This is a genomic window from Bacillus cereus group sp. BceL291 (assembly GCF_051776705.1).
GTDB lineage: Bacteria > Bacillota > Bacilli > Bacillales > Bacillaceae_G > Bacillus_A > Bacillus_A cereus.
Window position 1 is genome coordinate 1 of sequence record NZ_JBPWAP010000026.1, and the last position, 57671, is coordinate 57671.

Genomic DNA, 57671 nt, shown 5'->3' on the forward strand with positions numbered 1-57671 from the left:
ACAATCACAAAAGAATTAAAACAAAACTAAAAGGATTGTCCCCTGTGCAATACAGAGTTCAATCCTTAGTAGCTGCTTAATATATTTGTCTAATTTTTTGGGTTCAGTTCATTTTTTAAGTTAGTCTTTTCACCTTAATTAGAGTTAAGTTCTACTTTCTCTAACCCTTCAGCCAATTGTTTCTTATCTAGTCCTTCTCCTATTACTACTAAGTTTGTCGGGAAACCGAAGTCTTGTTCTAATAAAGTTGGTACTCCGAACGAATATTGGAATAGGTGAGGGTATTTATCTCCACGGAATTTCACAAAACCTTTCACTCGATAAATACTATCTGGTAAATTCGAAAGCCATTCATATAATTTGTCTTGATCAATCGGTTTCGTAAATTGATATGTCATCGTTTGTATATGTAAATGCTGTTTGACATGTAGTGTCTCATGTTCCTCATCATTTGGAAATTCTGCTTCTTCTATATCTTTTAAAGATATATTACAATACTTTGTCTCATACATTTTCGCATGATCATTTATTGCCTTTACTTCTTCAAATACTGTGTTCTTATCTTCATCTGTTAGTAAATCTGCTTTATTAACAAGAATGTGACTACCAAATTTAAGTTGCTCATGCAATAGCTGTTGTACATTTGCACTTAATATACTTCGGTTTAACCACCTTACTGCATCTAAAACGACTACAATTGATTTCACTTCCAGAAAAGGAGCTAAAATTGGCGAGACACACGCGTCTAACACTTCAATTGGATGCGCAACACCTGTCGTTTCTATATAAATTACATCTGGTCTTTCTTGTTGGTATAACGAATGTAATTGTATTTCAAGCTCTTCTTTTAATGTACAACAAATACATCCTTTAAGAAGTTCTCTTAAAACATTCTCTTTTCCAATAATATCTGTATCTACCGAGTATTCACCAATTTCATTCATTAATACTGCAACTTTTCTATTCTTCTTTTTCTCTGCTAACAATAAATTTTGTAATAATGTTGATTTTCCACTACCTAAAAAACCACCTAATATATGAATCTCCACTTTATTCATTCAACCGACCATCCATTTCTTTACTTCAAATGTATTCAAAGCGTAATAATTACGATTTATATTTATCATTTTATTAAAAGAATGACCATTTGTAAATATAAGAGATTCACTGTTCATTTACTTCATATGCAACTCTAACTCCAGACTCAATTGCCCCTTGCATCCATCCATGTGTTAATGTCGTATGCTCTCCTGCAAAGTGTACTTTTCCAGATGGTGGTGTAATATACGGAAATAACTCAAGCTCTTGGCCTGGTTCGAAAGCTGTAAATGCACCGCAAGAATACGGATTTTTACTCCAGCTAAAAGATGTTCCAGTGACAAACTCACTATAGACGATGTCACCGTATATTTCCGCTAAATTTTTTAATGCGTAACGAATACGATCTCTTTGCGGGAGACTATCCCATGTTAACGCCTCATCTGCCCACGTATAACTTGCTATAACGATAGCTGGTCCTGGAGTATGAATGCCATAACTCGGATAGTATGTAAAACGTATCGGTAAATCAGTAATAGATTTACCTCCACACTGTCCCGCTTTCTCCCAAAATCTACTTTTAAACTCTATTGCAATTTTAGTTGCAGCAATATAATTTAATTCACGAATTGCTCTTTTTTTAAAATAAGAGAATAAATAGTATGGCTGAACTTCTACAAACCTTAACGCTGAAAATGGAATTGTAATAATAGCAAAATCACTTGTTATTGTAAATTGCTCTAACGTTTGTTCATGATTTCCTTGTAACATTACTTTATTATCTTCTTGTATAATTTTATCAACCTTATACTGCATTAAAATATGTTCCCTTAATTGTGGTAAGAATGCATTCGATAACTTATCCATTCCACCAGTTATTTCATAATATTTCGTTGTTGAAGTAAAGAAAATCATTTCACGTAATACTTCAATTAAGGACATTCCCATATAAGCTTCCATATCAAGAAGTACCCCAATCATATCTATTGCACCATCTGAATAATACTCCATTAAAAATGAACCAAGCGAATACGTTTTATACTTTTTTTCAACGATAAGCCAGTTTTTATCAGGATCCTTCTTAATATAATTTAGTATTGGTTCTAATACCTCAATCATTAGCTCTTCTGCCGTTTTTCCTCTTTCTTTATCCAAAACCGGATATTCAAGTACACTTGGATCATTTTCAAACACATTCAATCTCGTTTGAATGTTATTCGTATAAATGATATCTGCAAAAGTTTTATTTATAAAAAGGTTTAAAGGTAGTTTAAATTTATGAATATACGCTAAGGTTAACTTATGGGTGTCAGGGATTCTCATCGGTCCCGAATTAAAATATAAACCCACACTAAATGGTTCCCGAATCGTATACACTCTGCCACCTATTCTGTTATTTGCTTCTATAATCGTTACTTCGTGCCCAGCCTCTTTTAATAAAGAACCTGCAACTAATCCAGAAATCCCTGCACCTGCAATCGTAATCCGTTTTGGGTTATTCTTTTTAACAAGCCCTGCATGAATAATATGAAGCATTTCTTCCATTGTTAATGGGTTCCCCATACCATTTCCCCTTTTACAAAGGATTTTACTGAATTATATTCGGTTCACTGAATTCCTATGTTTTGTTCGCAGATTTGCACGGATACATTTTCAAATACTTGAATATCTTTTATAAAATGTAATAAACTAGATATGACTCTATAGAAGTAAGACGTATTATCTTACATAACAAAACCAATGAAATTGCGAGGAATTTTGAAATGAAAAAAGGTATTAACCGTGTTGTATTAGTAGGAACAGGAGCAGTTGGATGTAGTTATGCTTACTGCATGATTAACCAAGCCGTAGCTGAAGAATTTGTTTTAGTCGATGTAAATGAGGCAAAAGCTGAAGGAGAAGCAATGGATTTAAGTCATGCTGTTCCATTCGCACCAGCTCCAACTAGAGTATGGAAAGGCAGCTACGAAGATTGTAAAGATGCTGACCTTGTAGTTATTACAGCTGGATTACCACAAAAGCCAGGCGAAACACGTTTAGATTTAGTTGAGAAAAACGCCAAAATCTTTAAACAAATCGTTCGCAGTATTATGGATAGCGGATTTGATGGCATCTTCTTAATCGCAACAAACCCTGTAGATATTTTAACTTATGTAACTTGGAAAGAATCTGGTTTACCGAAAGAACGTGTAATCGGTTCTGGTACAACGCTTGATTCTGCTCGTTTCCGCTATATGTTAGGTGAGTACTTCGATATTGGTCCACACAACATTCACGCTTATATTATCGGAGAACACGGCGATACTGAACTTCCAGTTTGGAGCCATGTTTCCGTTGGTATCCAAAAACTACAAACACTGCTTGAAAAAGACAACACGTATAATCAAGAAGATTTAGACAAAATTTTCATAAACGTCCGTGATGCAGCTTACCATATTATTGAGCGTAAAGGCGCAACTTATTATGGTATCGGCATGTCACTTCTACGTGTTACAAAAGCAATTTTAAACGACGAAAATAGTGTATTAACTGTATCAGCTTACTTAGAAGGGCAATATGGTCAAAAAGATGTTTATATAGGGGTACCTGCTGTTTTAAATCGCGGCGGTGTTCGTGAAATTTTAGAAGTTGAATTAAGTGAAGATGAAGAATTAAAATTCGATCACTCTGTTCAAGTATTGAAAGAAACAATGGCTCCGGTTCTTTAATGAAAATAAAAAGCAATCCAATTTATTTTGGATTGCTTTTTATTTTCATTATCTCCTATGACTTTTTGTGATTTTCTATCATTTCTTATTTTTTAGTCGCATCCTCATTATTTATATCAAGTACATCTAATAAAAAGATAAAGATTGGTATCCCGATAATAAGCCCCCATATTCCGAGGAAATGCTCTGAGAAGATAAGAATCATAAATGTGTAGAATATTGGTAAATTTGTTTTTGCAGACATAAACTTCGGATTTAAAAAATAACTTTCAAGAGCATGGATTACTGTTATGAATACGAGTATGTATACTACGTACATAACTCCGCCTACGTTGTAAGCAATGATACAAAGTGGAAACAAAGAAATAATCACACCTGCAACAGGAATCAAGCCTAGTAAGAAAATCATAACAGCTAATACAAGTAGCTGTGGAAATCCTAAAACGATTAATGCAATAACAGTAAGAATACAATTTACAACGGCAATTAAAAACTGAGCTTCAATTACTTTTCCGAACGATCTTGCAAATCTTTCACCAAAATATGCAATTTCCTCATAAAAGATTTTTAACTTACTATCTTTAAACTTAGATGTAAATGTAATAATACGCTCTTTTTCTAATAAGAAAAATAAGCTTAAAATTAGAGATAATAATATTTGTAAACTTACCTTCCCTATATTTGCTATTGATTGATATATGACATCTACACCTTGTTCTATATATTTTGATACTTCCATCCCATTAATTGTCGAAAGTGCATATTTAACGATTTCATTATCAGGTGGATTTTGAAAAAATAGTTTAAACTGATAAATTAATTGTGAAATTTGTATCGTCAGCACAGGTAAATATTTATATAACGTTGTGCCTATAAAGGAAACTAGTATTATATATAAACATGCAATAACAATTTTCCGGTTTACTTTCAATTTTCTTGAAATAAAACGTTGAAATCGATCCATTAAAAACGTCAGTATAAACGTAATTAATATTAAATTAATCATACTTTTTAATGCGTATAATACAAGCGCTACTATTATTAAAACGAGAAACCGTTGAAACCCTCTACTTCGAAAAAAACTCTTTACTTCATTCATTAAGAATTAACCTCCCCCTTCAATGGATGGAAATTGAATATATTACATTTTATGAACTCCTATAGACAATCTTTCTTACTAATTGAGAAGAATCCTTTTTTTCTTTTCATATTGTTAGATTCGTTTAACTGGAATCCACCAACATATTTCGGTGGATTCCAGTTATTTTTCATATAATCTTTTATAAACTAGGTAATTTTCTATTTTTAGACTGCTGTTCATACGCATATCCAATATTGAAAAGCTCTTTTTCACCAAACTGTTTCCCTACAAACACTACACCGATTGGTTCTCCATTTTTATCATATCCAGCAGGAACCGCTAATTCCGGATAACCAGCTACAGCTGATAGAAGAACTTCATCGTTATTAATCATAACTAGAGCATCCAAACCTTTTTCTACTAAATACCTATCTAGCTCTTTTCTTGCATTTTCTTGACTCGTTTGCACTACGTTTTCAAACTCTTCTTTCGTTATAACAGATTTTTCAGACCCTTCAATTAATGTTTGTCCGTATTTTATTCGTCTTTTACTATCCTTTTTATTAAACGCTATAATCTCTTCTAACGATTTTACCGGTACATTCTTTTGCTGTGAAAGATAGTCGTTTACATTATGCTTGAACTCATATTCTAATGTTTGCAAATTATCTACACCCTCAGCACTTAACTGGATATTATCAGTTAATATCGCACCTGCATCTTGAAGGTCTTTTCTAATTTTTTCTGCTACTGCTTTTCTATTTTCATCTTGTTGGTCTACAGAAAAAAGAAGCCCTATCTTTTTCCCTTTTAATCCATCTATCGATAAATCCTTTGTATAATCAATTCTTTCTTTATCTTTCATTTTTTCTGTCATAACATCTTTTTCGTCATAACCTATCATTGCATTAAATAACGTTGCTGCATCTTTTACCGTTCTTGCCATAGGTCCTGCTGTATCAAGAGTTTCAACTAACGGAATAATTCCTGTTCTACTTACCATACCTAAAGATGGACGTAACCCAACTACTGATTGCTGCGCCGCTGGTGCAACAATCGATCCCGTCGTTTCTGTTCCAATTGCAAGCGGTGCAAAATCTGCTGCAACTACTGTAGCAGATCCTGAACTTGATCCTGAAGTATCGAATGTAATCGGACCGTACGGGTTTAAATTTTGTCCTTTCTTCCCGCTATACCCACTTGGCATTGTAAAAGATAAATAGTTCGCCCACTCAGACATATTCGCTTTTCCTAAAACAAATGCTCCTTCTTCTTTCAACTGCTTCACAATTGTTGCGTCTTGATCTGCAATCCAATCTTTTAATACATAAGTTCCTGCACTAGTCGGCATCACTTTTTCCGTCTGTACATTATCTTTTACAACGACAGGAATACCATATAAATTCGAATTTTTGTTTCTACCCCGCTCTTGATCTAACTTTCTTGCTTCTTCCATCGCATTAGGATTTATCTCTGTAACAGAATTTAATGTTATTCCATTTTGATCATGTTCTTGTATTCTAAAGAGATAAATACTCGTTAATTCTTCATATGACAACTTTCCATCATCAATCATTTTTTGAAGCTCATCTACAGTCGCATTTACGACTTCTTTTTCTTTTATCTTTACATTTTCTATATTGATTCCTTTAAGCTGATTATGTATCGGTTGTAGCACTCTTTCTTTATCATATACAATACGCTCAGGTTCCTTTGGAAAATAATTTTTATACACGTAATATCCACCAGCACACGCTAATAAGACAATGCCTCCAGTGATAGACAGCGTTACCTTTACCCATTTCTTCATGTTGCTTCCTCCACTCTATAAGATGCTTAGCTATACAAAAAAGAGAGTTACCTTTTACTTAACTCTCTCCAATCAAAATGCTAAATGAAAAAATGAAAGATTTCAATCTAATTACTTCTTTTTTTGCATTTGCTTTGCTAACATTTCTTTCGCTTGATTATACGTTAACCCTGAATTTTTATTTAAACGCTTTACTTCCTCAACATCAGTACCTACCACTGTATATTTTTTCTCATCATTCATTTTTCTAATTCCCTTCTCACCGTATTATTTCTTATATTTCTTCCCTAAATACGCATAAATTAACACCACTACAAAAAAGGAAGCTGTTTTTAAGCACAGCTTCCTTCTCGTTACATATTGTATTTCTTAATAAAATTTCACTACATCTTCAGTAGGTAAGAACGTTCTTTCTGCTGGTTGTTCGTTTGGTTCACCAAATGGCATTTGACCTACTAAGCTCCACTCTGCCGGAATGTTCCAAGTTTCTTTCACTTCAGCATCTACGATTGGGTTGTAATGTTGTAATGACGCTCCAATTCCTTCAGAAGATAATAGCATCCACACAGTATGTTGTAACATCGCATTTCCTTGATGAGACCAGAATGGGAACTGATCTTTATATAATGGGGCATTTTCTTGCATTTTTTCTACAGTTGCTTGATCTTCAAAGAATAGAACTGTTCCTACACCTGCATGGAAGCCTTTTAGTCTTTCTACAGTCGCTTCAAAGTTTTCTGCTGGTACGCGGGCTCTTAGTGTTTCTTTAACGATATCCCAAAACTTTTCATGCTCTCCATCCATTAATACAACCATACGACCACTTTGCATATTGAAAGATGTTGGTGCGTGTAAAGCTGTTTTTAACACTTCTTCAATTCTTTCTTTCGTAATTGCATCGTTTTTTGCTACTTTACGAATTGAACGGCGGTTCACGATTGCTTCTTTTAAGTTTGTTGTAGTTGCTGACATTTTAATTCCTCCAAATGTTTGTTTTATAATTTATTTTGTTATTTCATAACAAGCGAATTAGCAATATCCATCGGTATTACATTGCATACCTTCAAATGAATTTGTTTTATCCTTTTCAATTTCTTTATCAATGACCCTTTCTAGTGTTTCTTTACTAGCAAGCCCTTGAATGACTTCATCTCCAATCATGACAGTTGGAACAGCCATAATATTCGCTTCATCATATGCGTGTTGAATTGCTTCTTGATGCTTTTCTTTATATTTACGAGTTACTAAAGCATCTTTAAATTCCGCCTCAGGAAGTCCTACTTCTACCGCTAATTTTGTTAACACATCAATATCTTCAATGTTTTGCTCTTCTTGGAAAAATGCTGTGAATACGCGGTGATGATACTCATTACCTAGTCCACGTTCTTTCGCAAATTGACATCCTTCGAAAGCTAAATGTGTATATGGATGCGGTGAAACACGTGGCAAGCGCATATCAATTCCTAACTTCTTCGCTGTCGGAAGAATGAAAGCATCCCATGAACCTAATTTTTCTGGTTCATTCCATGGATCTATTTTTGAATATGGACTTGGACGTAATTCAAATGGCATCCATTCAATCTCTACATCTTTCTCTTTCGCTACCTCATCTAATGGACCTTTTGCTAAAAAACAAAACGGACATATAAAATCTGAGTATACTTTCATTTTTACAGTCATAACTTTTACACCTTACCTTTATTGTTGTAATCAAATTGGTTACATTAATGACAAAAAAATATAAATATGATTTAAGCATTCATTTTTTCTTGCAAAGTTTCAAACAACTGCCCCATTGTAATATTTCTCAAAACTTCTTCCATCACGGATTGTGCTTGAATTAAAATAATTTCTAACACCGCTTGAATATTCGCACCAATTGGACAATCTGGATTCGGTTTCTCGTGAATATGAAATAGCTTGTCTTCTTCGACTACGTTCACTGCATGATACACATCTAACAATGTGATTTCATATAAATCCTTTAGTAATCCCGCGCCACCGGGTCCACGATTTACGTAAACAAAGCCAGCTTGTTTCAAGTACGACATGATTTTACGAATGACTACTGGATTTGTATTAACACTCTCAGCCATATAGTCTGAAGTACAAAGTGAAGATGGATTGTTTTTCAAAATAGATAAAATATGAACAGCTATGGAAAAGCGGCTACTAATTTTCATCGTAATCACCACCTCGATGTAATCATTATAGTTACAACTAAAAATAAGTCAATCCTTTTCATAGATTTTTTATAAGTAAATTAAAAAGTGTCCCATTATGATATATGAGACACCTCTTTTTATTCTGCAAATAGCGATTGAAATTCTTCAATAAATAGCTGCACAGCGATTGAAGAATCCTTTAATGAAGGAACAGCTAAAGCAATTTCTCTCCATACTTGTGGTTCCAATTCTCTCGTTTGCACATTTTTTGGTAAATTCGTTAAAGATAATTCAGCTAATATTGCAATGCCCAATCCTTCTTGAATCATATTTAAAGCTGTAGTAACTGTCGAAATTACATATTCAGCCCGAAGTGGTACGTTTGCTTGTTTAAACATATCAATAATGGGTGGTTCGTATCCACCCTTACATAATATGATCGGTTCATTCTCTAAATCACAAATTGTAAGAGCGTCCTTCTTACAGAGAGGATGATCCTCTCTTAAGATAGCAACCATTTTCCCCTTCGTTAATGGAACAATCTCCATATCTTTATTAGGCAAAATAACAATCCCTATATCAATAACCCTCGATACTAACCAATCTTCAACTTCTTTAATCGTCCCTTCACAAAGAACTACTTCTAAGTTCGGATACTTTTCCTTAAAAAGGTTTATCATTTTGGGTAAGAAATGTGCAGAAGCGCTCGGAAAACTCCCAATTCGAATCGTCCCAACTTCGTGTCCTTTCTCCATCGCAACTTCTTGTTCAATCTTCGCTACACCGTTCAAAATCTCTCTAATATGTACAAGAATCCTATTTCCTACATCCGTAACGAGTAGCCCTTTTCGTTTATCACGTATAAGAATCGTAACTCCTAACTCTGACTCAATACTTGAAATCGCATGACTAACAGCTGGCTGCGTCATATTTAACACCCTGGCAGCCTTCGTAAAACTACCTAAATCAACAGTTTTTATTAATACTTGCAGTTGTGTAATGGTCATAACTAATCACTTATACTCCTCATAAAAAAGATTCATTTTATTTATTACAGTCGATATCATATCATAGTGAAATGAATAACAACAAGGAGGTCTTTCAGTGACACAGCTTTCTCGAACTAAGACGGCCATCATCCTTACCTTTCTCGTTTTCATGTGGGGAATCAATTGGCCTTTATCAAAGTTTGCCCTGCATTATACACCACCTGTTTTATTTGCAGGCGTTCGAACTTTAATTGGAGGATTCATTTTACTTCTGTTCGCATTACCGAAATACAAAGAGTTACATTTAAAAGAAACGTGGCATTTATACGTTATTTCTTCCTTACTTAACATCATTATATTTTACGGATTACAAACTGTCGGCCTTCAATATATGCCTGCTGGGTTATTTTCCGCCATTGTATTTCTACAACCAGTTTTACTCGGTATTTTCTCGTGGATATGGCTTGAAGAATCAATGTACGGCTTGAAAATTTTCGGGCTTGTTCTCGGATTTATTGGTGTAGGCGTTATTAGCTCAAGCAGTTTAACAGGACATATTTCTGTTATTGGAATCCTTCTCGCGTTAGGATGCGCTATTGGCTGGGCACTTGGCACAGTATTCATTAAGAAGACTGGTCACCGTGTTAATGCCATTTGGATGGTAACACTTCAGCTTATTATTGGTGGTCTTTGCTTAATTGGATTTGGTTCAGAGTTTGAAAGCTGGTCTAGTATCGCTTGGAGTATGCCATTTGTTAGCGTACTTCTCTTTATTTCATTCTTTGTTATTGCAATGGGGTGGCTTGCATACTTCACACTTGTTGGAGCTGGTGAAGCAAGTAAAGTTGGGGCTTATACATTCCTCATTCCACTAATAGCTATTATTGTAAGTTCAATTTTCTTACATGAGGCTATTACCATTAGCTTATTCATCGGACTATTATTTATTGTTGTGAGTATTTGTTTTGTAAATATAAAACCGAAAACACTTGCTGTAAGGCAGCAAGTTGAATTGGAATAAACGTAAGAAAGAGCCTACTGTTTGTAGGCTCTTTCTTACGTCTTACTTTTTACGACGTACTACAAAAACACACGCACTTACCGACGATACTATGGCAAAAATAGATAAGACAATTGCTATCAATTGCATATTACTAGTACCTTCATTTTTTTCTACACTAGACACTTCACCATGTTCTCCTGTTAATGACGTACCTTTTGCAATTGTAGTAAGTGAATGCGGTTTTTCAGCTTTTTCATCGCCTGTCCATTCAACAATTTCTTCATCTTTATATTGTTGATATACGTCCCAAGCTATTTTTTGCTCTTTATCCGGATTTTTAGCGACGAAAGTAAATCGCTGGAACTGACCGGGTAAAATCCCTTCTCCTGTTGCTTCCCATACTACAGTTTTAACTTTTCCAGCTGTATCTTTTTGCTCCTCAACTTTCCATCCTGGCACTGGTTCATACTGCTGGAACTCTACTCCAGACGGTATTTTCAGTGTAACTTTTGTTGTTGCTACATTTTTTTCAACTGGTACTTTTATCGTATATGTCTCCCAAGAACCAACGTCAGAAGTTGCTGGTTTTACAGTGACGTGCGCACTAACAGGTAACGAAAACATTCCCATTGCAATAATTGTTGCGATCATTGTTGTTCCTAATTTTTTTATACGTTTCATTTTCTATTAGCTCCTTTTCATACATAGCTTCTTTTTATCTGCCACCGACAATAAATTTAAAATTTGTATCGAAACTATCAAGAGATTTTGTTAATCCATGAACATGTATATTCCAGTTTCCTGTCATATTAATATACATACCTTCTGCTTCATATTCTCCTGGTGAAACTACTGAAACTTTAAATGAACCTTTTCCCATGTTCATATCTAATGATTGAGTCGTCAATATCATTTGTTCCATATCAGTAACAGGCTGTCCCTTTTCGTCCTTTAGTGTAATATGGAATTTATTTTGTCCTACCTTATTCGGACTTACATTTAGCGTAAGTTCATATCCATTATCTAATTGCTTACTCTCTGTAAATGGTCCAGTAGGAGGCATCGGTGGTGTTTGTACGTTTGTCATAAAAGCTACGATTACGAAAATGATAATTCCAATGACAAACTCTACTTTCACCGTAGCTCCTAATCCTTGCTGCGCTCGCATTCTCCCTTTCACATAATGAATAATTCCCAATATCCCCATGAAAATAAATAATAGTATCTTTGTTAATAAAGCCAATCCATACTTCGTATCAAATAACGAGTGGATTGTTGGAATAAAAAATGTACTGTTAAAAAGGCCTGTTATTAAAATCACGATGACAGCACCTGTTGCCCACGGTGAAAAACGCTTAATCATATCCCAATACATATGCCACTTGTTATCCTCTTTACGTAAAAGAAGAATAATAGATGATAAACCACCAACCCATAATGAAGCTGCTAATAAATGTAGAAAATCCATAACGACAGCAATGTTTTTAAACTTTAAACCGTATGCGTGACTATTAAAGGCCTTCATAACAAGTAGCCCTATAAACAATAGTATTGGAATACTCCATACTTTAAACGACGAAAACTTCTCATGCTTCACCGCAAAATACGTAACAATTATAAGCGTACTAATGAGAACCATTTGAGTAATCCATACATAACCAAAAACAGAAAGCTGTAATGTTTCTTTTAATAGTAAAGGATTGAATGCTTCTAGCCATGAAACATCAGCATTTATTTTCGCTTGCAATGGTAGGTTGAATAACAAGCTAATAAATATCCCAAATAAGGAGATCCATATTATGTTCTTACTCCTTGATCGAACCGAGGTTGCATTCCCTTTATACATAATAAGATTAAAGAAGAGAACTCCTAAAAATAGCGAGAAACTCGCATATAAAATTCCACGTTCCATAATCATATCGATTTGCGGGACATACCCCATCTCTTCCACTTGTACATCGTCTGTTCCCGCTTCTGCTAATCCAATATGGAATGGAATAACCCCTTGAATTGGATGTCCATCAGCTGAAATAGCTTTCCACTGAATAGAGTAGAGACCATTTTTGAGATTTTCTTTTAATCCGGCTTCTAATAGTTTTTTATTTTTTTTATCAATATGAGCATCTTTTAAATCGACTCTTTTACCTGATGTATCTCTCACGTACAATGTATTAAAACGTGAAACTTGTATGTCCTCATCGAATTCAATTTTCACAACAGATGGTGCTCTCTTCAACGTTTCATTTTCCATAGGGTTTGATTTCACAACGTACGCATGAGCAGATGCACTTTTCGGTATCAATATGATAAGCACACATGCAAGTAATAACCATGTCCCTAATCTTCTCATTACTTTCACACTCATTTCACTTCTTTCTTCCTCATCGCTCTATTTTCATTACTTTAACTTCCGAAGTTTGATTCTCGGGCGAAATATTAACCTGATTAAATATAAACTTCTATAAAGTATAACTCTTATTTCTCTTCCACCTCTAAACTTCTAATATAATAGTAACTATCACGATAGATACAACTTACATTTTTAAAGTCGATTGTTATTATATCATAAAATATATTTATGTAAGTTATCAAAGAAGAAAAGTTATCGTGAATCATTTGTGAAGAAAATGTGAAATGCATAAATAAAAAGGTGTTACGTAATAACGTAACACCTTTTTAAAAATATCCTTCTTCTATTTCTCTTCCGGATAATCACAATACTCGATAATCGTTCCTTCTGTATCCGCTGGGTTAAGATATATTAATCTTCTACCGTGCTTATTAATCCGAAGTGTATGCTCTAACGTTCGAATTCCTTGTTCTTTCAATTCCTCTAAAGCCACATCTAAATCATCTACTCGATACGCAACGTGATGAACACCTTTACCTTTTTGTTTAATAAAACGGGCAATTGGAGATGTCGTATTATTTGTCGGTGCAAGTAATTCAATTCTATCTCCATCCACTTCAAGAATGGCTACTTCGCTTTCCACACCAGGAGCTTCACTTACGTAACGATCTATTAAAGTTCCTAGTAACACATTTTCATAAAAACGTATCGTACTATCTATATCTCGAACTGCGATTCCGATATGATCAATTGTTTTTTTCATTTTATTTCCCCTACTACTTTATTTTTTCTCATTATTAATAGTAACAAAAAAAGCTATAGAAACAAGTCTATAACTTTTTTTATTTAACCTATTTTCTTATCCGCTCTAGTTGCTGGTTGAACTTGGTTTTTCACTTTTAAAATGCTAATGCCATATCCGATAAATCCACCGATAATCGCTGGGAAGATCCAGCCTAATCCTACTTCCTGCATCGGAAGGAATTTAGTGAACACTTGGCTTACTACTTCAATGTTAACTCCAGCTGCACTTAATCCATCAAATAAGCTGATGATAAATGTTACGATTAAGCTTACTTGATAAACTTCAGCTCTTCCTTTAAATAATGAATGGAAGAATGTTAAGAAAATCAATACGATTGCTAGTGGATAAATTGCTGTTAATACTGGAACAGAAACTGCGATCAATTGTGTTAATCCTACGTTTGCAACAATTGCACTAAATACACATAGCGTAATTGCAATTGCTTTGTAAGGAACATTTGGGAATAACTTATGGAAGAATGAAGAACATGCTGATACAAGTCCCACACTAGTTGTTAAACAAGCTACTGTAATCATTAATCCTAATAATACTCCGCCATATGATCCGAAATAGTAGTTAGAAACTTTCGCTAATACTTCTCCGCCGTTCTCTAAATGTCCAAGCTTTGCAACACTTGAAGCACCCATATAAGAAAGTGCTGTATAGATAATTGCTAAAATAGATGCTGCAATAATTGTCGCTTTTGCACAAACGACCATAATTTGTGTTTTCGTTTTCGCACCTTTTTCTTTAATAGCATTGATAATGATAATCCCGAATACAAATGATGCTAGCGTATCCATCGTTAAGTATCCTTCTTGGAATCCTTTAAAGAATGCATGTGATGTATAAGCTTCCACTGGTGCTTGCATATCTCCAATCGGATGTATAAAAGCAACGATTACTAAAATACCGATGAAAGTCAACTTAATTGGCGTTAAGATTTTTCCAACAATATCGACAATTTTCGCGGGATTTAGCGAAAAAAAACAAGTGATACTAAAGAATATAATTGTGAAAAGAATTAAAGGTGTAGAACCTACTCCTTCTGGCATAAACGGCTTAAGACCAATTTCATAAGAAACATTTCCTGTTCTTGGTATTGCAAATAACGGACCAATCGCTAAGTATAAAACTGTTGTAAACACAATCCCAAACACTGGGTGAGCACGACTAGCTAACGACTGCAAATCATCTTTACCTGAAAAACCAAATGCTAGCACACCTAGTAATGGTAATCCAACACCAGTTACTAAAAATCCAGCGTTAGCAATCCATACATTCTCTCCAGCTGATTGACCAAGCATCGCTGGAAAAATTAAATTTCCCGCTCCAAAAAATAGTGCAAATAACATTAATCCAATAACTACTATGAACGAAAACGGTACTTTATTCGCCATAATATAACCCCCATTCAAGTTTCCTTATCTCATTTTCCAATTTTAACTAATTGAATTTTCTGAATATTTAATTTAAGCATCAACTATTCTTGAATTCATTATAGTTTGCTATATAATATTTTGCAATACTATTTTCGAACTTTTCTTTTATTTTATAAATATACATTTTTTAACATGAAAAATAGACTAAAAAACCAACACGGTCATCCATGTTGGTTTTTCCATTTACTATCATAAATTAAAATTTCGCTGCTACTTTTTTAACGTTTTCTAGACCTTCTTCAACAATTTGTTGTGAACGATCTGGATATTGATTGTGTCCTTCAATTACAACTGTCTCTGGATTTGTAATTCCCCAGAATCCAAGTACAGTTGTTACGTAATTAACTGCCATTTCCATAGGAGCCATTTGTTCTGAAGAGTAATCTGAACCACGAGCACCTAACACAACTACTTTTTTACCACCAACTAAACCTTCTGGGCCATTTGCTGTATATTTAAACGTTTTTCCAGCTTGAGATAAGTATGAAATATATGTGATTAATGGTGCTGGTACTGTAAAGTTCCATAATGGGAATGCAAATACAACCTTATCAGCTTCTAAAAACTGATTTAAATATTGATCTACTGTAGCAACTGCCTTCTCCTCTTCAGCTGTTAACTCCATACCTTGGCTACGTTTATATCCACCTGAAATCGCGATATTTCCGTAATAAGGAAGATCTAATGCAAATAAATCTAATTCCGTAATTTCTGTATTTGGATTTGCTTCTTTATAAGTACTTACAAATGTTTCATACATTTTTGAACTAACTGCTTGCTCCGCTGGACGATCGTTTGCTTTTACAAATAATACTTTTGACATTTTTTTATTCCCCTCTACATTCTTATTTTCTTCTTTTTTACCAAATAATGAGCTAAATAGTCCCATTTTCTTCACCTAATCTTTCTTTTCATATTCATTATTCATCATCATAAAAATTCTTATTCTAAGAAAAAGTTCCAATAGATACCTTAAGTTACGCCATTGCAACTTTTTGTTATTTAATTACCTTATGTAAGTGATTGTAATATAGTAACTTACTTTAGTCAAGTAACTTTTAATAAAAAATAAAATCTCGGCTTAAAAATATTAAGCGAGATACAATTGAACACCAAATACATCTTTATTACTTGTATAATAAACTTAGAGAGGAAAATTCATATATAGAAAGGATTTATTCATGAGCACTATAGAAAAGATTCAAACTTTTATTATTCTTTTTGCTGTTACATGCGGCATCGTACTCGGACAATTTAATATGATACATACGTATTCAGACAAATTTATTGTCCCCTTCTTATTTTTCATGCTATATGGATTATTCCTCAGCATCCCATTAAAAGAAATAAAAAAAGGATTTCGCAATTTAAAATTTGCTGGAACAAGTCTTACTATTAACTTCTTATGGACACCTTTACTCGCTTGGGGGTTAGGGGCACTATTTCTTTCCGATCATCCAGCACTTTGGGTTGGATTTATAATGTTAATGGTTACTCCATGTACAGATTGGTACTTAATCTTTACTGAAATAGCGAAAGGTAATGTAGCACTTTCTACTGCAATTTTACCTGTAAATTTAATTTTGCAAGTACTGCTCCTTCCCATTTATTTATTTTTATTTGCTGGTGTCATGAAAACTGTAGCGGTTTCTGTTTTAGTAGAAAGTATTGTTATCGTAATCGTCTTACCATTTATACTTGCACACGCTACAAAATTCATTATGAATAAAATGAAAAAAGCTGAATCTCTCGAGAATAAACTCATTCCGTTTTTTAGCTCTGCTCAAATTGTATTTTTAAGTTTAGCAATAGTAGCGATGTTTGCATCACAAGGTAAATATTTACTACAAAATATGAATGTTGTTTTATTATTACTCGTTCCTGTTCTATTGTTCTTCATCATCAATTTTTTACTAGGACAATTTATCGGGCGCATGATGCATTTATCTTACAAAGATACAGTAAGTCTAAGCTTAACAACGTTAGCAAGAAACTCACCTGTTGCACTCGCTATCGCTGTAACCGCTTTTCCAGACGAACCTCTTATCGCACTTGCACTCGTTATTGGACCATTGATTGAGTTACCGGTACTAGCTTGTGTGTCACAAGTTTTGTTGCTTATTAAGAAAAAACGGCAATACGCATAATAAAAAACGTCCCATTTTGGGACGTTTTTTATTATGGAAAAATTACATACAACACTTATTTCTTATTTATCATTACAAATGAAATTACCGAAACTACAAACATAATAATACCCATTATAAATCGATGGGCTCTAAAAATGTTATAGAGAATTAACTTTTCGTTACATTAACAGATCCTTTCTAATTAAAAATGATAGGAAACGTAAATATAACGAAAGCTGCCCAAAGTCCGTAGATTGGCAAATACTTCGTAATGGCATCTTGAATAGCTGTCGGTCCTGATTTGTTTTGCAAGAAACGCATATAGGAAAACATAATCCAAATTAGATTTGCCCAGATCAGTATGTTTACACCTAAAACAGCTAGTCTATTAGGTGTAGTCCCGTAAGATGAAAGTCTAAATACGATGGCTGACAATGCAACAGTGTCAATAATAAGTGCCAGAAAAATTAAAGAAAAATTTATATAATCTGAAATGTTCTTTTTCTCGTCCGAGTCACTTTCAACGATAGAAAATATAGTAACAGCCAATACACCAAGGAGTATTCCGTTGAAAGCCATTAGGAAATTGCGATCCAAGAACGGATTTTTCCCGACCCAAATTACCGTTATAAGATAGATAAGCAACGTGATCAGGACGAGAGGACTAAAAATTTTAGATATGTATGGTGTAATATTTTTAGCAAGCTTAAGATTCATTGATACTAAGTATGCAGCCACAATAGCGAGAGCCGCTGCTCCAAATAAAACAACATTACTAAAGTAGAATTCTCCTATATCTAAGTCAACAAAGCTAAATAAACGCATGGTGAATATTGCTAGTATCATTCCGCTCACTGCCATGCTCCCGTAGAGAAGACAATATTCTAAATTAAATTTAATATAGGCTAATCTTGTACTGCCTTTTGAATATTCATTTCCTGTAAATGCAAGCCCTACTAAGACCCATAAAAATATAGGAAGATGTAAATAAGCAAGTATGGTACTGTCTTTATAATTTATTGGCAATGTATTAAGATACACCCCGGAAACTAGGAATAACGCTATAAGGGAATAAATAATACTTTTTTTCGGCTTATTATTGTAAACAAAATAAGCAGCAATAAAGGGAATTACACCAAAAGCCAAGTTTATTGGAGCAATTGCTTCCTGCTCAACAAAGTGGAAAATGATCCTGGTGCTTATGCCGGCCAAAATAGCTAAAAGGCCCATGAATAAGAAACCTTTTTGAAACAAAGATGTTTTTTCTTTATTTACTTTCTCCTTGAAATGCAACCTTTCATACCAAGCACCTAGAATTTGAGAATCAGGGTTTTGGTCCCATGCTTGTGAGAATGCTTTTTTAAAAGCTTTCGGATCTTTTCTATACATCTTCTCCAACTCATGGGGGTTATCCATATGTTTAACAATCAAATTGTTAATATTCATAGTTATACCTCCTCTAATTTTAAAAATAAGGTTGTTACCTTTTAACAAAAGCACCTCACTCATTTATTATGATTTTGATTTTAATACAAAATTTATCGTTTTACAATAAAAAATTATTATTTAAAGGATTTTTTTTATCGTTAAATTTTATATAAAAGAAAAAACAAAAGAGCATGACAGTTTTATGTCATGCTCTTTTAACAAATTAATTCTCAAATACAAAATTAATCTTATTATCTTTCCACTCTAATTTCGCATCAAACGTTTTCTCGCCCTTTTTAAAGCCTTTAATTAAATCAGTCTTTTCACCTTTTAAGAGCTTTGTCATATTCTTTTGCGAAATTGTTTTACTTAATATCTTCTTTGAAATGGTGAAATCACATTGCGTTGTATTATAGTTAGAACAACCGTAAAACGTTGACTTATCAATTACATCGCCATCACATTTTTTACAGCTACCAACCTTTTTACCCGTTGTAAATTTCGATCCTTTTCGTTCAATCGATTCAACATGTAGTCCCGTGAAATCCCACTTCTCAGACATTTCCACTGCGTCTTCAATAATTTTAGCTGATAGCTTTTTCGTCTGTTCCATAAATGTAGCTGGTGAAGCTGTACCTTCACCAATTTCCGCAAGACGTTGTTCCCATTTCGCAGTCATTTCCGGTGAAGCTAGTATTTTGTCACCAATTGCGGTAATTAATACTTTTCCTTTATCAGTCGCATACACTTGGTTTTTCTTTACATCTATATATTTACGGTCTTTCAGCATCGTAATAATACCCGCGCGGGTCGCTTCCGTACCTAAACCTTCTGTTTTCTTCAATACCTTCTCTAGCTCTTCATTCTCTAAATACTTACCAGCTGTTTTCATTAACGTAATAAGTTGTCCTTCTGTATAGCGCTTCGGTGGCTGTGTTTTTCCTTCTTTCACTTTCACCTTTACAACTTTTCCTTCTTCGCCTTCAGCTACAATTGGAAGAATGGTTTCGTCATCTTTATCGTCTTGGAAAATAACTTTACGCCAACCTTCTTGAATTTGCTGTTTTCCTTTTGAAATGAATTCAGCGCGTTCATCTACAAGCGTAATGATTGTTGTATAGTCAAAGATTGCAACTTCATAATGAGCTGCAATGAGCCTTCTTACAATCATATCGTAAATTTTCTTTTCATCACCGGATAGTCTGCTTGGGTTTGTAACTTGCTCTGTCGGAATAATTGCGTAGTGATCTGTTACTTTCTTTTCATTCACATAACGCTTATTGTTCATAATGGATTCAATTGGTGCCGGTAATAAGCCTTTATATTCATCAAATTGACTTAACTTCTGTAAAATATCAGGGAACGTCGCTGCTTCTCCTTGTGTAACATAGTTAGAATCTGAACGTGGATAAGAAACAATCCCTTTTTGATAGAGTGCTTGCGTTATATCAAGCGTCTTTTTCGGTGAAAACTTAAAGGCTTTATTTGCCGTTGCTTGCAGTGATGATAAGTTGAATAAAAGCGGCGGCTGAAACTCTTTACGCTCCGTTTTCATTTCCTTCACAACAGCCGGTTTCCCTTGGCAAAATGCCGCAATTTTATTCGCCATATCAGGGTCTTTTAAGCGGGATTCATTATCCTTCTCCCATTTCCCGTCATATTTCTTTCCTTCTATATTAAAGGTTGCAAACACTTCCCAGAAAGGCTCTGACTTAAAGTTTTCAATTTCTTTCTCACGCTTTACAATCAATGCTAACGTTGGTGTTTGGACACGACCAGCAGAAAATACATCATTCATTCCTTTTTTCTTTAACAAAATACTAAACACACGTGATGCATTCATGCCAACAACCCAGTCAGCACAAGATCTTGTGTATGCTTCGTAATACGTATTAATTGTATCTGATTCATCAAGTAAATTTTTAAACCCTTGATAAATAGCTTGCTTCGTTAAAGACGAAATCCATAGACGCTTCATAGGCTTTTGCACGTTACAAAGATTAATAATATTTCGTACGATTAGTTCCCCTTCACGCCCAGCATCGCCTGCGTGAATAATTTCTGTTACCTGTGGATTATGTAACAGCTGTTTCACAACGTTAAATTGCTTATACTTTGACTTTGTTACTTCAAATTGAAAACGCTCTGGAATCATCGGTAATGTATTAAGTGACCATTTTTTCCACTCTGCGTGATAATGCTCTGGATTACATAACTGCGTCAAATGACCAATTGCCCATGTACAGTACGCTCCATTTGGAAATAACTCATTTGCTTCTACTTCTAAATATCCATCTTTCCGGCGATATTTAAACTGTGAAACAAGAGCCAACCCTTGATCTGGTTTCTCGGCAATAATTAATTTCATTTTATAACTCCCTATCTGTATTCCAGTGTTACTTTCATTGTCTATATGTTTAGAAGCGATGATAAAACAACAATCTTATTTATCATTCGCGGTTTGTCTCGCAAATGTGAGACCTATAATATTATACGCTTATTCTTTATGGCTTCACAATAGAAACTCATAATATAACAATTTCTTTCACATGCTTACAATTAAAAAAGACGCCCTAAAAAATCAAGCGTTCCTTTGCTTACATCTATGAAATTGTGCAGATAATATGCAGATATAAATTATCATAAGTACACATATGATGAAATGAACGATAGGACAAGGAGGTATCATAATGTTTGCTTATACGTTAACTACCTTAACACTTTGCTGTACCTCAATTCTTATTGCATCCAATATTTCTAAACGTAAGGGTACCCTAATGAAGTATATGGTATTTATTATGTCTTTTAGTATGAGTATCGGTTTAAGTATTGGTTTTTATTTAGGCATTCTCTTTAAGGGGGAATTACTATATTCTACTTTACTTGCTATTTTAATTAGTGGTTTTATCGGTTTTTTAGTGGGTCTACGTTTTCACCTATATACTGCTTTAGAAGGACTGTTCTCTGGATTAATGGCAAGTATGATGGGAGCAATGATTACAGAAATGTTAAACGCTCAACAAGCTCATAGTATATTGTTCATTAGCCTTTTACTTACTATAACGATTACTATGTCCTGTGTGATTCAATTGTTATCGGAGAACTTTTCTACTTTTATCCAACAGCGTTTTTTGTTATTACTTTCAATTAGTGTAGTAATTATCGTTGCCGTATTCGCGACATTCCCAGATCATACTCCTGCACCTTCACCTGGGCATAATCAACATATAAATTAGTACTTGCAACAAAAATGAATAAGCAGCTATCCATAGGATAACTGCTTCCTATTATTCTGGCTTATTAGGAATGTTTTGGTTTGGAACATAGTCAGATTTATAATCTGTATAGTTCACTTCCGTTACCATCCCTGCTGAAGCATGATGTAGGTCGTGACAGTGGAACATCCACTCACCGGGATTGTCTGCTACAAAGGCTACTTCATATTCTTCTCCTGGTTTTAAGTTCAATGTATCTTTTACAATTGGAGAACCTTCTATCGGTTTTCCATCTTTACTCAACACCTGGAAGAAGTGACCATGTAAATGCATTGGGTGATCATCCATTTTAGAACGATTTACCAATTTCACTTTTACTAAATCACCCTTTTTCACTTGAATTGGGTCAATATCCGGAAATACCTTTCCGTTAATTGTATATACCATTTCATTTTCATTCATTTGCGTATTTAAGTCCATATTATATGTGGCAGTATACTCTTGATTTAACGTGAAACTACCTAATTTTTTAGCACCATATTTCGTCATATCTAATTTCGCTAATTTTCCCTTTTCATCTGCTTTATCTTTCATCTCTTTGCTGCCATCATACTCAATAACAGCTTTCATTCCTTTTGCACCTTTATTTTTTGAATGGTCCTCAACATACCACTTCCCAGTTTTATTAGCAGTAAATTCAATATCATAACGTTCACCCGGTGCGATTGAAATTACTTTATCCTTTATAACTTTTGGATCGTTTATTGGTTGACCATCTGTCGCAATTACTTTTATATCATGACCGTGAACATGTATATCATGTGATAGATAACCAGCATTAACAAGTCGAAGACGAACTTTATCTCCCTTATTCACTTTCAATGGCACTACTAAATCACCGCTTTTTCCATTGATTGTGAATAAATCATACATACTCATATCATGCCCTTCCATCTTCATATTTCCATGGTCCATTCCTGCCATATTGCCAGAGTCTTTTTGATCACTGCCCATGTCCATACCAGAATGATCCATGCCGTTCTTATCATCATTCTTTTTCGTATTTTCATCACCTTTAGATTTATTACCTATTTGCCCTTTTGTCACTTCTTTTAACTGCTTTTTAATTTCTTCTTTATCTGTAACCCATTCATCCAACATTAATGTGTAATCTTTATCATATTTTTCCTTTGTATCTTCTACAATGAGCGCTCCATACAAACCTCTATCTAATTGATTTACAGAATCTTGATGCGAGTGATACCAGTACGTTCCTGGTACGTTCGCTTCAAATTCGTAAGTGAAACTTTTTCCTGGTTCAACTGCATCTTGTGTCACGCCCGGAATTCCATCCATGTTATTTGGGACAGGATATCCATGCCAATGAATAGATACTGGTGCAGATAATTCATTTTTTAATGTCACTTTCACCTTTTCACCTTTTTTCACCCGAATTTCTGGACCAGGAGATGAGCCATTAAATGTCCAGACTGGAACAATAACACCGTTACTTAATTTTTGCTTCTCTTCTTTCGCTATTAAAGTAACTTCTGGTCCTTTTTCAACCTTCAATGGTGTTCTAGCTGTTTCAGTCTGTAGTGTTTTGTTATCATTCATATTTTTATGATCATTTGTTGTATTTGTCGTCACAGAACAGGCAGCAATTAAAAATATTACAGAGACAGTAACGGCTGCTAATACAAATCGCTTCATGGACAATACCTCCTTATTCTTTTTCAAAATCATTATAGAAGTTGATTTTCAAGAAAATAAGGAGATGTAATTAGATCTTACGTAAGCTAATTGGAAAATTACTAAAAGCGGAGACATTACAAGAGACGAATATTTTAGTAATACAAAATGCTTTCCTTGTAGCGACTATATTAGCCGTTCTCGTATTTGTTTTGACGTTATTTCTTAAGAAACAATAACACTGCTATTATTAAATAAGAAAAATGTAGCTAAAATGCTCTTCACAAAAGAACTTAGATTTTTGTATAATAAGAACTAATGTTCCTCACAGACAATGGACTCAAATTACACAAATATATCAAATAGAAGAGGATTGATATACGATGAAAATTGATAGACCAAAAATTTCACCAGAGTTATCTTCAAAGAATTTTCAAGATATTTTTTATGAAGAAGATCCAACATTGGAAGTGTGTGAAATTATAGACTCCACTTTCGAAAATGAATCTGTAGATAGAGTGCGGTTATATGATACGGTGATAAAAAACTGTAAGTTTACTAATACAGACTTTAGCAATATTGATATTACAGATGTTTGTTTTGAAAACTGTGATTTATCAAATGTTAATTTAAGCAATTCTTCTGTTCACAGAGTCGAATTTAAAAACAGTAAATTAATCGGAGTAAATTTCACAGGATCTAGCTTAGGAAATGTTAAATTTGAGAATTCAATTTTGAATTTAGCGGCATTTGGAAATTCTAAACTAGAAAAAATCATCTTCAATGAAACTTCATTAAATAATGCAGATTTTTTTGACTGTAAACTTAAAAAAGTTGAATTCCAATTATGTAGTCTTGATGAAGCTAATTTTGATCAGACATCACTGAAGGGGATAGATATTAGTTCTTCTACCTTTGATACACTTACAGTTTCAGTGAACGATTTAAGAGGATGTAAAGTATCGACATATCAAGCTGTTCAGTTTGCTACTTTATTAGGATTAATAATTAAAGATTAGTATTTCGAAGAAAAGAACCCTATCCCGAATCATGGATTTTTTAATTGTCCACGATTCGAGATAAAGTTCAAATAAATTAGTGATGACTCTTTTATTATTTAACTACAGCTTGGTTTCCTTTTACATGTTCATTATTTACACTCATAAATTCTTCAATTTCTTCAACTTCCCTAATGATATCTTTTGACAAGTTTTCATACCCGTCTTTCGTTACAAGAATGTCATCTTCAATACGAATTCCAATTGATTCTCCTTCAATATAAAGACCAGGTTCAATTGTTATAACCATACCTTCTTCTAACACTCTATCTTTATATGTTCCTACATCATGTGTATCTAAACCAAGGAAATGGCTGACACCATGATAATAGTATTTTGATAACTCTTCATCTTCTTGAATTAAACCAATTGCTTTACACTCTTCTGCCAGTACCTTTTTTGTATGCTCATTTAATGCAGCGAACTTTAATCCTGGCTTAATAATCTCTGTTGTTTCTTTTAATGCTTTTAATACAATATTATAAATTTGTTTTTGGCGACTAGAGAATGTTCCATTTGCTGGGAATGTATAACTAATATCAGCGTTATAGTAGTCTTTTTGAGCACCTAAATCTAGTAATACTAAGTCATCATTTTGAATTTGTGCATCATTATCTTCATAATGAAGAACTGTAGCATTTTTCCCACTCGCCAAAATTGTATTGAACGCATGGTACTTAATTCCAGATGACTTCAGTGTAAAATCAAATTGTGCTTCTAATTCATACTCCATCATGCCTGCTTTTGCATGCTTAAGTACGTTGTAAATACCGTCTTTCGTTATAGCAATCGCTTCTTTAATAATTTCAATTTCTTCCTCTGTTTTAAATACTCGTAATTCACAAATGTTCGGATATACATTACCAATTGTTACGTGTGGGTATTTTTCTCTTACATGTTTAGCAAATGCTAATGTTTTTGTCTCCGTACCATTCCAATCACGACGTTCTATATCTAAATATAGATGCTTCGCATTTTCTGTAAAAAGTATATTTGACATTGTCTTTTCAAAGCTATCTAAATATATAACTTTCTTTATACCTGAAATTTTCTCTGCTTCTTCGTTAGAAACTGTTTTACCGACCCATTTTTCCATTACTGGATCTGCCTTTTCAATGAAAAGTGTTTCTTCAACACTACTTCCAACCTTTTTCAGCATAAAAATAACATTTGGTTCATCGATTCCCGTTAAGTAGTAAAAATTACGATTCGGTACAAATTTATAATGTGCATCAGCTGACATATGCGGTGCTTGTCCCGCAAATAAAATCGTAATAGATCCCTCTGGTAATGTGTTTGCTAATCGTTCTCTATTTTGAGCAAAAAATGTTGATTTCATGATAATCCCCCTAGCGTTTTATGTATAATTGTAAAACTAATTATTCAATACACTTCATTCTATTATTGTTATAATTTTTCGTCAATTTTTAACTAAATTTTAGATAGTATTGACACAAGCAACTAAACAAGTTACAATAACTATAAATTAGTAAGTTGCTAATTTAAACTTAAATAAGAGGTGAACAAAATGCAAAACATTTTATTCCGTATTAACGAATTGTCAAAAAAAGAAAAAGCGAATGGATTAACAGTTGATGAAAAACAAGAACAACAAATGTTGCGCCAAAACTATACACAAACATTTCGTGGAAGCTTAGATTCCATTTTATTAAACACAAAAATTGTTGATCAAAATGGTCTTAACGTTACACCTGCTGCATTACAAGATGCTCAAATACGTTTAAAATTAAGCAAATGAGTTCCGAGCTAAAGAATTCTAATAAAACATAAAAAGAGCTGGATTTCCTATATAGAAATTCCAGCTCTTTTTATTGTCTTTTTTAATTTAGTAAACGAGCGATACATCGCAATTCTCCACGACACAATCATCGCAAATGCAAGTAAGAAAAACATTCCACTTAACTCCGCTAAATCAATCGATTGACTTAAATATGATTTCAACGCTACTCGTACAGCTAATAATCCGACTAAAATAAATATAAATGCTTTTGACGGTTTCATATATATTTGTTCGTCTCTTATTTCAAACTTCGTTGTTTTTATAAGAAATACAGAGAAAATAAGCCCTGCAATAATTGCTTCTATTATTTCTAACGACGTTAATCGGAATTCCGGTAAAAAGTACATCATTGCTCCAGTACTCATAAAAATTGGCGGCAATATAATTTTCTTTTTCGTTACCGGTTTTTTCGCTGCTTTAAAGCGCAGAAACATGACACCAACAGCCATACAAACCGCTAAAATACTTGATAAAAGTGCTATCATACTCTTCCCACTCCTATCTATTTAAAAGACTTTTTGAGCAAAATCATAAACCAAACGAGCCCGATACTTATAATAACATGACCTAATCCAGCCATATGGCTTAAACCGTAAAAGTCAGTTCCATTTACTTGTAGAAGACCTCTCCATAGCATTGTAACAATAGTAAAGATTACTCCTACATTATAAACAACAAACCATGCACAAAAGCTCTTTGTTTCTTGTACATGAAACACTTTACATAAGGCTAAAGCAATTAAAAAGAATACAAAACCGAGCACTAATACATGTGTATGCACTAATTGCAACATTGTGGATCCTTTAATTCCTTGTGCTTTCGAATACTCTCTTGCAAATACACCTGATAATAAACCAATAATTAAGTAAATAAATGCCGCATTATATAATTTCTTCATTCTATTCCTCCTGTTGTAAACTTTCTATATTCGCTGCAATTATTTTAAGCAAAGTTTATGAACGGAGTATGAACAAAATATTACATTCAATTTTTGAAAATAAAAAAGCCATTCCACAAATAATAATTGTAGAATGGCTTTTCAATTTATTTTAAATCTTCTATTGAGAAAGCACCTGGCAGTAACTGCTCAACAGTCACTTCTTTTTCATCGCCTTTTACATTCGTTAATAATACAGGCATTTTCGGATCACAGAATTCAGCAATTACTTGTCTACACGCACCACATGGTGAAATCGGTCCATCAGTTTCTCCTGTAATAACTAAGTAACTAAAATCGCGCTCACCTTCTGATACTGCTTTAAATATTGCTGTTCTTTCTGCACAGTTACATAAACCGTAAGAAGCATTTTCTATATTACAACCAGTATAGATTTTCCCTTCTTTCGTAACTAACGCTGCGCCAACAGGAAATTTAGAATACGGAATATACGCTTTCGATAACATCTTGTTTGCTTCTTCAATATATTTTTTCTTACCCATATTATTTCCCCCTCAAAGTAAACGAAATGATGATTAGTCAGTAATAACTGTATGAACTAATTTAGGAGCCACTGCTGTTTCAGCGATAGAGATGTTCTCATAAATTTTTGCTTTTACATCTTCTACATTTTCACGATTTGCGTAGATTGTTACGAATGGCTCGCCTTCTTTTACTGCATCGCCAACTTTTTTACGTAACATTAATCCTACTGCTAAATCGATTTCATCTTCCTTCGTTGCACGACCTGCACCAAGTAACATAGCTGCAATACCAATCTCATCTGCAACAATGTTAGAAATAACACCTGAAGTTTTTGCAGGTACATCAATTACATACTTCGCCTGTGGCATTTTTTCTGGATTGTCTACAATTGAGCTATCTCCGCCTTGATTGCTTAAGAACTCTTTAAACTTCTCAGTTGCTTTTCCGTTTTTCATCACTTCAATTAGCATTTCACGAGCTTCTTCTAACGTATTTGCTTTTTTCGCAAGTACGACCATTTGGCTACCTAATACAAGTACTAATTCTGTTAAATCTTCTGGACCTTCACCTTTTAACGTATCAATCGCTTCTTTTACTTCTAGAGCGTTACCAATCGCAAAACCAAGCGGTTGTGACATGTCTGAAATAACAGCCATAGTTTGACGTCCTACATTATTTCCGATACGTACCATTGCATGTGCTAATTCTTTTGCATCTTCTTCTGTTTTCATAAATGCACCAGCACCTGTTTTTACATCAAGTACGATTGCGTCAGCACCTGCTGCAATTTTTTTACTCATAATTGAACTTGCAATGAGAGGAATTGAGTTAACCGTTCCTGTTACATCGCGTAATGCATAAATCTTTTTATCTGCAGGTGTTAAGTTTCCTGTTTGTCCAATAACAGCTACTTTGTCACGGTTTACAATATCAATGAACTGCTCTTTCGTAATTTCAACGTGGAATCCTTCTACCGCTTCTAATTTATCAATTGTTCCGCCTGTATGTCCTAAACCACGACCAGACATTTTTGCTACTGGTACATCTAAAGCAGCTACTAATGGTCCTAATACTAATGTTGTCGTATCACCAACACCGCCAGTTGAATGTTTATCTACTTTAATTCCTTCAATTGCTGACAAGTCGATCGTTTCACCAGACTCAACCATCGCCATCGTTAAATCTGCACGTTCGCGATCTGTCATATCTTTAAAGAAGATTGCCATTGCAAGCGCACTCACTTGATAATCAGGAATACTTCCGTCTGTATATCCATTAATAAAGAATTTGATTTCTTCAGTCGTTAATTCTTTGCCGTCACGTTTTTTTGCAATAATATCTACCATTCTCATTACAATCACCATTCCTTTTTATATGATACGAATCTATTAAAATAATAAGCCAACGATTGTTGCTGATAAGAAACTTACTAATGTTGCACCGAATAGTAATTTCAAACCAAATCTTGCGACTACATTCCCTTGCTTTTCATTTAAGCTCTTAACCGCCCCTGCAATAATCCCAATTGAAGAGAAGTTTGCAAATGAAACTAAGAATACAGATATAATCGCTGTCGTTCTATCTGAGAAATTAAAGTTTCCTTGTGCTAAATCTGTCATAGCGACAAATTCATTCGATACTAATTTTGTTGCCATAATATTTCCAGCATTAACTGCTTCATGCCAAGGTACACCCATAATAAATGCAAATGGTGCAAATACATAACCAAGAATTTCTTGGAATGAAATACCGATTACACCTTTAAATACTGCATTAATGAATGCGATAAGAGCAACGAAACCGACTAACATAGCTGCTACTGTAATCGCAACTTTAAATCCATCAATAATGTATTCCCCTAATACTTCAAAGAAAGTCTTTTTCTCTTCTTCTTGTACTTCTAACATATCTTCTTCCTCAGTAACTTCATACGGGTTAATGATAGAAGCAATGATGAAGCCACCGAATAAGTTAAGCACTAAAGCGGTTACAACATATTGCGGTTTTAATAACACCATATATGATCCGACGATAGACATTGAAACGGTAGACATTGCAGATGCACATAATGTATACATTCTTTTCTCTGGCAATAACCCTAATTGTTTCTTAACTGAAATAAACACTTCAGATTGTCCTAAAATCGCAGAAGCAACTGCATTATATGATTCTAGTTTCCCCATTCCATTTACTTTACTTAATGCTAGACCGATAGATTTCACAATAATAGGTAATACTTTAATGTGTTGCAAAATACCTATTAAAGCTGATATAAATACGATTGGCATTAATACACTTAAAAAGAACGAAAACTCTTTTTGATTTACTAATCCACCAAATACGAAATTCACACCATCAGCGGCATATTTTAATAACTCTCCAAAACCATCTGCTATTCCGCTAATTAATATATTCCCTACACTTGTATTTAATAATAAAAACCCCAAAATAAATTGTAATATAACCATCGTTATGATTGGGCGATATTTGACTTTCTTTCTATTATTACTAGCAAGCCAAGCGATACCTAAAATCAATACGAGGCCAAAAATACCAATTAAGTATTTCATAAGCCGTCTCCTCCCATTCGTATCCGCTTACATTTTTTTCAATTATTAAAGCAATAGATACACTTTACTTTGTGTATCTATTGCTCTTCACTTCATTAATGATTAGTAGTTATCTGTAGCACCTTTTGCATCATTTAATACGATTGCAACACTAGCACTTGCTCCAACGCGAGAAGCTCCAGCAGCTACCATTTTGTCTGCATCTTCACGTGTACGAACACCGCCAGATGCTTTTACACCAACGTTTGGTCCTACTGTTTTACGCATTAATGCGATATCTTCAGCAGTTGCTCCGCCAGTTGAGAATCCAGTTGAAGTTTTTACGAAGTCAGCACCAGCTTTTACTGATAATTCACAAGCGCGTACTTTCTCTTCATCTGTTAATAGGCAAGTTTCAATGATTACTTTTACAAGAGCTTTTCCTTTTGCTGCTTGTACTACTTCATAAATGTCTTTTTCAACAAGTTCGTTGTCACCATCTTTTAAAGCGCCTACGTTGATTACCATATCAACTTCAGTTGCACCTTTTGCAATAGCATCTTTTGTTTCAAATGCTTTTGTTTCAGTCGTGCTTGCTCCTAATGGGAAACCGATTACAGTACAAACGTCTACATCATGTCCAGCTAGTTCATCAGCCGCTAATTTTACCCATGTTGGGTTAATACAAACAGAAGCGAATTTATATTCCTTTGCTTCTTCGATTACTTTCATAACATCTTCTTTAGTAGTATTAGCTTTTAAAATTGTATGGTCAATTAACTTTGCAATGTTCATTATCTTCACTCCTCATATCTTTTAACAACTTCATTCTAACTCTTAGTTGAACAAATGTAAATACACTTTTGAAATTTTGTTCATTCTTTTTTAAAAGGAATTTTCTTGTAGTAAATAAAGCGCATTCTAACAAAGAACATTTCAAATATATAATCAAAATTTTTATGTTAACAATGGTAGTATGTATCTCCATATCCATAATTATTTTTAAAAAGGCAATTTGTGTTCAAAAAAACTCCTATCATTCATACATAACAAAATAAAAGGCGTTCTCAAAATTAACATCTTGAGAACGCCTTTTATTTCTAATCTTTTTGATAATGTAACAATTCTTTTGCTGTATGCTGATCGATAATTAATACATTTGCATACCCGCCACGTAACGCACCATCAATTGCTTTGATTTTTCTATTACCACCTGCAACTAAAATAGAGCGTTTCTTTAATTTCAGTTCTTCTAACTCAATTCCAATGGTCCGCTTATTAATTTCTTCACTACTAATATTTCCGTCCCCATCAAAGAATCGTGAACAAATGTCACCGACCGATTGTTTTTTGAGTAAACTCGTTTCATCCTTATCGAAATAACCTAATCGGAATAATAGCGCTTCGTCTCGCACTGTTCCTACAGTGAAAATTGCAATATTCGCTTGTTTCCCCATTTCGATAATGTGATGAATATGTCGATCCTGCTCTACTAATTCTTTTGTCACTGCATTATCAAATATAACTGGAAGGGGGAGATTTCTTGGCGTCGTTTGAAAAGCATCTGCAAATAAAGCGATTGTTTCATTCGCATATGTATTTACACTCGAATGACTAATACCACCTTTTAACTGAACAACCTCTACCCCTTTTACATGTTGCGGTACGATTTTTCTAGCGATTTCATACATCGTCATTCCCCAGCTTACACCAACAATATCACCGTTTTTAACCGTCTTTTCCATATACTCAGCTGCATATTTGCTAATATACTCTGTAATCGTTGCATATTCCGGAACTGGAGAAAATACAACATGTGCCTCTAATAAGTTATACTTTTCTTTCAGTAAATTCCCGACGTTATCTAAATCCGCAAATGGATCAGCGATGCTAATTTGAACAAACCCTTTTTCTTTCGCGTACTTTAACAATCTAGAAATTGTTGGTCTTGAAATATTTAATTTGTTAGCAATTTCTTGCTGACTATAATCTGATTGATAATATAATCTTGCAACTTCAACGCTTAATTGTTGTTTATCTTTTTCCATAGTAACTCATTACAAATCCCTTCCTGTATTTCCCTTTCGTTACAAGCATTATACAGCTTTATGCAAAAAAATTCGACTACCGAATTTTATCTATCTGAACTTCTACTACACTTAATATATAATGAAAACTTATTGTGTAGATTTACAAACTCAATATAGATACGCTTGAAACATGTAAATCAATTAACATTTAATTCACATTTTTTCTGTAGTAACGATAACAAAGCCGTTCAATAAGAAACATGAAACATCATCTAAAAACTATTCAAATACCCCTTATAAACAGAAGTTACTATTTATAAGGGGTATTTACTCAATTTAATTTTATAAAAATTGGATGGAAACAATGCAAGTTCTCACTTATTTAGAATAAGTGAAAAGATGATGTTTTATTTGTTCAATAAAATAATGATGGTGTATATTATCGTTAGATACTCGACTTGCCATAATAGCCCCCTCCATTGAAGAGGCAAGAAAGGAAGCGAGTGATATAACCTCTATATCTTCTTTAAATTCTTGTTTCTCTATTCCTTCTTTTATGAGAGAAGCCATTAACATTACTGTATCATCATAACCTTTTGCTGCTGCTTTTTGTAATTCTGGAAATACTCCAGTACTTTCAATGGCACTATTAAGTAATGGACAGCCTCCAGCAATAGGAGGATTATTAGCTGCATCTTGATATACAAGGAAAATTGCAAGGATTTTATCAATTGCTGTCTTTTTATTTTCCATTGCTTTATGAAAATGACTCCACATAATCTCACCACTTTTGTCGTAGGCAGCAAGGACAATTTCTTCTTTACTTTTGAATCTACGATAAATAGATCCTTTAGGTAGTTCAGTAGCTGTCATTATATCCTGGATGGATGTGCGAGTTATCCCATTAGTATTAAATAAATATAAAGATGTTTCAATAATTTTTTCTTTAACCTTATCAACTTTAGTCATGCTTTGTAATCCTCCTAATGAAAACGATCCTAATATTCTAGGTAATGTTTACCCTCTATTTTCTTAATTTTTTTGTAAGTATAAATAAGTTTGGAACAGAAATATCTTATCAATCCCTATCTTATGGAAACCTCAAACAATACAGTTTGAAAAGAAGTTAATCAAATTGTATTACCTACATAAATTAAGTGAATTTTCCGTCAAAAAAACATGACCAATTGTTTAATTCAGTCATATTATACAACTAATTTTATCTAAAATCGTAGAGGTGTAAAAATATATAGTTAATTTTAATGTATAGACATATGATTATTATATATAATTTTTATCAATATGTTTAGCTAAAGTGTTTGAACTACTCCCACTTTCACTTCATTCTATAAAAGATTAACCATTAATGATTACTGGAATTAAATTGTAACAAAGCAACTGAAATATAAATATATTTGCTTTTTTCCATTTTGATTTTGTTAATACTTTATAAAAAGGGTTTAAAAAACTAGAAACTTGTAGTATCATTAGATTTCGATTCAGACCGAACCGTCCGGTTTATAATCTTATATAAATATATTTAGAAGGAGAGCGTTATGCAGAAAGAAAAATCAAAAATTATAGGTAATTTAATTATGGGGGCAATACAGTGAACTTTATAAAAATGAATAAAAAAGAAATCATTATGCTAATAATCTTTACACTGTTTGTACCATTTCAAATTGGCTTGTACATATTATTTGGCATATCACTTTTAGCTAATGTCAATTTAGTTGAATCAGAATTTGTTCTTAGTGCCATCGGTTTTACTGTACCTGCTATTGTAGGAATCATTTGCTTTAGGAAAGAAATTATTGAAAGTTTTACTTATTTTAAAGAGAAGACAATTTTGAAAATAGTAAGTATTCCTATGGTAGTTTTATTTACGTTAATTGTGGAACAATGTGTTATGCATTTTCTAGCAACTGGTCAACCAGAGAACCAAGAGCAGCTCCTTGAAACGGGTGCAGAGGTACCTCTTGTATTTACATTGCTTGTATTTGGTATTCTGGGTCCAACACTTGAAGAAATTGTGTTTCGCCACATATTAATAAATCGTTTTTCTTACCATATTGGTACTGCTATTGCATCTATCATTTCGATTATGATTTTTACACTTCTTCATACGAACCAACTTGCGGATATTGCTATTTATTTACCTGGATCGTTGATACTTACTGCGGCTTATCTTATTTCTAAAAGATCCATTGCATATGTTATAGCGATACACATGTTAAACAATTGCCTTGCTTTCATTCTGTAAGAAACTAGACTTGTTTCTGATGCCAAAAATATTCTATGTTTCTATCAAGCATTTTTGGCACCAGAACTACTTTTTCTATGACATAAGAAAGCTAATCAAAAATTATAAAATATTAGGAGAGTGTCAGTCATGATTGTAACAACAACTTCTGGAATTCAAGGTAAAGAGATTATTGAGTATATTGATATTGTAAATGGTGAAGCTATTATGGGTGCAAATATTGTCCGCGATGTATTCGCTTCCGTTCGTGATGTTGTCGGTGGCCGTGTTGGTGCTTATGAAAGTAAACTAAAAGACGCTCGTGATATTGCAATGGGCGAAATGAAAGAACTTGCAAAAGAAAAGGGTGCGAACGCTATCGTTGGTATTGACGTAGATTACGAAGTTGTTCGTGATGGAATGTTAATGGTTGCTGTCAGTGGTACAGCTGTACGTATATAAGTAAATAAAAAAACGGTTCCTCTTGGAATTTATACTTTGAGGGGAAATCCTGATTCTGTTGCAGATTTTAAAGAATAAAACGAGAAATAATCAACTTTTTTATTTCTCGTTTTATCTACATATTTATTTTTGGAAAAACAATCTAACTCCAAATACTAATAATACGGCGCCTGTAATACCCTCTATTGTACGGTTCACTCTTTCTTTTCTTAAAAAAGTTCTTAATTGACGTATGAGTGAGATGTAAAGTAAATACCATATTGCTGTCAAAGTCGTAAATGTGAGTCCTAACAAAAGAAATTGGAAGAAATGATTTTGATTACTCACAATAAATTGGGGTAAAAAACTAAGGAAAAATACAGCGGTTTTTGGATTTAAAATTGCCGTAGTAAATCCTTGTCTAAAGCTTTTAATTGCCCCAATATCCTTAGAGTCCATTTCTGCTGAACCTGACATATCTTCTTTTTTATGTAAGGCACTTTTAATTGACTTTACAGCTAAATAAATTAAATAAACAGCCCCAGCATATTTTATAAATGTAAATAACATAGCAAATTTCATTAAGATAGCAGAAAGTCCTAACGTAGCCATTATTGTATGAATCATCATTCCAGATATCGTTCCTAAAACAGTCTTTATCCCGCCATTTTTACCATGCGAGATAGTATTTTTTGTAACTAGTGCAAAACCAGGACCAGGCATCATTATGATTAACATTGCTGTAAGGATAAATAATAGATAATTTTCCATGTTGTAGTATTTCCTCTCCAATTTTTAGTTTTGCTTACAGTATAGCTTTTTTCATTAAAACATTACATATAAAAGACTTGATCAGAAATTTATTTAGGTTATTCGTATCAATTTGATTAACTATTACCTAATAGCCACATTGATAAAACACATGACAAACTTATATATAATTACAAGCTCAACTCTCACAAAAAAACAGGATGAAAAATAAACAGCAGAACTAGTCCACTGTTTACTTTGCCACACCTTCATGTAATTTTTCTGTATAATCTTTTACATCTTTCCAGCTATCTTTCGCTGTACGTAAATCTTCTTTTATAAACGTAAACTCTTCCGGACTAATTCCTTTTACGTTTTGTAGTAAATTATTATATTTTGCACCTACTGTATACCATTGATTTGATATGTTTTGTAGTGCTGTAATTGCTGCATCAATTGTTTCTGTCATGTTTGTTGTTTTATTTTTTACATCAGTCAAAATTACGACTTCTGCTTGTGCTCCTGAAATTCTATCTTTTAAATTGGCGATTTCTCTTTCTGCATTTGCGATATCTTTTTTCGCAACCGCAATCATCGGCCCGCCAGCAAGACATGTTATTAGAGCTACGCAAAGTACGCCACCAGCAATGACCATATCATTACTCTTTTTAATCGAATCGTTATATGTATTTATTTGTTGCTCTAGAGCTGGAATACCTGCATTCGTACTTGCCAATATCGCTGTTAACTGATTTGTATCCTCTTTGAAACTATTTGTATCTTTCGCCATTCTATCGCGAAAAGCTTTCAAATTTCCTAATAATCCATCTACCTCATTTTGATTCTTTACAATATCCGCATACAACTTTTCTAAATCCGCTTTTAATTTTCCACTATCCTTTTGATCAATCGCTATTAACATGTCATTATAATACGATTGAAAAGTATTATTGTAATTTATAATATTTTGATCTGTTTTCATAATTTGAGGCTTCATATTATTTAACCAATATGCTGCATTAATTTTTGCATCTCTTTGATGCTGAATCATATTCCCTTTAAATTCACTATTAATCGAACTTATTTTACTTAAATCCGTCTCTTGTTGATTTTGAATTAATTTTGCATATGAATCCATTGCAAATATGCTTGATGTCGTTTGTGCCATTACATCTTGGAATCCTGCTGGTCCAAGAGAATAGTTTTTCACATTTTCTTGTAGCACCGTTACATTTTGTTCTGCTGCAAAAGGATGTAAAGGAAATGCGTTACTCGTTGCCACCCCAGCAATCATTACCGCTAAAAGACATTTTTTATAAAATCGTTTCTGCATATTTTTCACCTATTCTCTTTATAAGGATATCAAAAGCTCCTGCTCACAACTGAACAGGAGCTTCAAATCATTCATCAACACTTAACGCCCTAACGATTCGTATTCGATTATGCTTTTTTCGTATCTACTACTTTAATATCTTCAGCATAAATCTTTTCTGCATAGTCTTTAATGTTTTTCCAGCTATCTTTCGCAATGTTTAAATCTTCTTTAATGAAAACAAGATCGTTTGGACTAATTGAATCCACATTTTGAAGTAAAGAATTGTATTTTGATCCCATTGTATACCATTGATTTGAAATGTTTTGCAACGCTGTAATTGCAGTATCAATCGTATTTGTTAAATACTCAGTTTGTGTTTTAATGTTCGTTAACCCAGCTACTTCTAATTGAGCAGTTGTAATTTGTCCAGTTATTTTTTGAATTTCAGCTTGTGCATTGTCAAGTTCTTTCTTCGCTAATACGATACCAGCTGTACCACCGCCTACAGCTGCTGCACCACCTGCAATTAATGCGACTCCTAGCGGTGTTCCTGCGCCCGTAGCAATAACTACTGCACCACCAATAATTGCAATTGGTCCTAGAGCTGTCGCAACAGATGAACCGATAATAATTGCATTATATTTACTAATTGCTTCATTGTACGTTGTAATTTGATTTTGCAGAAGTGGAATCCCTGCATCTTGACTAGCTAATATAGATGTAATTTGATTTGCATCACCCTTGAAGTTTTGCGTATCCGACGTCATTTTATTTCGGAATTTCTTTAAATCTTCTACTAACTGATCCACTTGCGCTTTATTTTCATTAATACTACTTGATAATCTAGTTAGGCCTTTCGTAAGAGTCGCTTTATCTTTTGCATCTACCGCAGCAACTAAAGTATCATAATAGTTTTGGAATTTCGTATTGTAGTTAATGATATTTTGATTCGTTGAAATAAGCTGTGGCTTTAATACATCTAACCATTGCTTCGCATTTCCTCTAGCTGTATCTTGGTGCTGAATCACTTTTCCTTTTAAAGCTGCATCAACAGTCGATACATTTCCAAAGTTAACATTACCTTGTTTAATAATTGTTAAAGCATACAGATCCATTACTAAAGCATTTGAACCTGTTCTTTCCATTGCATCTTTCAAGCCTTCTGGTCCTAATGAATATTCTTCATAGTCATTATAAGCTTTTGCTACCGCATGAACTGGAGCTTGTTTCACTGTACTTTCAGCTGCATACGTATGAGCCGGCATAATATTTCCTGCTGCAAATACTGCCATAAGTGCTGATAGAGCCATTACTTTATAAGGTTTTTTTGTCATTTTTCTTCTCTCCCTATATCGCTAATTATTTTTCTATTTAATGTACTTCAACGTTTGTAACGTAATCTTCAAATTGATTTGTTTGCTTATTCATTTCATCACTTACTTTTTTAATTTGATTAAAATGTTTTTGAAGTAAACTACTGTCTGTATACGTGCCTTCTTCAACATTTGTTTGAATTTGAATCATATTATTATTTAAAACTTTCCAATCCGTTAATAACGTTTCTAAAGTTGTAATTTGACGATCAATTAATTCTGTAAAGCTATTTACTTGATCTTCAACGAATGTAATTTGAGTCGCCTCTGCTTCAGTTTGTGATAACTTTTGAATAAGTGGCAATAACTCTTTTTGCTTTTGCTGAATGCGAAGAGCTGCTTCTCTCGTTTGACTATCTGCAGCATTTACAATTTCATTACTTAAAGTACCGATAGAAACAAAATCGATTGTTTTCGTTTGTGCAGTTTGATTTGTGATTGTAAATACTTGTTTACCGATATTAATAGAACCTTTAATAATTTCTTGAGGTCTATTCAAAATAGTAGTTAGTTCAGCTTGAATTTCCCCTTGAATTCTTTTAATATCTTCTCTTAATTTCACAATATCTCCACTTGATCCTTGCAGTGTTTTTATTGCTTCATCGGCTTTAATTGATAAATTGTTACTATCTTTGTCTAATACTGTTTTAAATCGATTTAACTCTAATAAATCTTGCTCCATACTCTCTTGGATGCTCTGTACTTGCAATTGTAATTTTCCATATGCACTCATAAAATCTGATTTTGCTTGCTGATCTTCATTTACGTTTCCTGCTAGTTCATAGAGCTTACTATAATAGCTATTAAATCTATTGCTGTATCTCATCATCTCTTGATTTAAGTCAATTAGCTTCGGATTATATTCATCAATCCACTCTCGTACATTCGCCTTTGCAAACTTTTGATGATTCGTTAAGCTACTCATCGCATTTACCTTAATGTCTGGCTGTTGCAAAATAATTAATCCGTATGCTTGAATAAGCGGTGATTGTGATCCTAACATTCTAATTGAGTTGGATAATGTATTTGGAGCAATTACATTTTGCGCATATACTGTTTTCACTTCCGTTTGCCCCTCCTTAGCGTAAGCGCTTACAGGAATGAAGCAACTCGTAGATACTGCTGTAACCAATAACCCTGTAATTAAAGTCTTTTTCACTTTAACTCCTCCTATGTATTAGCAACTATTACTATCGCATTTTATTATTCTATTTTCTTGCCCATAATTTGAGATGGTTAAAATAGAGAACGTTCTCAACGTGATCTATGTATGAACCACCTCTCTCGTATTGCTACAGTACTTACTTATCGTCACAAAACATTTCATTATTTTTCATATGTGTTTAGTATGAATAATATTGTATAAATTTTCTATTTCATCGAAATCCCCACATTCACACAGTGAATATATTGCATAAAAATATTATTCATTTTAAACTAAACAACATACGTAAATATGAAATTTCATTTTGTTTTCATATAAGTTTTGTACTGTAAGGTCATTTAAACACAGCTGTTTATATATCGTAAAGAAGTATTTTCATTCCCTTTATTTTCAAGCTTTCATGTCCTTATTTCAAAATATAATCCGATTCACTTTATCGATTGAAATATCTACATATCACAACAGAAAACACTACTTTCAAATAACCAATGAAGTTATATTAGTATAATTTTTAACCCCATATGCAATTATGCATAGCATATACACAAAAAGGATAGCTTCATTTTCGCGAAGCTATCCTTAAAAAATTTTCTTATTTTTTCAAATGATATGGAACTGTCGTAATAACAACATTTCTTTTATAAAGTAAATACGCACGTATAAGTAAACTGGATTGATTATGAAGAATGTTATGCCAACCTTTTTTCGGAATGAACTGTGGTATAACGACCGTAACACGGTAATTCGATTCACTTGCCTTATATTGCACTGTATCGATAAACTTCGTTAGCGGCTGAATAATACTTCTATAATGAGAATGTAATGTAACAAGCCTTACTTCAGGTTGCCACTTCTTCCATTTCTCCTCAAATTTCTTTTCCTCTTCTCTGTCAAAAGCAACATATACTGCGATAACTTGATCTGCCGAAAGCGATTTCGCATAGTTCAATGAATTTTCTACTACATGCGTCATACCTGCTACAGGAACGACAATTACATTCCCCTCAATTGGAATAAGAGGCTCGCAAGTTTTTAAACTTAATTGATCACCCACTGCATCATAATGCTTCTTAATTCGATGGAATAAGAAGATAATAACTGGTAAGAAAATAAGAATCGACCAAACTTGTGCAAATTTAGTTAAAAAGAACATGCTCATTACGATAAAACTAATAACTGCACCAATTAAATTAACCGTTAATCTTAAAGCCCATCCTTCAGGCTTTTCGCGAAGCCATTTTAATACCATCCCTGTTTGAGAAAGTGTAAATGGAATAAATACACCTACTGCATATAGTGGAATTAAATGTTCTGTTTGCCCTTGGAAAGCTACAATTAAAATAATCGAAGCAACTCCAAGTATAATAATACCGTTTGAGTAACCTAGGCGGTCTCCTCTAATCGTAAACATTCTCGGTATGAATTTATCTTTTGCAAGGTTAACCGCTAATAAAGGAAATGCAGAATAACCTGTATTAGCAGCAAGAATTAATATTAAAGCTGTTGTACCTTGTATGAAATAGTACATGAAATTACGTCCAAATGTTTGTTCAGCAATTTGAGAAACAACTGTTACTTCTTTACTCGGAGTCACTCCGTAATAATAAGCTAAAAATACAATTCCTGAAAATAACACAGCAAGTAATGCACCCATTGCAAGCAATGTTTTTGCAGCATTGTTTGGCCCAGGATCTTTAAAGTTCGGAATTGCATTTGAAATTGCTTCAACACCTGTTAAAGCAGAACTACCTGATGCAAATGCTCTTAGTAATAAAAATAAACTAATTCCTGCAACTGGTGTGCCAATCGGCGTATGTAAAGTAGGTGAAACTTGACCAGTTAAAATATTATATATACCTACACCAATTAATATAAATAGTGCTAAAACGAATAAATAAACAGGATATGCTAAAACGGACGCTGATTCCGTTACTCCTCTTAAATTTAATATCGTAATTAATATAACAAATATAACCGCAATAATTACGTTGTGTGCATGTAAGCTAGGAAACGCAGACGTAATTGCATCTGTACCAGCGGACACACTTACCGCAACAGTTAAAATATAGTCAACTAATAAAGATCCTCCAGCAATTAAGCCTGGATTCATCCCTAAATTTTCTTTTGATACAACATACGCTCCCCCGCCGTGCGGATAAGCAAAAATAATTTGACGATAAGATAAAATAAGGGCTGTCAATAATACTAATACCCCAACAGCGATCGGAATGGAATACCAATAAGCGATCGCTCCAACACCTGCTAAAGCAATTAAAATTTGCTCTGGACCGTAAGCAACTGATGACAATGCGTCAGAAGATAAAATAGCTAAAGCTTTCGTTTTATTAAGCTTTTGTTCTCCAAGCTCCGTTGATTTTAACGGTCTTCCAATTAAAAATCTTTTAATAGATGAAACCAATGCTGTCCACTCTCCAATAATTTTGTACGAACTTTTCTGCTTGTTACAGCCAGTAAACTATTTCCTCAGAAAGCAAAAAATGTCTACAAGCCATAGCGAAATAGACTTGTAGACATTATTTTTTTTGTCGCACAAGCTCCACCTTCCTTCTCAATATAACGCTTACGAGGTTAGCTGTCGGATTCGGGCCTATGAGTAGCCCTACCTTTTTTAAGGATTCACCCCATCGGATTATGTACTAATCCGCAAAAACGGGTCCCCCGTACCATGCGGTTTCAGCGATTTAGAAAATTGAAACTGTGGATTATAATACTCCTTTATTTTCAAAAAGTAAACAAAAATTTTTAATAAGAAAAAAATTAAAATGATTGTGCATAATCCACTGAGAAATATACATAATGAATACTAAAAAATCCACAAAGGAGACCCATATGTCTAAAGAAAAGAAGCCTATTTTTTCCGATTCATATTTAGATGCAGTAGCAAATGAAATTAATCAGTTATATGGTAAACGTGAACAGGAAATAAATTTGACAGATAGAACGAAAAGAAATAAATAATTTGTCATACAAAAAAATAAAAAAGATAGCAATACACTTATATATTGCTATCTTTTTTATTTTTTCATACATCTAATTCTATTACAGATCTGTTAAAGGTCATCTCTTCATACACCTTTAAATTTTGATATATAGTGCCTAATAATGGTGCCGCTATAGAAAATTGCTCTGCTACATCCAGTAAATATCCTTGCAAGTGCTTCCCTTCAATAAGCGAACCCTTCTCCATATCACGTTGCATCGATGACTTCATATCATACGAAATTTTATCAATCGTTTTCATATGTTCCTGGGCAATATTAACCTTTATTGGAGCTCCTAATACTCTCATGATTTGTACAGATTCCTCAAACACATTACGGATAAAATCACGGCCGCCTTCACTTTCACGGATTGGTCCAATTGGTGCACGCATTAACGTTGTCACACCGGACATTACAGTAATAAATAAATATTTATGCCACATATCTTGCGTAATATTTTCACTTAAAACAAAACTAGATTTCGTACCTGCAAATGCTTTAGAAATATGCTTTACTCTCTCTGAATTTTGAGACTTAATTTCTCCAAACACAAGTCTGTTGGCAGCGCTAGTTTGTACAATTTCTCCTTGATCGTTTAACGTCGTCTCGATAAAGCATAAACCGCCAATTACTTTTTCTTCGCCGAATTCTTTTTGTAATAGCGATAAATGAGCGATACCATTTAACAATGGAATGATTACAGTATTTTCGCCAACAAACGGCTTCAAATCTTGAATTGCCTCGTTTAAGTGATACGCTTTTGTTGAAAATAAAATGACATCAAATGGAGAAGTTCTCTCTTCTTTCGTTATTAATTTCGGTTGGAAAGAGAAATCCCCGTTAACACTTCGGATTACAAGTCCTCTTTCCTCTAATTGTTTTTTCCGTTTACTACGAACAAGAAATGTAACATCTTCTCCCTTTTCGACTAATCTACCACCAAAAAATCCTCCGACTCCACCAGCGCCTAATACTAAAATCCGCATACAGCATCCCCCTTTTCAAAATACAATTTTATAACTTTTAGTATACATAACATTATACATGTCCTCTGCTAAATAAGCTGAATTTTCACTCTCAATCGAGTATAAAACAGTGGTTATTTTCAAATAAATTTGGGCATGTTGTTTCTATAGCATATATGGAAAGGAAACAATGTAGATGGAGGCAATACAAGCAATTGAGGAAAAAGATGTAGCAACAGCTATATTTCAATTTATATTCCCGTTTTCGTTTAAAGCTGGATATGAACAAAATATGTTCCCTTTCTTACAAAAAAACGATTTCCGTCCTTTTCGGCTCGATCATCTCTATGATGAAAATACATATTATGGGGAGTTTAAAGTTTCACATCAAAATATGGAAGCATACTATCTTTCATTTACAAATAAAATTCTCTTTCCTCACTCAGAGCATCAAAAGGGCTTGCAACGTTATTCAAAGGACCTTAACTTAACTGGACATTTAACAACAAACCTTATTTCAATCCCATTCAAGATACACTCTATTGATGTAACACTTTGTCCTTATGAACTTGGCTTCTTAACAATTCGAACAGAAGTAAACACTGCTCCAAGCATGACTTTATCTGAAGCAATCGAATTCGCTGCTCGCTTCCGTGTACTTGAAACTAAAAATGATACAAATGAGACTATTTGTATTGAATGTAACGAAAAAAAGTATTCCCAAGTTGAAAAATTCATTTTTGGTTATTTATTTCATGGCGTAACTGATTTCTTTGAAAAGAAGAGATTAAGAAGTTCATACTTTCAAACCTTCCCTTTCTTCGAAGACCAAAGAATGTACGTCCAAACTTTATTGTCACTAAAAGAAGGTATGGAACTTAATGAAGTGGATGTTTATCGTACTTCTAGTCTTTCCGGATTAACAAGTGATGGTAAGCCATATGTGAGTGCAAATAACCTTCCTTACATTCATGACTATTTAAAAAAACACGCTTACCAGAGATGGGCTCCAAATCGTTATTTCATAATGGAAGAACATATTTTTACATGTGTAACAAATGAAGGAGAACGCGAAATCGCTAAACTTGCTAGTCAAATGTACGGAGAATTTTATTACGCTTTATTATTAAACCTATTCCATAAAATTGTTTTATTAAAAATGGCAAACGCCTATGCTGAGCTAAACATTGAACAAGATACTAATGAAATAGAGAAATTAATTTATTCGATCAATTCGTTCACTGCTAATTATTTTTCTTTAGAATTAGTATCCCAATCACAAAGTGAAGATATTTTCTTCCGCTTAAGAAAACTTTTTAATATTGAGGTTCTATACTCGAACGCGAAACAAAATCTTGATAGTTTGTTTAAATATCAAGAAAATGTCGCCTCTAAAAAAGATAGCCTTTTATTATTAATTTTAACGCTCTACTCTGTAGTGGGCCAAATGTTAGGGTTTACTATGATTGACCTTTTAAGAAACACCGATTCAAACAAAATATCGTCACCTCTTGAATTTTTCGCTCTATTAATCGCGATTAGCGGCATTGTCATTTCACTTATTTTAGGAGCCCAAAGTTTATACCAATGGGGTGTACAGCATAAACGAAGAAAAGCTTGGGTAAAACAAACTGTACTTTCTGCCGTTAAAGAGAAAGAAGATAAAAATTAAAGAAAGTTATTTTCAAATTCTTGGTGCGCTGCAGTAAGTGAAATTTTTATCAGCGATTTTCCGATTATATCGGCGCAACTCGAAATATATCAGCGATTTTATATATATATCGACTTACCGACAAAAACCGACAAATGACAGAACCGTATAATAAAAAAAGGGTGCTCCAAAATTAAACTTGGAGTACCCCTTTTACTATAAGAATTCAGTTTACTTCCCTGCTTCGATTTGCTCTAATGCAGCAGCTACTTGCTCTTCCGTTAATTCATGTTGTATTACGTAGCGGTTACGTGGACTTACACGACATTCATGAGAACATGCACGTAAATATTTCGCTTCGTTTTCTTCAGAACATAAGATTTTCTTATTACATTCTGGATTTGAACAGTTTACATAGCGCTCACAAGGTTCACCTGTAAAGTGGTCTTTACCAACGATAACATGTTCTTTTTGGTTTACTGGTACAGCGATACGCTCATCGAACACGTAACATTGTCCATCCCAAAGCTCACCTTGTACCTCTGGGTCTTTTCCGTACGTTACAATTCCGCCGTGAAGCTGACTTACATCTTCATAACCTTCACGAACTAACCAACCAGAAAACTTCTCACAACGAATTCCGCCTGTACAATAAGTTAAAATCTTTTTACCTTCAAGTACTTCTTTATTTTCACGAATCCAATCTGGTAATTCACGGAATGATTCGATATCAGGTTTAATCGCACCTTTGAAGTGACCTAAATCAAATTCATAATCATTTCGTGCATCAATGATAACTGTATCTTCTTGTTTCATTGCTTCATAAAAATCTTTTGGCTCTAAATACTTCCCAGTTATTTCGTGTGGGTTAATGTCATCTTCTAGACGAAGTGTAACTAACTCTGGACGAGGACGCACGTGCATTTTCTTGAATGCATGACCATCAGCTTCATCTATTTTAAATACGATGCCATCGAAACGTGGATCATTGTTCATTGCTTCCATGTATTTCTCTGTTTGTTCTACAGTTCCAGAACAAGTTCCGTTAATACCTTCTTTTGCTACAAGAATTCTTCCTTTTAATTCAAGTGAATTACAAAATGCTAAATGCTCTGCCGCGAATTCTTCTGGGTTTTCAATTGTTGTGTACATGTAATATAGTAATACTCTGTATGGTTTTGTAGTTGCCAATGTATTTCTACCACCTATCTAATTTTTTAAATCATGTATAAGTTAACGTTCATATCAAAACATATATAATAAGAAAATGAATCCCATTTTCTTTTCTTTATACTATTTTCTATCAGTTAACAAAAATAAAAAACAAGATTACACATCAAAACACTATGGTTATGTTGTAATCCCAATATATTATATATCATACAAATGCAATTCCATCAATTAATATGCTGTATTATCGGCTTTATGTTCACATAAATTTCAAAAACAGCCCTTTAATTCACTATGTTTTCCCATGTCATCACACCATAAACTCCCAATTCATTTTACATTATCACACCATCCATTGCGTAGAGGCATATAATTTGCATTAAGGAAACTTTCGTGTTCAAATGAAATTATCATATAACATATTTAAATGTATTGAAATAATGAGTAAGAATAAATACAATAATTTCATCAAGTTAACATTTTAAAGGGGAAAACTACTATGAATAAAGATATAACAAAAGATGAACATCTCCCTTCTGAAAGTACAACTGTACAATCAGCTCACTTAGCTTTAAGTGGAGAAACAAAAGGCTGGAAAAGACTGTTACCATTTTTAGGGCCCGCTTTTATCGCGTCCGTTGCTTATATTGATCCTGGCAACTTTGCTACAAATATCGCAGCTGGTTCACAATATGGATATTTATTATTATGGGTTATACTCGCTTCTAACTTAATGGCTGTATTAATCCAAACTTTATCAGCTAAATTAGGAATTGCTACAGGAAACAATTTACCCGAAATAGCTCGTGAAAACTTTCCAAAGCCTGTGTCTATCGGCTTATGGATACAAGGTGAACTAGTTATTATGGCTACAGATTTAGCGGAATTTATTGGAGCTGCTTTGGGGCTTTACTTACTATTTGGAATCCCGATGCTACCTGCCGCTTTAATTACTGCAGCCGGATCATTTATTATTCTTGAGTTTCAACGTAGAGGATTTCGTCCACTAGAAGCTATTATTACAGGAATGATTTTCATTGTAGTAATCGCTTTTGGGATTCAAGTTTTTTATGCAAAACCAGAATTAAGTCCCCTTCTTTCAGGACTATTTATTCCAAAATTCCAAGGTGTAGACAGTATATTACTTGCAGCAGGGATTTTAGGTGCAACAGTTATGCCGCATGCAATATACTTGCATTCTGCCTTAACACAACGCCGCGTGGTCGGCACAAATGACGAACAAAAGAAAAAGATTTTTCGTTTCGAATTTATCGATATTATTATTGCAATGGTTATTGCTGGAGCAATTAATGCAAGTATGTTAATTGTAGCAGCTGCACTATTTTTTAAAAACGGCTTGCACGTTGAAGATTTAGATGTTGCTTACACTCAATTTACCAATTTAGTAGGTCCTGTATCAGCTGCATTATTTGGAATTGGACTTTTATCAGCAGGACTATCTAGCTCTTCTGTCGGTACAATGTCGGGTGATATTATTATGCAAGGTTTCATTCGCATGCATATTCCGTTATACTTACGCCGATTTATTACAATGATTCCACCATTAGTTATTATCGCTTTAGGTGTAAATCCAACTTACGCTCTAGTCATGAGCCAAGTCGTCTTATCATTCGGTATTGCATTTGCGCTAGTACCACTTATTATGTTTACAAGTAACAAAAAGATTATGGGTGCACTCGTTAACCACCGTATAACAACATTTATCGCTTGGATAATTGCAGCACTCGTTATCATTTTAAATATCTTCTTACTGTATCAAACATTTGTAGGATAATGAAAAAGGGTATTCCAATTTTAATTTGGAATACCCTTTTTTCATTATTTGTATTAATCCTATAAAGTCTTTTTAAAATAAATTTTATAATCTATTTCCAGCCAATAACTTCCTTACACCTTGAATAATCTTTATTTTCAGATTAAATTATATAATAACAAATACATTCTATTTTCATGTGAAAAGGAGCGAAAATATGTTTCCTTTATTAAAAACTGAAAGACTCATTTTAAGAGAACTTACCGAAGAAGATGCACCGCGTATACTACAATGCTTTTCTAATACTAATGTACTGCGCTATTATGGCCAAAAACCGTTACAAGATGTTGATCAAGTGAAGCAAATCATTCATAATTTTAAGTTGAGTTACAATGCAAGAAGCGGTATAAAATGGGGAATCGAATTAAAAGACACGAAAGAACTCATTGGTACCATTGGTTTTCACGATTGGTCTTCTGAGCATAAACGAGCCAATATAAGTTATGCCTTTTTGCCTGAACACTGGGGAAAAGGATATGCGACTGAAGCTGTTTCTGAGGTTATATCATACGGTTTCCATACGATTCATTTAAAGCGGATTGGAGCAATTGTATTTCTTGAAAATGAAGCTTCCAATAAAGTACTATTAAAATTAGGCTTTGAAAAAGAAGGCGTTCTAAAAAATTATATGTATCAAGATGATGTCCCATATGATACGAATTTTTACGCTTTATTAAAATCGGTTTAATAGAATTCATGTGTAAAAAACCTTACTTTTAAAAAGTAAGGTTTTTTGTATTTATTCATTAGCAATATAAGCATTCTTATAAGTATAAATACCACCAAATTGATGCTTTTCAATTCCTTTTACATAATCCTTTTGTACATATGCTGAGCCAATATGATAAAGCGGCGCTACCGCAGCATCTTCTAATAATACCTGCTCGGCTTCTCGCAACGCTTCCCATCGGTTTTTCGTATCTAGTACAAAATCCGTTTTCGCTTTCTTTATTAATTCATCGTAATGAACATTAGAATAATTCATTTTATTATTCGGATTCCCTGTCGTAAATAACTCTAAATAACTAATTGGGTCTTTATAGTCAGGTCCCCAATTTGCCATAGTTATATCGTAATCACCTGTTTGTTCTAACTGTAATTTTTGCTTAAATGGCTGTTGTTTAATTTGTATCGCGATTCCTTGCAAATTCTTTTCTAAATCACCTTTTATATATTCTGCCATCCGTTTTGCATTATCTTGTTCAAACGTTAAAAACTCGAGGTTTACTTGCTCTACTTCAAGCTCTTTTTTCGCTTCTTTCCAAATCTTTTGCGCATTTTGCAAATCATATGAAGAAAGATCTCCGTTTTCTTTTCTAAAATCTTTACCGGTCACTTCATTTACATGACCAACTGGTACAAGCCCGCTTGCAGGTTTTGCTCCGTTATTAATAAAGTGAGCAACAAAATCATCTTTATTTAACGCTAATGAAATAGATTGACGCACTTTTTTATTTGCTAACGCGGTATTTTTTTCATTAAAACGAAGCATGGCAATTCCAGGATCACTCGACATATGTAATTCCTTATTCCCTCTATACTTGTCTACAATTTGCGAATTAATAGGTACTCGATCCAAATCTCCGGCTTCATATAAATTTACAGCTGTCATTGTATCCTTTACGATATGAAAGTTTATTTCGTCTAATTTCACTTTCTTTCGATCCCAATATGCAGCATTCTTCTTTAATTGAAACTCTTGTTCATGCTTCCATTTTTCTAATACAAATGGCCCGTTATATATGAGATTACTAGGTTCCAATGCATAATTGTTTCCTTGTTCTTTCAAAAATGATTCATGCTGTGGTAAGTATATAGGTAGTGCTAACAACTGTAAAAAATACGGAACTGGCTGTTCCAGTTCAACTTCTAACGTATAATTATTTATTGCTTTAACCCCAAGTTCATCAAGAGGCATTGTTCCCTTATTAATCTCTTTCGCATTTTTCACATAAAAGAGCATGTATGCATATTGAGATGCCGTTTCAGGGTTAATTGCACGTTTCCATGCAAATATAAAATCATTTGCTGTTACATTATCTCCATTTGACCATTTTGCATCTTTACGCAAGTTAAATGTATATTTCTTACCATCTTCACTTCTTTTAAACGATTTTGCTACTGCTGGAGTAGGCTGATCTTGATCATTTAATACATATAACCCTTCAAATATGTTTTGCATAACGTGTGCTGATGTACCATCCATCGTTTTCGCAGTGTCCAGAGAAGGAATTTCTTCTGATACTGTTACATTTAACACTTGTTTTTTAACCTCTGTATCACTTTTATTCGCTTTATTATTACAAGCTGTTAATAATAAAGATGTAACAAGTGCCATTACCATTAAATGGCTCTTTTTTCGCTTCATGAGTTGTTCTCCTTAAGTATAAAATATTATAAAGCGTTATATATTATAGCAGAAATATGAACAGAAAGATGCGACATTCTTTTGAATATTTATTCGTTCAAGAAAAAAGCTATCCTTTTAAAAGGATAGCTTTTTCAACTGCCACATAATTAGTTATCTTTGCAAACCTCGTTTATAACGACTTGCTTCAAATATAATACGCTCTTCATCTAACGTTTTACATTCGCCATTCCAAACGACACGTTTTCCGTTAATAATTACATCGCTTATATCTTTTCCACTAGCAGCATATACAAGGTGTGATAACACTTCATCCGCTGGTTGTAAATGAGGCTTATTAGACGGATCAATTGTAATGAAATCAGCACATTTTCCAATCTCAAGTGATCCTGTTTGTTTCATCCCGATTACTTCAGCAGCTCCTTTTGTCGCAAGTGTAAGAGCTGTTTCAACTGGTAAAGCTGTTGCATCTTGGTGAATACCTTTTTGTAGTAAAGTCGCTATGCGCATTTCTTCAAACATATCTAAATTATTGTTAGATGCAACACTATCTGTTGCAATTCCTACTTTTATTCCTGCTTCTAGCATCGCTTTTACATTCGCTATACCAGAACCTAGTTTTAAATTACTATTCGGATTATGAGCTACTCGAACGTCATTTTCTGCTAAAAATGCACACTCATCTTCATTTAATACTACACCGTGTGCAATAACTGTTGGGCGTTTAAACAATCCGCAGCTCGCTGCATATTCTACTGGACGTTTTCCATATTGTGCTTCAATATCACGTACTTCACGGTCTGTTTCAGAAAGATGGATATGAACCATCGTTTGATTCTCTACTGCAATCCGTGCGCACTCTTCTAACAATTCTGTACTACATGTATATGGACTATGTGGTGCAACCATCGTAGTTAACATGCCACTTTCGTTATAGTAACGCTTCACATATTTCTCAGCTTCTTCAATCGCTTTCTTTTCATCGTCTTTCGTTCCGAAGCTAAATAAAGTCCTTGAAACAGCAGCTCGCATCCCGCTCCTTGATACCGTTTCCATAATTGCGTCTTGATCTACTCCAATTGGATTAAACATGTCAGAGAATGATGTTGTACCACTTTTCACCATCTCAAGTAATCCTAATTCCGTACTAGCGACCGCAATTTGGGGAGTAAATTGACTTTCCAGTGGCCAAATTCTCGTCTCAAGCCACGGCTGTAATAACATATCATCGCCAATACCTCTTAGGAGACTCATTACAACGTGTGTATGTGTATTTACAAGCCCTGGTAAAACCCACTTTCCTTTCATATCAATTACTTCATCTACTTCAAAATCATTAGCGAATTCTCCGCTCTTTACATCTATAATTTGATCATTTTCTACAATGATATATCCATTTTCTATCACTTCGTTTTGTTCATTCATCGTTACAATTGTAGCGTTTACATAAGTTGTTTTCAAAAGTATTTCCCCTTTCAACTCTATGAAGTTCCCTTTAATAAGTTACCACCATTATAGTAACTTATTATAGATTAAGAGTCAAAAGATAATTTGAATTCTTTCGTTACTTTTTCCTTCAAAATGCTATATTGTTTTTCATTTGTATCTGCAAATGCTTCTTTCCGATTTGATTCCACATCCATATAATTCAATTTCCCATTGAATTGAGTCTCTGTAAAATCAAATCTCTGCCCATCTATAAAGTTATAAAAGTGCCATACCTCTCTTACTTTTGTCTTTTTAATTTCTCCTCCATATATGTCTTGAACGACTAGAGCCGTTACACCACACTGTCCCTTTGCTGGGTTTTCAATTGTCCACTTTGAACTCGTTTCAATCGACCACGATTTTATTAGTGCTTCATATATTCTTTTTTCCTTTACATCATCCATTCTAATCTTCCCCTACTATTAATAGTTTTACACATCATATTTCAAAAGAGGCAGTACACGACCCTTAAAGACAGTTGATGGTGTCTCTCCTATTAACTGTGCCCCCATTTTCAAGTAATATCCTTTTGCATTCGGATCACTATCAATCGTAAAACTTTTTAATCCTAGTTCATTGGCTTTTTCTATTACGTACTCCCAAAGTATTTTCCCGTAACCTTTTCCTTTGTAATCAGGATGAATGTACAAGAAATCGAGAGCTTTATCATTACGTAAAAATGAGAAAAAACCAATCTTCGCATTATCGTTTTCTAAAACATATACAAAATTATTTTTTATGTATTCTTCTGTAATTGTTAAATCTTCCTTACAAGCAAGTATGAATTCTTCACTATAATCCCACGTTGCTTTTGATTGTAGTGCGAATTCACTTAATTCATTTGCTTCACTTAATAACGCTTCTCTTATCTTCATGATTCTTTCTCCTCACCTTCGATATGTAAACTACTAAATTGATTCGGAAAGCACTTCAAAAAACCTTTTTTTTCATAAATTAGAGGTTATTTTTATAAATCTTTATTATAACCAGTACAATTTTTTTAAAGAAAAAGAACACCATCCCTAAAAGTTGGTGTTCTCTTTTTCTAAAATTTAATCTTCAAACTCACTCATTCGTTTTACTATTTCGTACGATACAAACCTATACAGTTTCTACTACTGCTTCAAGCATTGTTCCATTTTTAGCATAATTCGTATGCCAAGAAAAAGCTTTTTCTAAAATATGAGGAGTTTGTCCACCTCTTGTTTTTGCTTCTTCGTAATAAGCACGTAGTTGATCACGATACATTGGATGTGCGCAATTCTCAATAATAAGTTCCACTCTTTCTCTTGGCGCAAGTCCCCTTAAGTCGGCATACCCCTGTTCAGTAACAATAACATCTACATCATGTTCAGTATGGTCTACATGAGAAACGAAAGGAACAATACTTGAAATGTTACCACCTTTCGCAATCGATTTAGTAACAAAGATAGCTAGGCGTGCATTTCTTGCAAAATCACCAGACCCACCAATTCCATTCATCATTTTTGTACCTAAAACGTGAGTAGAGTTAACATTTCCGTATATATCTAATTCTAATGCAGTATTAATTGAGATTAATCCAAGGCGACGAATGATTTCAGGATGATTGGAAATCTCTTGCGGACGCATCATTAATTTGTCACGATATTTTTCAAAGTTAGAAAATACTTGTTGCATTTTCTCTTCAGAAAGCGTGATAGAACAACAAGAAGCAAAATTGACTTTTCCAGCATCCATAAGATCAAAAACTGCATCTTGTAAAACTTCAGAATACACTTCTAAATCTTCAAATTCTGAATCTAACATTCCATGCAATACTGCGTTAGCAACTGAACCAATTCCTGATTGTAACGGCGCTAAACGATTTGTTAATCGCCCTATTTTAACTTCTTCTCGAAGGAATTCTATTAAATGCTGTGCCATAATGACCGTTTCTTCATCCGGAGGAACAATTGTCGATGGCGAATCCAATTGATTCGTAAACACAATTCCCTTTACTTTTTCAGGATCAATTGGAATACCGATTGTTCCAATTCGGTCATCTGTTTTCACAAGCGGAATTGGAAGCCTCTCCCCTTGTTTACCTGGTTCATATAGATCATGTAGTCCCTCTAATTGCGTGGATTGAGCTATATTCATTTCAATAATAATAGACTTAGCATTTAAGGAAAACGCTAAGGAATTTCCAATTGAAGTGGTTGGAATAATCATTCCGTCCTCTGTAATCGCAACCGCTTCCAAAATAGCGAAATCTATATCCAGAACGTCAGCGCGGAGTAACTCTGCTGTATGAGATAAGTGTTGATCCACAAATAAAAAGTCTCCGTTATTAATTCCTTTTCGCATCGTCGCGTCAGCTTGGAAAGGTAATCTTTTCCCTAAAATTCCTGCCTCAGCAAATAATTTGTCTACATCCGAGCCTAAAGAAGCCCCAGTATAAACATTTACTTTAAAAGATTCATCATTCTTAACTCGGTTTACAAGCGCAAATGGGACTGCTTTTACATCACCTGCACGTGTAAACCCACTTAAGCCTAAAGTCATTCCACTTTGAATCCAGGAAGCTGCTTCTTCAGGTGTAACTACCCGATCTTTTAGACGTTGATCTCTGATTCTATCTAAATTATTCTCCATATGTAATCCCTCTCTCATTGAATATTCATAATCATTTTACACATTTACACTATCAAAATAGGGATTTTAGTATACAATGCCGAAAATTCAGACAGAACAGCAAATCTAGGTTCTAAAGCAGAAAAATTTAGAATCCTAGAAGCTTACGGAAATAACTAGCGTATGATTGACTAACTGGTACTCTCTCACCATTATCCATCGAAAGTACAAAAGTAGAATGGGTATCAGGATAAATCGCTTTAATATGATTAACATTTACAATAAACGAACGGTGACATCTAATAAATGAATCTTTAGGAAGCAAGTATTCGAATTCTTGCAGAGAGTATTTATGTGTTCCTGATAACTCTTCTGAATTCACATACGTCTTTTTATCTTTAGCCTCTAAATACATAACCTTTGAAAAAGGAACCGGAATCCAGCCATCTGTTGTTTTTAAAGTAACGACTGACTTTCCATCCGTTAAAGCTGGATAAATTGCCGTTACGCACCCTTCAAGCTTTCCATTGTTTGAAAATGGTACAGCCATTCCATGATAAGGAATACCAAAAACATCCCGGTTCATAAACTCAGATGTTTTTTGATTCATCACCATCGCTTTATGAGCAATCGTTCCTTCCTTTATAGGATCCCCAGCGCTAATCTTTAAATCAATTCGTTTACTTGGCCGATAGTAAATATATTCTTTCGTATTCGAAACAGCAATTGAAATTTCATCTGAAAATAATTCACCAACAACATCTAGTAATAAACCTAATGTTCTATCTTCCATTCTATTAACACCTCATTCACTATTATACTACTATTATGAACAGACATCTGTTTCTTTATAAATAGTTTGATTTTAAATTACTTTTAAAATTAGTTTGATTCACTATTACTTCGTTACTACAAAAACCTCACTTCAGAAAAGTGAGGTTTCCTCTCATACAATATTTCTTTATTTTTTAACGACTATAGAATAAGATTTATTTTTTATTAAGTAAAGTAAATTTAAGAATTTATTGCCCGTATTTCTGTAAAATAGATAATCCCAAACTACAAACAGTTTGGGATTATCTTTCTCATTTATTATGCGCATCTAACCAAGAAATTAAATCTTTAAATACTTCATCCTTATTTACTTCATGAAACATTTCATGTCTACCATTTTCATATAAACGTAGTGTCACGTCTTTCACACCACATTTTTTATAGTTTTCATATACTTCTTTTACACCTTTCCCCATATCGCCAACAGGATCACGATCACCAGAGAATATATGTATTGGAAGATTCTTTGGCGTCTTCTTGTATTCTTCTAGTTTATTTACTTCTAATACACCAGAAAATAATTCTCGGTAAAAACTCGTCGTACAAATGAAACCACATAACGGATCCGCAATATATTTATCAACTTGATTATTATCTGAAGATAACCAATCAAATTTTGTACGATTTGGCTTAAAGTTCGAATTGAAGTTTCCGAAAGATAAAAAGTTTAGCATTGGACTTTTCGTTTTTGCACCACGCAATTTCATTTCGATTGTTGCTACTTTATGACCAATAGCTCCTAAAAGCCCTGGATTTCCACCTGTTCCTGAAATCAGAAATCCATCATATAATTCGCCTCTAAGTTGCACAGCACGTCTTGATAAAAAAGAACCCATACTATGGCCAAGTAAAAATAACGGGCATGTCTGCTCTTTTCTTACCGTTTCTGATACAAAAATAACATCAGACACAGCCTCATTCCAACCTACATTTGGTTTAAAATGACCATAATCTTCTTCTCTTTTCACTGTTTTCCCATGACCTTTATGATCATGTGCATAAACACCATACCCTGCTTCTAATAACGCAGCAATAAAGTCTGTATAAACACCTGCATGTTCTGTCATACCATGTGCAATTTGAATAATCCCTTTCAGTTTACCTTCTGGCAACCACTTGCGTAAATAAATTTCTGATCCATCCAATGCCGTAACGAAACTTTCCTGTACGTTCATTTCGTCAGCTCCCAACTCTATTATGTATCTTTAAAAATGAATATCGATTCATTTTTCTTACTATGTATTATATGCAATTGCCTTCATTATGACAAATGACTCCCTTTTCCAATTAGCTCAATAACTATTATGTTGACGAATCGAAAATAAAATTATATAGTTACTTACGTAAAGTAACTATATAATTTTTAGGAGGTTTCTACTATTATGATGCCATCATTATTTTTAGCACATGGTTCGCCTATGCTCGCTATTCAAGATACAGACTATACACGATTTTTAAAAACACTTGGAGAAACATATAAACCGAAAGCAATTGTTATTTTCACTGCTCACTGGGAAAGTGAAGTATTAACGATTTCCTCATCAGATAACGAGTATGAAACAATTTATGATTTTGGAGGTTTTCCCCCTGAGTTATACGAAATCAAATATCGTGCGAAAGGCTCTTCTAGCATTGCATCTATGTTAGAAACAAAATTTAAGAACAAAGGTATTTCAGTCCATCATAATATGACGAGAGGTTTAGATCATGGTTCATGGACACTCCTGCACCGCATGTATCCAGAAGCAAATATTCCTGTCGT

The 57671-nt window shown here is 33.7% G+C and carries 54 protein-coding genes and 1 riboswitch (1 of these 55 running past the window's edge); of the genes, 14 read left to right on the plus strand and 40 right to left on the minus strand.

Annotated features, from left to right (window positions below; translation table 11 throughout):
* Nucleotides 1-80, plus strand: an 80-nt coding sequence (locus ACS2CR_RS17275) for an IS3 family transposase (RefSeq protein WP_131229404.1), incomplete at its 5' end; no start/stop codon positions are given.
* 54 nt (nucleotides 81-134) lie between these two features.
* Here ACS2CR_RS17275 and ACS2CR_RS17280 read toward each other — a convergent pair.
* Both ACS2CR_RS17280 and ACS2CR_RS17285 read right to left on the minus strand, forming a co-directional pair.
* Nucleotides 135-1058, minus strand: coding sequence for a CobW family GTP-binding protein (locus tag ACS2CR_RS17280; protein WP_001044941.1), 924 nt, complete (start codon nucleotides 1056-1058; stop codon nucleotides 135-137).
* 106 nt (nucleotides 1059-1164) lie between these two features.
* Entirely contained in the window at nucleotides 1165-2601 is a 1437-nt protein-coding gene (locus ACS2CR_RS17285) for a flavin monoamine oxidase family protein (RefSeq protein WP_053514113.1), read from the minus strand.
* A 200-nt stretch (nucleotides 2602-2801) separates the two neighbouring features.
* Here ACS2CR_RS17285 and ACS2CR_RS17290 point away from each other — a divergent pair, with 200 nt between their 5' ends.
* Nucleotides 2802-3746: an L-lactate dehydrogenase gene (locus tag ACS2CR_RS17290; RefSeq protein ID WP_000715321.1), complete on the plus strand. Its 945-nt coding sequence runs from the start codon at nucleotides 2802-2804 to the stop codon at nucleotides 3744-3746.
* 85 nt (nucleotides 3747-3831) lie between these two features.
* Here the strand turns inward: ACS2CR_RS17290 and ACS2CR_RS17295 are convergent, their stop codons facing one another.
* The 7 genes from ACS2CR_RS17295 to ACS2CR_RS17325 all read right to left on the minus strand — a co-directional run bounded on the left by ACS2CR_RS17295 (nucleotide 3832) and on the right by ACS2CR_RS17325 (nucleotide 9809).
* On the minus strand, nucleotides 3832-4845 hold the full coding sequence (locus tag ACS2CR_RS17295) for an AI-2E family transporter (RefSeq protein ID WP_001006597.1): 1014 nt from the start codon (nucleotides 4843-4845) through the stop codon (nucleotides 3832-3834).
* Nucleotides 4846-5026: 181 nt separating this feature from the next.
* Entirely contained in the window at nucleotides 5027-6637 is a 1611-nt protein-coding gene (locus ACS2CR_RS17300; protein ID WP_000759473.1) for an amidase family protein, read from the minus strand.
* Nucleotides 6638-6748: 111 nt separating this feature from the next.
* On the minus strand, nucleotides 6749-6880 hold the full coding sequence (locus ACS2CR_RS17305; protein ID WP_053514117.1) for a hypothetical protein: 132 nt from the start codon (nucleotides 6878-6880) through the stop codon (nucleotides 6749-6751).
* Nucleotides 6881-7006: 126 nt separating this feature from the next.
* Nucleotides 7007-7609 (minus strand): nitroreductase family protein, encoded by a 603-nt coding sequence (locus tag ACS2CR_RS17310; protein ID WP_001277012.1) that lies wholly within the window; start codon nucleotides 7607-7609, stop codon nucleotides 7007-7009.
* Between the two features lie 57 nt (nucleotides 7610-7666).
* Entirely contained in the window at nucleotides 7667-8317 is a 651-nt protein-coding gene (locus ACS2CR_RS17315; protein ID WP_000216673.1) for a DsbA family oxidoreductase, read from the minus strand.
* 71 nt (nucleotides 8318-8388) lie between these two features.
* Complete coding sequence (locus ACS2CR_RS17320) at nucleotides 8389-8820, minus strand: Rrf2 family transcriptional regulator (protein ID WP_153602572.1); 432 nt, start codon at nucleotides 8818-8820, stop codon at nucleotides 8389-8391.
* 119 nt (nucleotides 8821-8939) lie between these two features.
* Complete coding sequence (locus ACS2CR_RS17325; RefSeq protein ID WP_000156749.1) at nucleotides 8940-9809, minus strand: LysR family transcriptional regulator; 870 nt, start codon at nucleotides 9807-9809, stop codon at nucleotides 8940-8942.
* Nucleotides 9810-9906: 97 nt separating this feature from the next.
* On the opposite strand from ACS2CR_RS17325, the gene ACS2CR_RS17330 reads away from it, so the two are divergent.
* The gene (locus ACS2CR_RS17330) at nucleotides 9907-10812 is read left to right on the plus strand and encodes a DMT family transporter (RefSeq protein ID WP_053514120.1); all 906 of its coding nucleotides are present in this window, start codon (nucleotides 9907-9909) and stop codon (nucleotides 10810-10812) included.
* A 42-nt stretch (nucleotides 10813-10854) separates the two neighbouring features.
* On the opposite strand, the gene ACS2CR_RS17335 is transcribed toward ACS2CR_RS17330, so the two are convergent.
* From ACS2CR_RS17335 to ACS2CR_RS17355, 5 genes are all read right to left on the minus strand, one after another.
* Nucleotides 10855-11475 (minus strand): YcnI family copper-binding membrane protein, encoded by a 621-nt coding sequence (locus ACS2CR_RS17335; RefSeq protein WP_053514122.1) that lies wholly within the window; start codon nucleotides 11473-11475, stop codon nucleotides 10855-10857.
* 34 nt (nucleotides 11476-11509) lie between these two features.
* Nucleotides 11510-13159 carry a copper resistance CopC/CopD family protein gene (locus tag ACS2CR_RS17340; RefSeq protein ID WP_053514125.1) on the minus strand — a complete coding sequence of 550 codons (1650 nt, stop codon included), beginning with the start codon at nucleotides 13157-13159 and terminating at the stop codon, nucleotides 11510-11512.
* Nucleotides 13160-13487: 328 nt separating this feature from the next.
* Nucleotides 13488-13907 carry a VOC family protein gene (locus ACS2CR_RS17345; protein ID WP_000750850.1) on the minus strand — a complete coding sequence of 140 codons (420 nt, stop codon included), beginning with the start codon at nucleotides 13905-13907 and terminating at the stop codon, nucleotides 13488-13490.
* 83 nt (nucleotides 13908-13990) lie between these two features.
* On the minus strand, nucleotides 13991-15349 hold the full coding sequence (gene brnQ, locus ACS2CR_RS17350; RefSeq protein WP_001284783.1) for a branched-chain amino acid transport system II carrier protein: 1359 nt from the start codon (nucleotides 15347-15349) through the stop codon (nucleotides 13991-13993).
* 238 nt (nucleotides 15350-15587) lie between these two features.
* Nucleotides 15588-16280 (minus strand): FMN-dependent NADH-azoreductase, encoded by a 693-nt coding sequence (locus tag ACS2CR_RS17355; RefSeq protein WP_000522502.1) that lies wholly within the window; start codon nucleotides 16278-16280, stop codon nucleotides 15588-15590.
* Between the two features lie 292 nt (nucleotides 16281-16572).
* Between ACS2CR_RS17355 and ACS2CR_RS17360 the strand changes: the two genes are divergently transcribed.
* A complete protein-coding gene (locus ACS2CR_RS17360; RefSeq protein ID WP_153602573.1) occupies nucleotides 16573-17538 on the plus strand; it encodes an arsenic resistance protein in 966 nt (321 codons plus the stop codon).
* 180 nt (nucleotides 17539-17718) lie between these two features.
* Here the strand turns inward: ACS2CR_RS17360 and ACS2CR_RS17365 are convergent, their stop codons facing one another.
* Both ACS2CR_RS17365 and topB read right to left on the minus strand, forming a co-directional pair.
* Complete coding sequence (locus ACS2CR_RS17365) at nucleotides 17719-18966, minus strand: DUF4153 domain-containing protein (RefSeq protein ID WP_053514127.1); 1248 nt, start codon at nucleotides 18964-18966, stop codon at nucleotides 17719-17721.
* A gap of 205 nt (nucleotides 18967-19171) precedes the next feature.
* The gene (gene topB, locus ACS2CR_RS17370; RefSeq protein ID WP_000766764.1) at nucleotides 19172-21316 is read right to left on the minus strand and encodes a DNA topoisomerase III; all 2145 of its coding nucleotides are present in this window, start codon (nucleotides 21314-21316) and stop codon (nucleotides 19172-19174) included.
* A 322-nt stretch (nucleotides 21317-21638) separates the two neighbouring features.
* Here topB and ACS2CR_RS17375 point away from each other — a divergent pair, with 322 nt between their 5' ends.
* Nucleotides 21639-22184 (plus strand): hypothetical protein, encoded by a 546-nt coding sequence (locus tag ACS2CR_RS17375; protein ID WP_053514129.1) that lies wholly within the window; start codon nucleotides 21639-21641, stop codon nucleotides 22182-22184.
* A 51-nt stretch (nucleotides 22185-22235) separates the two neighbouring features.
* Here the strand turns inward: ACS2CR_RS17375 and ACS2CR_RS17380 are convergent, their stop codons facing one another.
* Complete coding sequence (locus tag ACS2CR_RS17380; RefSeq protein ID WP_053514131.1) at nucleotides 22236-23876, minus strand: multicopper oxidase family protein; 1641 nt, start codon at nucleotides 23874-23876, stop codon at nucleotides 22236-22238.
* Between the two features lie 362 nt (nucleotides 23877-24238).
* On the opposite strand from ACS2CR_RS17380, the gene ACS2CR_RS17385 reads away from it, so the two are divergent.
* A complete protein-coding gene (locus ACS2CR_RS17385) occupies nucleotides 24239-24874 on the plus strand; it encodes a pentapeptide repeat-containing protein (protein WP_030025077.1) in 636 nt (211 codons plus the stop codon).
* Between the two features lie 94 nt (nucleotides 24875-24968).
* On the opposite strand, the gene ACS2CR_RS17390 is transcribed toward ACS2CR_RS17385, so the two are convergent.
* Nucleotides 24969-26252, minus strand: a complete 1284-nt coding sequence (locus ACS2CR_RS17390) for an aminopeptidase P family protein (RefSeq protein ID WP_053514133.1) — start codon at nucleotides 26250-26252, stop codon at nucleotides 24969-24971.
* A 189-nt stretch (nucleotides 26253-26441) separates the two neighbouring features.
* On the opposite strand from ACS2CR_RS17390, the gene ACS2CR_RS17395 reads away from it, so the two are divergent.
* Nucleotides 26442-26672: a DUF896 domain-containing protein gene (locus tag ACS2CR_RS17395; RefSeq protein ID WP_001179612.1), complete on the plus strand. Its 231-nt coding sequence runs from the start codon at nucleotides 26442-26444 to the stop codon at nucleotides 26670-26672.
* A gap of 47 nt (nucleotides 26673-26719) precedes the next feature.
* On the opposite strand, the gene ACS2CR_RS17400 is transcribed toward ACS2CR_RS17395, so the two are convergent.
* From ACS2CR_RS17400 to ACS2CR_RS17435, 8 genes are all read right to left on the minus strand, one after another.
* The gene (locus ACS2CR_RS17400; protein ID WP_000561044.1) at nucleotides 26720-27199 is read right to left on the minus strand and encodes a CcdC family protein; all 480 of its coding nucleotides are present in this window, start codon (nucleotides 27197-27199) and stop codon (nucleotides 26720-26722) included.
* Nucleotides 27200-27216: 17 nt separating this feature from the next.
* A complete protein-coding gene (locus ACS2CR_RS17405; protein ID WP_000737864.1) occupies nucleotides 27217-27612 on the minus strand; it encodes a DUF2871 domain-containing protein in 396 nt (131 codons plus the stop codon).
* Between the two features lie 146 nt (nucleotides 27613-27758).
* Nucleotides 27759-28154, minus strand: coding sequence for a cytidine deaminase (locus tag ACS2CR_RS17410; protein ID WP_000516778.1), 396 nt, complete (start codon nucleotides 28152-28154; stop codon nucleotides 27759-27761).
* Between the two features lie 33 nt (nucleotides 28155-28187).
* The gene (locus ACS2CR_RS17415; protein ID WP_001983022.1) at nucleotides 28188-29489 is read right to left on the minus strand and encodes a pyrimidine-nucleoside phosphorylase; all 1302 of its coding nucleotides are present in this window, start codon (nucleotides 29487-29489) and stop codon (nucleotides 28188-28190) included.
* A 36-nt stretch (nucleotides 29490-29525) separates the two neighbouring features.
* On the minus strand, nucleotides 29526-30707 hold the full coding sequence (locus ACS2CR_RS17420) for a NupC/NupG family nucleoside CNT transporter (protein ID WP_000876173.1): 1182 nt from the start codon (nucleotides 30705-30707) through the stop codon (nucleotides 29526-29528).
* Nucleotides 30708-30809: 102 nt separating this feature from the next.
* Complete coding sequence (gene deoC, locus ACS2CR_RS17425) at nucleotides 30810-31481, minus strand: deoxyribose-phosphate aldolase (RefSeq protein ID WP_001017441.1); 672 nt, start codon at nucleotides 31479-31481, stop codon at nucleotides 30810-30812.
* 305 nt (nucleotides 31482-31786) lie between these two features.
* Nucleotides 31787-32734: a sugar-binding transcriptional regulator gene (locus ACS2CR_RS17430; RefSeq protein WP_000409782.1), complete on the minus strand. Its 948-nt coding sequence runs from the start codon at nucleotides 32732-32734 to the stop codon at nucleotides 31787-31789.
* Nucleotides 32735-33094: 360 nt separating this feature from the next.
* Entirely contained in the window at nucleotides 33095-33685 is a 591-nt protein-coding gene (locus ACS2CR_RS17435; protein ID WP_000169648.1) for a TetR/AcrR family transcriptional regulator, read from the minus strand.
* A gap of 640 nt (nucleotides 33686-34325) precedes the next feature.
* Here ACS2CR_RS17435 and ACS2CR_RS17440 point away from each other — a divergent pair.
* Nucleotides 34326-34979, plus strand: a complete 654-nt coding sequence (locus ACS2CR_RS17440) for a CPBP family intramembrane glutamic endopeptidase (protein WP_001009295.1) — start codon at nucleotides 34326-34328, stop codon at nucleotides 34977-34979.
* A gap of 129 nt (nucleotides 34980-35108) precedes the next feature.
* The gene (locus ACS2CR_RS17445) at nucleotides 35109-35420 is read left to right on the plus strand and encodes a heavy metal-binding domain-containing protein (RefSeq protein ID WP_000637518.1); all 312 of its coding nucleotides are present in this window, start codon (nucleotides 35109-35111) and stop codon (nucleotides 35418-35420) included.
* Nucleotides 35421-35543: 123 nt separating this feature from the next.
* Here the strand turns inward: ACS2CR_RS17445 and ACS2CR_RS17450 are convergent, their stop codons facing one another.
* The 5 genes from ACS2CR_RS17450 to ACS2CR_RS17470 all read right to left on the minus strand — a co-directional run bounded on the left by ACS2CR_RS17450 (nucleotide 35544) and on the right by ACS2CR_RS17470 (nucleotide 42421).
* A complete protein-coding gene (locus ACS2CR_RS17450) occupies nucleotides 35544-36170 on the minus strand; it encodes a LysE family translocator (RefSeq protein WP_000432999.1) in 627 nt (208 codons plus the stop codon).
* A gap of 232 nt (nucleotides 36171-36402) precedes the next feature.
* The gene (gene nheC / locus ACS2CR_RS17455; protein ID WP_053514136.1) at nucleotides 36403-37482 is read right to left on the minus strand and encodes a non-hemolytic enterotoxin NHE subunit C; all 1080 of its coding nucleotides are present in this window, start codon (nucleotides 37480-37482) and stop codon (nucleotides 36403-36405) included.
* A gap of 107 nt (nucleotides 37483-37589) precedes the next feature.
* The gene (gene nheB, locus ACS2CR_RS17460) at nucleotides 37590-38798 is read right to left on the minus strand and encodes a non-hemolytic enterotoxin NHE subunit B (RefSeq protein ID WP_000162975.1); all 1209 of its coding nucleotides are present in this window, start codon (nucleotides 38796-38798) and stop codon (nucleotides 37590-37592) included.
* A 37-nt stretch (nucleotides 38799-38835) separates the two neighbouring features.
* Nucleotides 38836-39996: a non-hemolytic enterotoxin NHE subunit A gene (nheA, locus tag ACS2CR_RS17465; RefSeq protein ID WP_000751824.1), complete on the minus strand. Its 1161-nt coding sequence runs from the start codon at nucleotides 39994-39996 to the stop codon at nucleotides 38836-38838.
* Nucleotides 39997-40594: 598 nt separating this feature from the next.
* Nucleotides 40595-42421: an APC family permease gene (locus ACS2CR_RS17470; protein WP_053514137.1), complete on the minus strand. Its 1827-nt coding sequence runs from the start codon at nucleotides 42419-42421 to the stop codon at nucleotides 40595-40597.
* A gap of 144 nt (nucleotides 42422-42565) precedes the next feature.
* Nucleotides 42566-42712: riboswitch (cyclic di-AMP (ydaO/yuaA leader) on the minus strand.
* A 140-nt stretch (nucleotides 42713-42852) separates the two neighbouring features.
* Between ACS2CR_RS17470 and ACS2CR_RS17475 the strand changes: the two genes are divergently transcribed.
* Nucleotides 42853-42981, plus strand: coding sequence for a hypothetical protein (locus ACS2CR_RS17475; RefSeq protein WP_000031873.1), 129 nt, complete (start codon nucleotides 42853-42855; stop codon nucleotides 42979-42981).
* 64 nt (nucleotides 42982-43045) lie between these two features.
* Here ACS2CR_RS17475 and panE read toward each other — a convergent pair whose 3' ends face one another.
* Nucleotides 43046-43990 (minus strand): 2-dehydropantoate 2-reductase, encoded by a 945-nt coding sequence (panE, locus tag ACS2CR_RS17480; protein WP_088066200.1) that lies wholly within the window; start codon nucleotides 43988-43990, stop codon nucleotides 43046-43048.
* 175 nt (nucleotides 43991-44165) lie between these two features.
* On the opposite strand from panE, the gene ACS2CR_RS17485 reads away from it, so the two are divergent.
* Nucleotides 44166-45641 carry a hypothetical protein gene (locus tag ACS2CR_RS17485; protein WP_053514139.1) on the plus strand — a complete coding sequence of 492 codons (1476 nt, stop codon included), beginning with the start codon at nucleotides 44166-44168 and terminating at the stop codon, nucleotides 45639-45641.
* 210 nt (nucleotides 45642-45851) lie between these two features.
* On the opposite strand, the gene trhO is transcribed toward ACS2CR_RS17485, so the two are convergent.
* Nucleotides 45852-46811, minus strand: a complete 960-nt coding sequence (trhO, locus tag ACS2CR_RS17490) for an oxygen-dependent tRNA uridine(34) hydroxylase TrhO (protein WP_000246214.1) — start codon at nucleotides 46809-46811, stop codon at nucleotides 45852-45854.
* 478 nt (nucleotides 46812-47289) lie between these two features.
* Here trhO and ACS2CR_RS17495 point away from each other — a divergent pair, with 478 nt between their 5' ends.
* Nucleotides 47290-48585, plus strand: a complete 1296-nt coding sequence (locus tag ACS2CR_RS17495) for an Nramp family divalent metal transporter (protein WP_053514140.1) — start codon at nucleotides 47290-47292, stop codon at nucleotides 48583-48585.
* Between the two features lie 196 nt (nucleotides 48586-48781).
* A complete protein-coding gene (locus ACS2CR_RS17500) occupies nucleotides 48782-49312 on the plus strand; it encodes a GNAT family N-acetyltransferase (RefSeq protein ID WP_053514141.1) in 531 nt (176 codons plus the stop codon).
* A 51-nt stretch (nucleotides 49313-49363) separates the two neighbouring features.
* On the opposite strand, the gene ACS2CR_RS17505 is transcribed toward ACS2CR_RS17500, so the two are convergent.
* The 7 genes from ACS2CR_RS17505 to ACS2CR_RS17535 all read right to left on the minus strand — a co-directional run bounded on the left by ACS2CR_RS17505 (nucleotide 49364) and on the right by ACS2CR_RS17535 (nucleotide 57084).
* The gene (locus tag ACS2CR_RS17505) at nucleotides 49364-50992 is read right to left on the minus strand and encodes a peptide ABC transporter substrate-binding protein (protein WP_053514142.1); all 1629 of its coding nucleotides are present in this window, start codon (nucleotides 50990-50992) and stop codon (nucleotides 49364-49366) included.
* A gap of 153 nt (nucleotides 50993-51145) precedes the next feature.
* The gene (locus ACS2CR_RS17510) at nucleotides 51146-52471 is read right to left on the minus strand and encodes a bifunctional S-methyl-5'-thioadenosine deaminase/S-adenosylhomocysteine deaminase (protein ID WP_140159942.1); all 1326 of its coding nucleotides are present in this window, start codon (nucleotides 52469-52471) and stop codon (nucleotides 51146-51148) included.
* Between the two features lie 53 nt (nucleotides 52472-52524).
* Nucleotides 52525-52884 (minus strand): YunG family protein, encoded by a 360-nt coding sequence (locus ACS2CR_RS17515; protein WP_000342912.1) that lies wholly within the window; start codon nucleotides 52882-52884, stop codon nucleotides 52525-52527.
* A 27-nt stretch (nucleotides 52885-52911) separates the two neighbouring features.
* The gene (locus ACS2CR_RS17520) at nucleotides 52912-53355 is read right to left on the minus strand and encodes a GNAT family N-acetyltransferase (protein WP_000701894.1); all 444 of its coding nucleotides are present in this window, start codon (nucleotides 53353-53355) and stop codon (nucleotides 52912-52914) included.
* A gap of 226 nt (nucleotides 53356-53581) precedes the next feature.
* Entirely contained in the window at nucleotides 53582-55096 is a 1515-nt protein-coding gene (locus tag ACS2CR_RS17525; RefSeq protein ID WP_053514144.1) for an acetyl-CoA hydrolase/transferase family protein, read from the minus strand.
* A 127-nt stretch (nucleotides 55097-55223) separates the two neighbouring features.
* Nucleotides 55224-55868: a LytTR family DNA-binding domain-containing protein gene (locus ACS2CR_RS17530; RefSeq protein ID WP_000390207.1), complete on the minus strand. Its 645-nt coding sequence runs from the start codon at nucleotides 55866-55868 to the stop codon at nucleotides 55224-55226.
* 292 nt (nucleotides 55869-56160) lie between these two features.
* Entirely contained in the window at nucleotides 56161-57084 is a 924-nt protein-coding gene (locus ACS2CR_RS17535; RefSeq protein ID WP_053514145.1) for an alpha/beta hydrolase, read from the minus strand.
* 207 nt (nucleotides 57085-57291) lie between these two features.
* Between ACS2CR_RS17535 and ACS2CR_RS17540 the strand changes: the two genes are divergently transcribed.
* A protein-coding gene (locus ACS2CR_RS17540; protein ID WP_000982910.1) for a DODA-type extradiol aromatic ring-opening family dioxygenase crosses the window boundary here: on the plus strand, nucleotides 57292-57671 show its start. It continues 382 nt past the right edge of the window; 380 of the gene's 762 nt are visible here — the first part of the coding sequence; the start codon lies at nucleotides 57292-57294; its stop codon lies beyond the right edge, outside the window.

Bases quoted from the DNA above. Each gene is read 5' to 3' on its own strand.
- ACS2CR_RS17340 (WP_053514125.1), bottom strand. From the start codon at position 13,159: ATGAGTGTGAAAGTAATGAGAAGATTAGGGACATGGTTATTACTTGCA.
- ACS2CR_RS17520 (WP_000701894.1), bottom strand. From the start codon at position 53,355: ATGAAGATAAGAGAAGCGTTATTAAGTGAAGCAAATGAATTAAGTGAA.
- ACS2CR_RS17390 (WP_053514133.1), bottom strand. From the start codon at position 26,252: ATGAAATCAACATTTTTTGCTCAAAATAGAGAACGATTAGCAAACACA.
- ACS2CR_RS17415 (WP_001983022.1), bottom strand. From the start codon at position 29,489: ATGAGAATGGTAGATATTATTGCAAAAAAACGTGACGGCAAAGAATTA.
- ACS2CR_RS17505 (WP_053514142.1), bottom strand. From the start codon at position 50,992: ATGAAGCGAAAAAAGAGCCATTTAATGGTAATGGCACTTGTTACATCT.
- ACS2CR_RS17525 (WP_053514144.1), bottom strand. From the start codon at position 55,096: ATGGAGAATAATTTAGATAGAATCAGAGATCAACGTCTAAAAGATCGG.
- ACS2CR_RS17500 (WP_053514141.1), top strand. From the start codon at position 48,782: ATGTTTCCTTTATTAAAAACTGAAAGACTCATTTTAAGAGAACTTACC.
- ACS2CR_RS17325 (WP_000156749.1), bottom strand. From the start codon at position 9,809: ATGACCATTACACAACTGCAAGTATTAATAAAAACTGTTGATTTAGGT.
- ACS2CR_RS17400 (WP_000561044.1), bottom strand. From the start codon at position 27,199: ATGATAGCACTTTTATCAAGTATTTTAGCGGTTTGTATGGCTGTTGGT.
- ACS2CR_RS17430 (WP_000409782.1), bottom strand. From the start codon at position 32,734: ATGGAAAAAGATAAACAACAATTAAGCGTTGAAGTTGCAAGATTATAT.
- ACS2CR_RS17365 (WP_053514127.1), bottom strand. From the start codon at position 18,966: ATGAATATTAACAATTTGATTGTTAAACATATGGATAACCCCCATGAG.
- ACS2CR_RS17405 (WP_000737864.1), bottom strand. From the start codon at position 27,612: ATGAAGAAATTATATAATGCGGCATTTATTTACTTAATTATTGGTTTA.
- ACS2CR_RS17285 (WP_053514113.1), bottom strand. From the start codon at position 2,601: ATGGGGAACCCATTAACAATGGAAGAAATGCTTCATATTATTCATGCA.
- ACS2CR_RS17320 (WP_153602572.1), bottom strand. From the start codon at position 8,820: ATGAAAATTAGTAGCCGCTTTTCCATAGCTGTTCATATTTTATCTATT.
- ACS2CR_RS17335 (WP_053514122.1), bottom strand. From the start codon at position 11,475: ATGAAACGTATAAAAAAATTAGGAACAACAATGATCGCAACAATTATT.
- ACS2CR_RS17375 (WP_053514129.1), top strand. From the start codon at position 21,639: ATGTTTGCTTATACGTTAACTACCTTAACACTTTGCTGTACCTCAATT.
- ACS2CR_RS17530 (WP_000390207.1), bottom strand. From the start codon at position 55,868: ATGGAAGATAGAACATTAGGTTTATTACTAGATGTTGTTGGTGAATTA.
- topB (WP_000766764.1), bottom strand. From the start codon at position 21,316: ATGAAATTAATTATTGCCGAGAAACCAGATCAAGGGTTGGCTCTTGTT.
- ACS2CR_RS17515 (WP_000342912.1), bottom strand. From the start codon at position 52,884: ATGGATGATGTAAAGGAAAAAAGAATATATGAAGCACTAATAAAATCG.
- brnQ (WP_001284783.1), bottom strand. From the start codon at position 15,349: ATGGCGAATAAAGTACCGTTTTCGTTCATAGTAGTTATTGGATTAATG.
- ACS2CR_RS17355 (WP_000522502.1), bottom strand. From the start codon at position 16,280: ATGGGACTATTTAGCTCATTATTTGGTAAAAAAGAAGAAAATAAGAAT.
- ACS2CR_RS17345 (WP_000750850.1), bottom strand. From the start codon at position 13,907: ATGAAAAAAACAATTGATCATATCGGAATCGCAGTTCGAGATATAGAT.
- ACS2CR_RS17310 (WP_001277012.1), bottom strand. From the start codon at position 7,609: ATGTCAGCAACTACAACAAACTTAAAAGAAGCAATCGTGAACCGCCGT.
- ACS2CR_RS17485 (WP_053514139.1), top strand. From the start codon at position 44,166: ATGGAGGCAATACAAGCAATTGAGGAAAAAGATGTAGCAACAGCTATA.
- ACS2CR_RS17280 (WP_001044941.1), bottom strand. From the start codon at position 1,058: ATGAATAAAGTGGAGATTCATATATTAGGTGGTTTTTTAGGTAGTGGA.
- ACS2CR_RS17410 (WP_000516778.1), bottom strand. From the start codon at position 28,154: ATGGGTAAGAAAAAATATATTGAAGAAGCAAACAAGATGTTATCGAAA.
- ACS2CR_RS17385 (WP_030025077.1), top strand. From the start codon at position 24,239: ATGAAAATTGATAGACCAAAAATTTCACCAGAGTTATCTTCAAAGAAT.
- ACS2CR_RS17435 (WP_000169648.1), bottom strand. From the start codon at position 33,685: ATGACTAAAGTTGATAAGGTTAAAGAAAAAATTATTGAAACATCTTTA.
- ACS2CR_RS17380 (WP_053514131.1), bottom strand. From the start codon at position 23,876: ATGAAGCGATTTGTATTAGCAGCCGTTACTGTCTCTGTAATATTTTTA.
- ACS2CR_RS17420 (WP_000876173.1), bottom strand. From the start codon at position 30,707: ATGAAATACTTAATTGGTATTTTTGGCCTCGTATTGATTTTAGGTATC.
- ACS2CR_RS17295 (WP_001006597.1), bottom strand. From the start codon at position 4,845: ATGAATGAAGTAAAGAGTTTTTTTCGAAGTAGAGGGTTTCAACGGTTT.
- ACS2CR_RS17475 (WP_000031873.1), top strand. From the start codon at position 42,853: ATGTCTAAAGAAAAGAAGCCTATTTTTTCCGATTCATATTTAGATGCA.
- nheC (WP_053514136.1), bottom strand. From the start codon at position 37,482: ATGCAGAAACGATTTTATAAAAAATGTCTTTTAGCGGTAATGATTGCT.
- panE (WP_088066200.1), bottom strand. From the start codon at position 43,990: ATGCGGATTTTAGTATTAGGCGCTGGTGGAGTCGGAGGATTTTTTGGT.
- nheB (WP_000162975.1), bottom strand. From the start codon at position 38,798: ATGACAAAAAAACCTTATAAAGTAATGGCTCTATCAGCACTTATGGCA.
- ACS2CR_RS17300 (WP_000759473.1), bottom strand. From the start codon at position 6,637: ATGAAGAAATGGGTAAAGGTAACGCTGTCTATCACTGGAGGCATTGTC.
- ACS2CR_RS17360 (WP_153602573.1), top strand. From the start codon at position 16,573: ATGAGCACTATAGAAAAGATTCAAACTTTTATTATTCTTTTTGCTGTT.
- ACS2CR_RS17290 (WP_000715321.1), top strand. From the start codon at position 2,802: ATGAAAAAAGGTATTAACCGTGTTGTATTAGTAGGAACAGGAGCAGTT.
- ACS2CR_RS17395 (WP_001179612.1), top strand. From the start codon at position 26,442: ATGCAAAACATTTTATTCCGTATTAACGAATTGTCAAAAAAAGAAAAA.
- ACS2CR_RS17495 (WP_053514140.1), top strand. From the start codon at position 47,290: ATGAATAAAGATATAACAAAAGATGAACATCTCCCTTCTGAAAGTACA.
- ACS2CR_RS17450 (WP_000432999.1), bottom strand. From the start codon at position 36,170: ATGGAAAATTATCTATTATTTATCCTTACAGCAATGTTAATCATAATG.
- deoC (WP_001017441.1), bottom strand. From the start codon at position 31,481: ATGAACATTGCAAAGTTAATTGACCATACAATTTTAAAAGCTAATACT.
- ACS2CR_RS17305 (WP_053514117.1), bottom strand. From the start codon at position 6,880: ATGAATGATGAGAAAAAATATACAGTGGTAGGTACTGATGTTGAGGAA.
- ACS2CR_RS17315 (WP_000216673.1), bottom strand. From the start codon at position 8,317: ATGACTGTAAAAATGAAAGTATACTCAGATTTTATATGTCCGTTTTGT.
- ACS2CR_RS17445 (WP_000637518.1), top strand. From the start codon at position 35,109: ATGATTGTAACAACAACTTCTGGAATTCAAGGTAAAGAGATTATTGAG.
- ACS2CR_RS17535 (WP_053514145.1), bottom strand. From the start codon at position 57,084: ATGAACGTACAGGAAAGTTTCGTTACGGCATTGGATGGATCAGAAATT.